Here is a 56,282-nt window from a genome sequence, read left to right as displayed (position 1 = left end):
GCGCTTTTCATCGCCTTCTTCTTCTGGCTGAGCGGTGATTCACTGGGACGTATCGTCCATCAACTGATCGGCCGGGTCGCCGGACGACATGCGGACCGCATCCTGCGCATTGTCGGCGGAACCGTCCGGGGAACAGTCTACGGCCTGCTGGGAACAGCGATTGTGCAGGGTGTGCTGACAGGCGTGGGCTTTTTCATTGTCCGTGTTCCCGAGCCGGTTCTCTTTGGCACCCTCGCTGCGTTTCTTTCCGTGCTCCCGATCGGCGCGCCGCTTGTCTGGGTTCCCGCCGCCGTCTGGCTGGCCGTGTCGGATCATCTCTGGCGGGGCATCTTTCTGGCGCTGTACGGGATCATCCTGATCTCCGGCGCGGATCATATCATTCGCCCAATCTTCATCGCCCGCGGCGCACAACTCCCCTACCTGCTGACACTCATCGGCGTGATTGGCGGCGTTCTGGAGTTCGGCGGGCTGGGGATCTTTCTCGGCCCGGTCCTTCTTGCGGTCGGATACATCCTGATCGTTGAATTCGCCGCTGGTCGTGTTGCTGACCTGCCACAAGACCGCAAAACATCGGAGACATGATGGCCGCGCCCAAGCTGAAACCACTTTTCAAACGGATACGCCGTCGTCCCCGGCTGCGCGGCAGGCTCGCCGTAACAACCACCCGACAGGGCGATGTCGAGATCAAGATCATCAGCTGGAATCTGCTGCACAGTGTCGGCGCCAGCATTCGGGACGTGCTGACGCTTCTGGAACGGGAAAAGCCTGATCTGCTTCTGATGCAGGAAGCAACACGGGAAATCGATCAGCTCCCAGATCTGGTGGGAGGCTACTACGCCCGCTCGCCGCTTCCCGGCCGGATTCACGGCGTCGCCTGCTGGAGTCGTACGCCCTTCTCCCGTGCGCCCCGTACCTGCGTGATCCCGTCCGGCATGATCGTGCGGCGCATCGCGCAGGTCATCCGCCTGCCCTCCATCACGGTCGCCAATGTCCATCTGTCACACGGGCAGATCATGAACCGGCGTCAGCTCCGGCGTCTTTCCGCCATTCTTCCGGCGCCTGCGGCCATTCTGGGAGATTTCAATCTGGTCGGACCGACACTGGTGCCCGGCTTCTCGGATGTCGGACCACGGGCTCCCACTCACAAAATGGTCGATCTTGTTCCCATCCGTATCGACCGGTGCCTGATTCGCGGAGCGGTATGCGAACACGCCGAAGTTTTGCCAGTGTTTGCGTCCGACCACAGACCGATCATGGTCACGCTTCGACCGGGCGTTACAGTGTCGCCCGTGTTTGCTGTGGCCACGACGCCGGTTGAATAAGTCTGGGTGCTGTCTGGTTTCAAAAAGCATGCTCTCTGAAAATCCGGGGAGCAAAGCTTCACCCAAAATCTCTTGACGCTTATCGATCGGTTGTTTGGAGTGACGCGGTTAAAATCAGTCCAGCATGTGACTGTTTTACCGATTGGATCGTGGCTTTGAGCCACAAGGGATATTCCGGGACGGCTGACACGCGAGAACGCCACTCGACATGATCAGCCAAGCATCCCGGTTAAACCGCCCCATTCCACAGCGTGACGACTGTTGGGGCGGGCCTGTCTCATGCAACTCACCCCATCACCCGGCCGTGCCGGGACGATGGAGCAGCGCGCAGGGATCAGAAGCGGTAAGCGATACCAGCCGACACCACGGTCGGGTCGAGGGACTCATGAGCGCGGATACGCACGGTTTCGGCCGGATCCTGTGCCCAGGCGTGCATACGCATGAAAATCTGCTTCACGTCAGCATTGAAGAACCAGTTGCCGACGATCTGGTAGTCGAAGCCCGCATTGACAGACGGACCACCGGTAAAGCCGGAATTCAGCTTCAGACCGTTCGCGCCGTGCATGTTGTGGAACCAGGTCAGGTTGGCGCCAAGACCGACATAAGGGTTGAAGCGCTTGTGCGGACGGAAATGCCAGGCGACCGTCAGGGTCGGCGGCAGCACCCATGCGGAACCGACGTCTGTCTTGGCGCCCAGCGCGCCGCCGTGACCGGCCACTTCATGACGCGTGCTGGTGGCGATCAGATCCAGTGAAAGATTGTCGGTGAAGAAGTATTCGAGGGTCAGCTCGGGCATCGCCTGATTGGTCGTGGAAATATGCGCGCCCGGCAGACGCTGGCCGTTCAGGCTCACCTTGCTGTCACGATCCTGCGGCAGAACGCCGACACCGGACAGACGCACCATGAAGTCGCCCTTGCCAAGACCGATCTTTGTGCTGGAGCAGGTCTCGAAGATACCGCAACGACCGCTATGATCAGCCGGAGCTGCGACCGGAGCAGCTACTGGCGCGTTGACATAGGCAGAAGCCCCTGCCGGAGGCGGCGGGGGGGCAGCAGTCGTCTGGGCGTGGGCCGTGCCGCAGAGAGCGCTGGCTGCCAGAAGCGTGGCGGCCAGAAAGGATCCGGTCTTCATCATGGGGCGTCACTCTTATCAAACTGTAATGTTCGCCGCTGAAACCATACCCCCGGCGTTAGCGGCGTTGATCTGGATCAATTCATCACAACTTCCGGAAGAGTGAGTTTTTTTTGCAACAGTAAGGCGATCAGCCCGGTCCTGAATGGATGTGCCCGCTCTTCCTGCCCGGAATAGATAATGAAAAGCCCGAATGGCTCTCATCGTCGGTATGCGTTGTGGTCGATTTTACACAGACTATAAGGCAGGCAGTGTAGCCGCCTGAAACACGTCTCATGGACCTGACGTGTCCGCATGCAGAGCGGCCGGTCGCCAAGCCTCTCCTTTAACATGCTATAAAAACACCACTTTTCTCCCATCCCTGCCCAGACAGCTAACAGTCTCATCTGCTTCGTGCCGATGAAATCAGGGAGAAACGACTTATCCGGACAGTCTGAAGAACCACTGTCATCCCGGTGAAAGAGGCCATTCAGAACAAGGTGAAAAATCCTGGAGCGCCGCACACACCTGCCTGCGCTGGCAGGGTCAAATTTTTCAGCATCAGATGCCGTGTCATTTTAACAATGACCTAAATCAAGCCTGTCACCCGATCTCGGGGGGTGTGATCCGCACTCATTCGCGCTAGATAAGGCTAAGCTTCAGATAACAGAACGCCGCATCCGGCCGGAGAGAAAGACAAATCATGTCAGTATCTGCCCTGACAGCCGGAAACAGTCCGTCACACCCCAAGCGAATCGTCATTGCGGGAATGGATGGGTGTCAGGCCTGTTCTGTCTGCGAAGTGCGGGCGCATGGAATCTGTAGCGCGCTGAATGATGAGGAACTGTCCCAGCTTGCACAGGCAGCGGTGCGTGTGACCATTCCACCCGGTCGGCAGTTCATAGAGGAAGGCTCCTTTGCCGACGAGTTCTTCAACATCACCTCCGGCACGGTAAAACTCTTCAAGTCACTTCCCGACGGACGCCGCCAGATTACGGGATTTGTGAGCATCGGCCATTTTCTTGGTCTTGCCGTGTCAGACCGCTATGCCTTCGGCGCCGAAGCCATTGATCAGGTCCGCCTCTGCCGCTTCTCGCGCGAGCGGCTTGAAACCGTGATCGACGAATTCCCCCGTCTGGAACGTCGCCTGCGCAACGAGGCAGCCAACGAACTCGTCGCGGCTCAGGACCAGATGCTGCTCCTCGGAGGCAAGACCGCACGCGAGAGAGTCGCCAGCTTCCTTTATGGTCAGATCACTGACCTCTACGGCGATGACATCCCGCAGAACGCCAAGCTCCATTTCCCCATGACGCGTGCGGACATCGCCGACTTTCTGGGGCTGACCGTGGAGACCGTAAGCCGGACGATCAGCGGCCTGAGACGGGAAGGGCTGATCGCGACAGGGGCCGGTCATGAGATCACTGTCCCCTCACCATCCCGCCTGCAGATTATTGCCAGCGGCGAGGAATAACGACCCACACAGGGTGCCGGACGTGAAACGGCGTCTTCAGCCGGTCGCTGACTGCAATTCCTCGACAAGATCATCCATCGTCTCGTCTTTCGGCAACACGCCTTTCAGGTTTGTCCAGTTCTGACGGGAAATCAGACCGTAGGCTTCATCACAGCGTGTGGTGAAAAAATCATAAGACATGCGGCGCGGCCCACCCCACGTATTGAGATAGAGCCAGTCGGAATCATACCCATGCAGCCACACGGCATGACCGCCAGCGATGCTGTTATCGGCGGCAGGGTCGATGACCCAGTCATTATTGCCGACACAGGCATACTGGGGAAGAGTCAGACCGATATACAGGCCACCGAGCATGGCGATGGCGCGATGAACGGACTGCGTGTCTTTCGGGTTGATATAACCAAAAGCCGTCAGATAATCGCGTGTTTGACCCGGTCGTTCATACCCGTCACGGCACCAGCGGGACAGAACCTCAACCTCGACCGCGCCCTGATCCGTTGACGGGTCATTTTCAATATATCCGGATTCTGCGCTGTAGTTGGCGACAACTTCCTCATCACTCAGGAGAATCGGTGTGAGGGCTGAACCGGTCCATGTCCGGATGGCGGACGCTACGGACACCTGCGTGCAGCAGCCGAGACGATCATTACACCACATCGGCCAGTCAGCGTCCGCGGCCCAGTTCACCGCTGGCGGAGGAGCGGGCAGACGAAAGCTGAGAGATGCGGAAAGGCGATAGGTTCGCGGGTCCAGACGAGCGGGCTTCTTGCCCAGTCTGCGCTGAGTCATGCTGTTGGGTTCTCCACTGTTGAGCATGTGGAGAACGATACGTGTCCCAGTCCTGAACCGGGGTGCCGGGGCGTTGTTCTTATGACAGCGAAATCATGAAGAGGTTTTCGGGTGTCGCCTTTTTTCAAAAAGGCGACGTTCCCTGAAGCTTTTTAAATTATCGAACCTGCCAGTCACTGACCGCTGAGCACGCGTCCGGCGATCACTTCCAGCTTGCTCAGCAGAGCTGGCTCCCGCCTCTCCGGTGCGGTGATCAGCGCATGTTCAAGCGCACGATCACACCCGGCCGGGCAGAGGCCACGCGGCTGACCAAGCGCCGGGATCATCGCCTTGACAAGCGAACGGGCATGATCGGCATTCTGCTGCATGACCCGGACAACCGCATCGACCGTGACACTGTCATGATCCTGATGCCAGCAGTCATAGTCAGTCACCATCGCAACCGTCGCGTAGCAGATCTCGGCTTCACGGGCGAGCTTGGCTTCCGGCATGTTGGTCATGCCGATCACCGCACAGCCCCAGCTGCGATACAGCTCACTCTCCGCCCGCGTGGAGAACTGCGGCCCTTCCATCACCAGATAGGTGCCCCCACGGGTGAAGGCGATGTTCAGCTCTTTAAGCTTTTCTTCCGCCACGTCACCGATACGCGGGCAGACCGGATCAGCCACGGAGACATGCGCCACGCACCCTGTATCGAAGAAGCTTTTCTCACGCGCGAAGCTGCGGTCAATGAACTGATCCACAATCACGAAATGCCCCGGCGGCAGATCCTCGCGGAGGGAGCCCACAGCCGAAAGGGAGATGATGTCCGTGACCCCGGCGATCTTCATCGCCGCGATGTTGGCGCGATAGTTCAGACGTGACGGCGGGATCGGGTGGCCACGCCCATGACGGGGCAGAAACACGCAGCGGATGCCGTCCAATGTGCCAAACAGCAGTTCGTCAGACGGTGCGCCCCAGGGGGTATCAACGCGCCGCCATTCCTTGTTCTCAAGACCGGCGATGTCATAAAGCCCTGATCCGCCGATAATGCCGATAACCGGTTTGACCTCAGGCGCGGGACTATTCGACATTGGACCAGATTCTCCGTTTCAAGATAAAAAGCAGGATTGCGAGGCATAGCAGATAGACAAGCACCCGCACACCGGTACGATGGCGGGCGACCAGATGCGGCTGCGCGACCCATGCCAGAAAGGTCGTGACGTCGCGTGCTTCCTGCTCGACTGTCGCGGGCGTCCCGTCCGCGTAATGAACCTCGCCGTCCCGCAGCGGTGGCTTCATGGCGATCTGCCGACCCTGTGCAAAACGGTTGTAAAACTGGCCAGACGACACCGCCACACCAGCCGGAGCAGGCCCATAACCGGTGAGCAGCGCGTAAACCCTGTCCGGGCCGCCCGGATACACCACGGTCAATCGCGACTGGTCCGGCGGCAGCATTCCCTTCGGAACGCCAGCCGGTCTGACAGGCGTCGGGAACTCATCGTCCGGCAGACCATGCCGATATTTCAGCGCACCAGACAGATCCCGTCCGTCCTGAATCTGATAGCCGGACGCAATGGATTTTACGGCTTCAGCATCAAGACCCATGCCTTCCAGATCTCTGAACTGGACATGCTTCATGCCGTGACACGATGAACAGACCTGCTCGTAAACCACATACCCACGCTGTACGGCGGCAAGATCGAAATTGCCCAGCGGCCCTTCAAAGCTCCAGTGCTGAGGGGGCGCATGATCATGATCGGGCAGGGTCTGCGCCTGCATGGACGATACACTGAAAAGCGCGACAGTAAGGGCGGGAAGGACGGACTTCACCTTCACGATGCGTCCTCCAGAGCCGCATTTTCACGGCGGGACACAAGCGGCAGAACCACGAGAAAATGGAAAAAGTAGAACACCGTCGCGCATCGTCCGATAATCAGCCAGCCCCCCTCCATGTGATGCTTTCCGGCCAGACCCAGCGCCACGAACGAGACAACGAGAAGGATCATGGACAGGCGAATGAGTGGTCTTTGCTGAGCGGACCGTACAGGCGACGTATCGAGCCACGGCGCAAAAAACAGCACCGCCACGGCACCCACCGAAGCAACGAGACCGCCAAACTTGAACGGAATAGCCTGAAGCATTCCATAAAAAGGCAGAAAATACCACTCAGGCTCAATATTTGTCGGTGTGCGCAAAGGGTTGGCGGGACGATAATTCGCCGCTTCTGTCACAAGGTCCGGAAACAGGAACATTACCGCGGCCAGAATGATTGCGAAAACCGCTACTCCGAAGGCGTCCTTGATCGCGAAATAGGGTGAGAAGGGCAGCCTCCCTTTCCGGTCCGGCTCAACCCCGCTCGGGTTTCCGGAACCTGCGACATGCACGCTCGCCACATGCAGGCCGACCACGGCGACAATCGCAAACGCCAGTGTGAAATGCAGCACGAAAAGATGGTGCAGCGTGCCGTCGCCCGGCTGATCGCCATACAGAAACACGCGCTCAGCAAACGAACCGATGACGGGAATGGAGGCCAGCGCCTTTCCGGCGATGTCGGCACCCCAGTAGGACATCTGTCCCCACGGCAGAACATATCCGGCGAAAGCGGTGATCATGGTCATCACCAGCAGCAGCAGTCCAAGCAGCCACACCAGTTCGCGCGGCTTCTTGTAGGAGCCGTAATACAGGCCACGGAACAGATGGAGATAAAGCGCGCCAAGAAACAGGCTCGCCCCCGCCATATGCATCGACCGCATCAGCCAGCCGGACGGCACGCGCCGCTCGATCGCCTCGATGGACGCGAACGCTCCTGCGACTGTCGGCGTGTAATTCATAGCCAGCACAAGACCGGACAGCAGCATCAGGACGAGGACCGCCGACAGCATGGCCCCCACGGTCCAGAGCATGTTGGCCGAACGCGGCATCGGGAAATGGCGGAACTGGGCGGACAGAAAGCGTCTGACAGGCAGGCGGTTGTCGAGCCAGTCCTGTTTACTTCCGTCGCTCTCCCTATCGTTGGACGACGACCCTGTCATTCGGCGTTCCCCTGATTCCCCTGAGCACATCTAGTTCAGTTAGTGCGGAAGGTCCACGGAGGCGGGAATGTCGTAAGCTGAAGGGTGCGAAGAACCTCGTGAAGTTGGGCGGCTCTCCGGGATTTCATCCCTCATGTCGAAATCTGGCCGAAAGGTCTTCGATTCACCAGATTACTGTCTCAATCCGCTACCGGAACTGAAATTCGCGGTGGTGAAACTATGTTTCAGCACGACATCATTTCCAAAGACGACAGTAAGCGTCTTGTTTTTATTGTTTGATCTTTCCCCAATCATGCCCAGGCCCACTACATCCTGAGCGATTGAGAGGCCATCTTCCCTGCCGGACGTAAAACTGTAAACCCAGACTTCATAGCCATTTTCGTAAGTTTTCTGTCCCGGTTCACCGTAAATCTGACGCACCTGCGATGAAGTCGTCACGCCATCATGAATATTCTGATTCACTTCCTGAATGGTCGTATTTTTTATGGAAGCATCACCCGTAGACGTGCAGGCGCTCGTACTGGCTATCACAGCCAGTACGACAACAGTTCTGATGATCTTCATCCTGTGACCAGTCCTTTTAACTCCGGACCGCCAGCCTACTCCATTGTGTTCCACCAATACAGATGGAGGTTAATCCCTGACTGTGACAGGCAGAAATCCTGTCAGACAGCAAGAATACGTCAAATGGGCCGGAATAGGGATGTTTGGGGAAATGTCAGATCACAAGATGAGCAGTGCGAGGATTACCAGAATACTCAGATGCTGCGGAGGACATTTCAGCTGGGAGGGATATTTCGTTCTGACTGGTGTGTGTTGTCGGAATGGATTGATCACCGTCAGATTGCTCATGTCGTCCATGCCCATCTTCTAATCCTCGGGACAGAAGCAGGCCAAGCCGGTCATGAAGCATCACTGAAAATAGTGACGCTGGACCAGTGACGCACGGTCACAAACACTGTGACGCTCACCGGGTCTAATTAGCTGATTTCATTAGAAAATTGAGTGCATGGCGGAGAGAGAGGGATTCGAACCCTCGGTACGCTATTAACGCACACACGCTTTCCAAGCGTGCGCCTTAAGCCGCTCGGCCATCTCTCCAGCGCACGGAGCGTTTCATACCAGTATCTGTCCGAGACTCAAGGGGGAAAATGCGTTTCAGGCAATCCGGGCTGATCGCGCCCGCTCAATGAACTGCTTCACGGCTGTCGGATCCTTGATTCCCGGCGCACTCTCCACGCCGGACGCCACATCCACCGCAGGCGCTTCACTCATGCGGACAGCCTGCCCGACATTCTCCGGCGTCAGGCCACCGGCGAGAATCCACGGTGCTGGCGCAGTCCACCCCGCCGTTACGTCCCAGGGCAACGTCAGCCCGTTCCCTCCGGGCCGGCTGGCGTCTTTCGGCGCACGGGATTCGACGACCAGACGCTGAACACCGCACTGGACTGGCAGATCCGCACGGCTCGACACAGGACAGGAGAGCCAGATTTCCTTGCCGGACAGGCGGGCAAGTGCTGCCGCTCTCTCCGGCGAGGTATAGAGCTGGAGCACGTCGAGCGGCACGGTATCGAGCACTGCCGTAACCTCGGCGTCCGTGGGTTCGACAAACAGCCCGACACAGACCGAACGGGTGCCGCGGGTCCGCCGGGCAAGCTCGGCGGCACGCACCGGCATGATGTAACGGGGAGACTTCGCGAAGAAGTTCAGACCGATCCAGTCCGCCCCGTATTCCAGACAGGCATCCAGCCCGCGCTCTTCAGTCAGCCCACAGATCTTGACGCCAACACTCATGCGCGGAGGAGCCTTATTCCGAGAGTTCTGCCGCAATGGCCGCTGCGGCTGCGGTCGGATCCGCCGCACCGGAGATCGGACGCCCGACAACAATCCAGTCAGCGCCGGCCGTGCGGGCTTCGGTGGGAGTCATGACGCGCTTCTGGTCGCCCACGGCCGCGCCATGCGGCCGGATACCGGGCGTCACCAACACCGGTTTGTCGCCGAATTCCGCCCGCAACGCCGCCAGTTCATGCGCGGAACAGACCAGCCCGTCCGCGCCATTGCGGAGCGCCAGTTCAGCCAGACGGAGAACCTGCGCCTTTGCGCCGTCCTTTATGCCCATCTCGGCGAGACCGTGATCGTCGAGACTGGTCAGAACCGTGACCGCCAGCAGGATCGGCTTCTGGTCTTCCGGGAAACTGTCATCGCAGGCCTTGCGGGCGGCTGCGACCATCGCGCTGCCTCCGCCTGCGTGAATGGTCAGCATGGCCGGTCTGATCCGGCTCAGGCTGCCGATGGCGGCTCCCACCGTGTTGGGAATGTCGTGCAGCTTCAGATCGAGAAACAGGTCACGCCCCGACGCGACTCGCTCGACGGCATCGAAACCGGCGGCGTAGGCAAATTCCAGTCCCAGCTTGATGGCGTCCGCATGCGGCGAGACAGAAGCTGCCCATGCCTCGGCCTGTGCAGGATCACGCGTATCAAGAGCGGCGATAAGCCGTGTGCGACGCTGTGCCATGCCTCAGACCGCCGAAGAAGATGGCGGCGCAATCGGCGTGATCGTCGTTGTGGCCGGCGGGGCAGCGCTGGTTGTGGCGGAGAGACGCATCTGTGTCTGCAACCGCTCAAGCTCCACCGTCTGGCTGGCGACGGTTGCCTCCAGTTCCTTGTTTCGGGCCTCGGCCTTTCTGGCCCGGCGACGCTGGCTCAGCTCACTGACCCAGACGCCGAACGCGCCGAGCAGCAGGCCGACAAAAGCGGTCAGAACGGCCAGCACACCCACAGAGGAAGACCAGCTGTAGGTCAGGAACCACATCTGTGAGGGCTCCTGATTGCTCGCGGCAAACAGGATCAGAGCCAGAAGAAAGGGGACAAGCAGGATAAGACGGATCATGAAGCATTCGTAGCCTTAGCCGCTGCCGGTAGCAAGAAATGCCGTGCTTTTTACTTTTATGACAGGAACATCTTCTGTTGCGGCACAAAGGTGGTCACGACTGTTTCTCGGTGCGGAAGGCCCGGAGGATATCCTGCGCCGCGAAAGTCCACGGGGTTTCCCTGAAGTCTCTCCCAACCCGCTGCGTCAGTTCCGCAAGCGTATTGGCCTCAAACAGAAGCTGTCTGATCTTTTTCAGAGCATCGTTGAGATTGTCCGGATCAAAATGCCCGGTCAGCCCCTGCCCCGCTTCCACCAGCGCTCCGCGATCGGAAGCCAGACAGACCTTGCCGCGTATGAGGCTTTCCGACACGGGCAGGCCCCAGCCTTCGTAAAAAGACGGCACGACCGTGAACAGCGCGTTCCGGTAGAGCGTGTCGAGCTGCGCATCGGAAGGACGCAGAATGAGCGTGATATGCCCATCCAGAAAATTGCTGTTTCTGAGCTGTCCCATCAGGTCTTCCGCCAGCCATCCCGGCGAGCCGACAAGAACCAGATGAGGAATATCCTCCGGCCTGTGTTCACTCAGAAGCCGTCGCCAGAGACGGAAGAGAAGCACATGATTCTTGCGGACCTCGAACGTCCCCACGGACAGGATATAGGGGCGGCTGATGGCAGACGGGACGTCGTCGTTTTTCGGTTCGCCGGGTTTCATGCCGCCCATCCGGATCGGATGAGCGGTCACGCCGGGAAACTGCCTTTCAATATCGTTCCGGGTGGCTTGAGAGACTGAAAACACCTGATCGCAGGCTGGCAGGGTGGAGGTCAGCCAGCGTCGGAAAACACGCGGCAGGCCCGCTGGACACCATTCGGGGTAAAGCAGCGGAATGATGTCATGCACCAGCAGACCGAATGTCACACCGTGATGGTGACGATAATGGTTGATGAGCGTTCCGTAATCAGGATGCGCCCATGGTGCGCCCAACGCCAGAATGACATCATGCGGTGCAGGCTGGAAGGGGTGTCGCGCTCGGGTGTCGCTCTGTTGTCTGGCCTGACGGATGATGGAAAGAGCCCCTCGCGCCAACGCAGGCAGATCCCGCAGGGCTGCGCTCTGGTGAGCGGCCAACTGTCCCAGCGGCACACGCACGGGTACAGGAAGTCGCAGAGCAAGACGTCGGAGCAGGGAGGGCGTTGCGCGTTCACTGGAACTGACTGAACCGGCCTGTCCGGAAACCTGCTCCGTATGTGTTGTGAGACGTTCGTAAAGCGCCCCGACCTCCGCATCCGGTACGACGACAAACCGGCGTCCATCCAGACTGTGCCTCAGAAAGCCGATGCGCTGCTGCATATCCGGCAGGCTGCGCATGGCGCGCTGGATTTCGAAAGCGACCCGCTGGATGCCGCTGGGACGTGTATTGGTGCGGCCATACTCGAACAGATCCTCGACATCGAACCAGACATGTCCGGGCAAGGGTTCTGAAGAAAGAGGTGAGGCTGGCATCGTCAGGGGTGTTTCCGGCTTCTGATGGAAACTGAATAATGGACCGGTTACGACGATGCCAGAGCCTCATGACCGGACCCGCCAGTCTGAATGGGTGGAAACCGGCCATGAAGCAGTCGTTGGAATTTTTCGATCGAACCCGGTTTCCAGCCGCCTACTGCGCTACTGCGGGTGACTGTTCACGAGATTCATGCGCCCGTTCAGGCGACTTCATCTGAACGGGCGAAACATTGAACCGGCTCAGTTGGCCTGAAGACCGCGCGCGATGATGGTCTGGGCTTCAGCCGGAGAAAGTGTCGTCTTCACCGTCGTGGACACGCTGCTGATCACGGCTTCAAGCGCCGGCAGGAGCGCCGATACAGCCTGAACCATGGTGTTGACCGAGGCCGGAAGCTGGGACTGGAACGCCTGAAGAACGGTTACAGCGGCCGAGGCGGCGCTTTCGGCTGTTTCGATCCAGTTCTGGGCGACAGTCAGAGTCACGGTGGAGGCTGCGGTCGCCGCGACTTCAGCGGTGACAGTGCTGACCTGCGTGATGGCAGCGGTGATTTTCGCTGTATTCTCCGTGCCGATGATACTGCTGACCGTGGTGGAGTTCACCATCTGCGTCAGACCGGATTCAATGCTGCTGATGATGGAAAGAACCTTGGTGACGTTGACGCTATAGGTCGTATTGCCGCCGGAAGAGGTCACCGTGCAGGCGGTCAGAGAGGCCATGGCGCCTGCACCGCTGGCGAGAAGGCCAGCACGAAGCAGTGATCGGCGGGAAAGACTGGACATGAAATCTCCTGAAATAAAATGAAGCAGATAAAAATATGGGAGGTGCTTAAAATAACCGGACCATAAGGGGCGGTTGCGCGACGCATTGTACTTGTCCACAGGATGCGGCGGAGAAAGGATTTGCCTGATCTTTACACATCGGCGGTAACCGGCCTTTTCTCCGCCGCATCCTGCCGATAAAGTTCGGCACCGTTACCGGTCAGGCTCGATAAAGGGCCCCCGATGAAAGGCTTGTACGTGAAGACTGCCCTGCCTCTTTGGACTCTGACAGCGTTATGCCTTGCTACACCCGCGATGGCGGATGAAACGCTGACGTCTGCGTCGGAAAGCTCCGTTGCGAATGAACAGCTCCGCAAGGAACTGGCCGTCCTGCAGGCAGATCCCGAACAGGCCAGCGAAGCGTGTATCACCGCGATGAAGGAGTTGCGTGATACTCAGGCGAAGATTTCTGCGGCCGAGGAGAGATCCAGTTCAGCCGATCTCACGGTCGCCAAGGACGTGCTCGAATCGGATTATGAAAACGCGATCGAGATGTGTGGTCCTGATGCGCGCCGGACCTGCACGGCGCCGGACCGGCCAGCAAAACTGACGCAGGCCTGCGCTGTCCTGAAAACCGAAATGGACTGAGCAGCAAGCCTGCTCCAGTTGCAGCTTGAGCGTATTCAGGAGGCCGTTTTTTCCGCAGCTTTTTGAAAAAAGCTTCCTTATAGTTTCAGTGCGTATTTAGAGATCGTTTTCAATCCGCGATGCTCATGTCGGCGCGCCGCCACCAGCATTTCCCGGCAGGCCTTGGCGTCGGAAGCATAGGCAGCGGATCACCGGAAAACTCCACCGTGTTGGTCGGTGTTTCCTGCAACGTCACGGTCGTGCAGCGCAGGATAGCGCCGTCGGCAACCAGCATCGCGTCCAGCTTGGCTTTCAGCAGGCAGACCATCATCTCGGTGGTCGGATCGCCCGGCGTCACGATAATCCGCTCGGCCCTCGCCGGTTCATGGGCACGGAACCATCCCAGCAGCGGATCATCCTCCGCCAGTTGCAGGGCATGATCCAGTTTCTCATCGACAAACCTGTGCCAGCCGCTTTTGGCCCGCTGAAACGAGACCGGCATATTGGCCACACCATCGAGCGCGCTCAGGCTGGTCGGCTCAAGGCGTACGGTGACAAATTCATTGTGACCATGCGGAAGAGCGCAGCTTTCGCTCGCTCCGTGAATCAGCCGGTGCCCCATTGAAAAGCGGCGGGTGAAGATCAGATCAACCATGGCTGCCGTTCCCGCTGTGAGTGGTCCCGCGCAGCGCCTCGTAAGCGGTCCAGCCCGACTTGCGCAGTTCGCAGGCCGGGCAGACGCCACATCCATGTCCCCACGCATGAAGGGTGCCGCGTGTCCCGAGGTAGCAGCTGTGGCTCTCATGGTTGATCAGCGTGACCAGCGGTTCGCCTCCAAGCGACTCAGCCAGTTGCCACGTCTGCGCCTTGTCGATCCACATCAGCGGCGTGTGCAGGACGAAGCGCGAATCCATTCCCAGGTTCAGGGCGACCTGAAGCGCCTTGATCGTATCGTCCCGACAATCGGGATAACCGGAATAATCGGTTTCGCAGACGCCTGTGACAATGTGACGCAGACCTCGCCGGTAGGCGAGAGCAGCGGCGAAACTCAGGAAAATCAGATTGCGACCGGGAACAAACGTGCTGGGCAGGCCGCTTTCCGTCATCTGGATTTCGGTATCACGGGTCAAAGCCGTATCGGACACTTTCCCGAGCGCATCGAGTTCCAGCGTGTGGTCCGGGCCAAGCCGCTCTTTCCAGTCGCCTTGTAGAGCCGCCATGCCGTCACGCAGCGTATCCCGACAGGCCAGTTCGACGGCGTGACGCTGACCGTAGTCAAACCCGAGTGTTTCCACGCGGGAAAACCGATCAAGCGCCCAGGCGAGGCAGGTTGCCGAGTCCTGCCCGCCCGAAAACACCACAAGCGCACCGTCTGTTGAGGAAGGCTTAAGAGACATAGTCAGGGTATCCCGATGAGCTTGTGAGTCTGAAGAGACAGACGCCAGCGCGGATGGGCGAGACAGTACCGGACTGCGGCGTCCGTGTTGGCGAGGCGGTCAGGGCCGTCCATCGGCTGTAGCCAGAACTGCCGGAAGTCGAGAGCCACCATGTCCGCCGGATCGAGTTCAGGCTGCGGATAGACCAGTTTCAGTTCGTGACCGCTTTTCTGGACCCATTCTGAACCGGCTTTCGGGCTGATGCAAAGCCAGTCGATGCCATCGGGCGCGGCAATGGTGCCGTTGCTTTCCACAGCGATCATGAATCCTTCCTGATGGACTGCGTCAATGAGCGCCGCATCAAGCTGGAGCAGCGGCTCCCCACCAGTGAACACCACAAACCGCTGGTCATGCTCAGGAAGCGCCCAGGTCTCTGCGATGGCTTTCGCCAGCGCCGCGGCATCCGCAAATCGACCGCCGCCCTCACCATCGGTACCGATAAAATCGGTATCGCAGAAACGGCATACGGCCTTCTCCCTGTCAGTCTCCCGGCCAGTCCAGAGATTGCAGCCGGAAAAACGACAGAAAACAGCGGGACGGCCGGTCTGGCCGCCCTCGCCCTGCAACGTATGGAAAAGTTCCTTAACGGCGTAACTCATGCCGGGTCATGTCGGACAAGATGGCGTGGATGGCAAGAGGAATCAGGTATTGTGCGGTGAAAGCAGGATGACGGCAGTGCCGGCGAGACACAACGCCACGCCAATATAGTCAGCCCGATCCGGCTGAACTCCTTCCACACTCCAGAGCCAGAAGAGCGCGACCGCAATATAGATTCCTCCATAAGCGGCGTAGGAACGGCCGGCCGCATTGGTATTGATGAGCGTAAGAAGCCACGCGAAAGCGACGAGAGAGGCGCATCCGGGAAACAGCCAGAACGGGGAACGTCCTTCTCGAAGCCAGGCCCAGAATGAAAAACATCCTGCAATTTCAACGAATGCTGCGAGTGTGTAGATGATCAGGGACATGACGCTCTCAAAGTTAACAAGTGGCAAAATATACCATTGGGTAAGACATCATAAGGATATTGTTAATGTTTCAAAACTATTCCCGTTTTGGCTGTAACGATTTTATGGCGCTTTCTTGATGAACTAATAACACAAAAACACCGGATTAACGACCTATTATCTGTATCCAAACTGCATGTTCTGATAGAAAAAACTCAACGAAGCGACCTAAAAAATCGCAAATACTTAAAAGGGACAAGTAAATGTCTGGGATGCGCGAACTTTCACTATCTGAACTCAACACTGTTTCTGGTGGTTGCTGCTACCATCCCCAGCACTCCTGCGGCGGAGCAAGCCAGACCTCGCTCGCCGGTATGATCGGCGCCTATGCCGGTTACCTTGCTGGAATGTACAATGTTGGCGCTGACTATTTTAATCACGCATCCTGCTCCACCATTGCCAGCGCCTGGCAGAATGTCGGCGCCGACATGAAGCTCGGCTACAGCATGGGATCCAGCATGTCTGTAAGCGGCGCCCTCAACCTGCTGCAGCAGACAATTTCCTCCATCAGCTCCGCTGTCACGGTCAACAAGTGTGGCTGGGTCACCAGCGAAAACCTGATCGCATTCCCGTCCGCCCCCAGCAATCCGCTCGGCTGATTGGTCCCGCCCTGCAGTTCCCAGCGCTTCCGTTCCGGGCGCCGGGAACTGCTTGTCTCGTCCTGACCAGAAACAGATTGACCGATTTCAACTGAATATAATCCAGCAGTGTGCTGAAGCATGCCGAACTGGATTGAAATTATCCCTCCGCACTATCGCCGCGATACCCTGCAACAGGCCAGACAGCAGCCGGACGCAGAATGGGCATTGAAGCTCCTCCTGATGTCGCGGAAGAAACAATCATTGCATCCGCGGCGCGCAAACCTGCGCCACCGCGTCGAGGCTACACCGGCAAACGATTGAACTGTTCACCTGTGTAACTTGAGCAACGCCCCCTTCGAGTCCGGTGCCTCAATGTGACGTCGAAGTTTTACGTCCTGCCACAATCCCCCGGTCACTACCGATCCACATGCCCCAGATCGCGTTCCGGAGCGATCAAATCCCGCACTTTTTTCTTCAGTTCTTTCGGGCCGGGAAAGCCGCCGTCGCGCACGCGCTCCCACACCAGAACACCGTTCACGGTGATCTCGAACTTCCCGCCCGTATCAGGGCACAGGGCCACTTCCGACAGGTCCGTGCCGAACGTGGAAAGCAGCTCCTGCGCCATCCATGCAGAACGCAGGAGCCAGTTGCACTGTGTGCAGTAGCGGATCGAGACTCGATGAGCCATTTCGGTCATGCAGACTATTCTCCCTGAGCAGGCAGGGCAGGTATTTTGCCCTCCCACCGCAATACATCGTAGAAAGTCCTGACCGGAGATACCACTCCCCTGATGTTTTCGAGGGGCCAGAAGGACCATCTGCATGAAAGTCGCTCTCGGACAGTTCGCCGTCGCTCCGGAATGGAGCGCCAATCTCGCACAGTGCGTGTCGCTGATCGACAAGGCTGCGGCGGAAGGAGCAAAGCTTCTCATCCTCCCCGAGAGCATCATCGCGGCGGACATGAACGATTCCCGCATCACCGTGCGCACGGCGCAGCCGCTTGACGGCCCCTTCGTCAGCGGCCTGATCGACGCGCTGGCGGACAGGGATCTCACGGTCATCTGCTGCATCGCAACGCCGGACGTATCCGGGCTGACCCATAACTGCCAGATCGTGCTCAACGCGTCCGGTCTGGTCGCCAGTTATCGTAAACTGCATCTCTACGACGCCTTCAGCATGAAGGAATCGAACGACTACATTCCCGGCACGGAACTGCCCCCTGTCGTTCAGGTGGGCGACATCAAGGTCGGACTGATGACCTGTTACGACGTCCGCTTTCCGGAGGTGGCCCGCTCGCTCGCAGTGCGCGGCGCGGATCTGCTGACGGTGCCAGCCGCCTGGGTGCGCGGTCCCGGCAAGGAATGGCACTGGGAGGTGATGGTGACAGCGCGGGCGCTGGAAAACACCTGTTACGTGGCCGCCGTCGGTGAATGCGGACCGCGCAATATTGGGTGTAGCATGATGGTCGATCCGCTGGGTGTGGCGGTCGCCCGTGCAGGTATCGCGCCGGATCTGATTTTCGCTGATGTGGACCTTGAGCGCATTCGCACCACCCGCGAGGTGCTGCCAGTGCTTGCCAACCGTCGCTTCAAGAATCCTGAGCTTGGACAGAGTGGCGCGTAGATGTTTCTACCTTGTCCAGAATTCAATTGAGAGGAGTTCATCTTTTTCTGAAGAAAAAGAAGCAAAAAGACTTTGATTTTTAGGGAATCAATTTTCTCGGCAGAATCATTTTCTAACGTGAAAAAGTTTTTTGGTTCTTTTTTCCAAAAAAGAACAGGAAACATCACCCATTTCGATTCTGTCCTTTAGAAACAGACAACTTCCGAAACCGGAGCCATCATGGACACGCTGAACGAGACGAAAGACCTGATCCAGAGCCGGGATGACGGCTTCGTCCATGTCCGGGGCGCACGCGAACACAATCTGAAAAACGTCAGTGTGGATCTGCCTCGTGACAGTCTTGTGGTGTTCACCGGCGTTTCCGGTTCCGGCAAGTCCTCCCTCGCGTTCGGCACGCTCTATGCCGAGGCGCAGCGTCGTTATCTCGAGTCGGTCTCACCCTATGCGCGCCGCCTGTTCCAGCAGATGCCTGTGCCGGACGTGGACAGTGTGGACGGTCTGCCGCCTGCCATCGCGCTTCAGCAACAGCGTGGCGGTAGTTCGGGACGATCGTCTGTTGGCAGCATCACGACGCTCTCCAACCTTCTACGGATGCTTTACTCCCGCGCAGGCACCTATCCGGATGGCATGGAGCGTCTGGAAGCGGAATCTTTCTCGCCCAATACACCGATGGGTGCCTGCAAACGCTGTCACGGGCTTGGCCGCATCCACGATGTGACGGAAGCGAGCATGGTGCCGGATGCTTCCCTCAGCATCCGCGACCGGGCCGTCGCGTCATGGCCGACGGCATGGCAGGGGCAGAACCTGCGAGACATCCTCATCACCAAGGGCGTCGATGTGGATTGTCCGTGGCGGGATCTGCCGAAAAAGACACGCGACTGGATTCTCTTCACCGACGAAACGCCGACCTATCCGGTCTATCCCGGCTTCACGCACGAACAGGTACAACGCGCCATCGCTCGTGGACTGGAGCCCGGCTATCAGGGCACGTTCACCGGCGCACGCCGCTACATTCTTCAGACATTCGCCAACTCGCAGAGCGCCATGATGCGCAAGCGGGTCGAGGCGTTCATGACTTCCACCGACTGTCCGGAATGTCACGGTCAGCGCCTGAACGCCGATGCGCTGCGTGTGACATTCGGTGGCTACAACATCGCGGCCATGACGGCCCTGCCGCTGGAAACCATCGCCGGGACATTGCGGGCATCGGTTGACGCGAACCCGGCCGAAGATGCGACCGCCATCGCCGCCGGTCGGATTGTCGAGGATATGATCGCGCGCATTGGGGTACTGGAAGATCTTGGGCTGGGCTATCTCCAGATGGATCGTGGCGTGCAGACGCTCTCGCCCGGCGAGTATCAGCGCCTGCGTCTCGGCACACAGATCCACTCCAACCTGTTCGGCGTGGTCTATGTGCTGGACGAACCTTCCGCCGGGCTGCATCCCGCCGATACACAGGCGCTGCTTGCCGCGCTCGACCGTCTGCGCAATGCCGGAAATTCTCTTTTCCTTGTCGAGCATAATCTCGATATCGTCCGCAACGCCGAGTGGGTTGTGGATGTCGGTCCGCAGGCAGGCACGCGCGGAGGCGAGGTATTGTATTCCGGGCCGCTTGCGGGACTGAAGGATGTCGATGGTTCCCGAACACGGGATTACGTCTTTGCCGCCACCTCGAAAGTCCGTCACACGCCACGCAAGCCATCGGGATGGCTGAAACTGGATGATATCAACTGGAACAATCTGAACAGTCTTTCTGCTGCGTTTCCTCTCGGCGCGTTCACATCCGTCACCGGTGTGTCGGGTTCCGGAAAGTCTTCGCTTGTCAGTCAGGTTCTCACAACCGTCGTCGCCAGGGCGTTGGGTCAGGCGTTACCGGAAACGGATGAGGAAGAGAACGCACTTGTCTCGTCGGCGTATGCCGGTGAGCCAGAAGGGCGCATTGTGGAAGGGCTGGAAGTCATCAAACGTCTTGTGGTGATCGACCAGAAACCCATCGGCCGCACGCCCCGCTCAAATCTTGCGACCTACACAGGGCTTTTCGATACGATCCGCAAGCTTTACGCCGGAACAGAACTCGCGCGGAAACGCAAATACGATGCGGGTCATTTCTCGTTCAACCTTCCGAAAGGCCGTTGCCCAACCTGCGAAGGGGCCGGATCGACCATGGTGGAACTGCTGTTTCTGCCGAGCGTCTATGCGCCCTGTCCCGCCTGCCACGGTGCGCGCTACAAGCCGGAGATTCTGGAAGTAACCTATCGCGGCAAATCCATTGCCGAGGTGCTCGACATGAATGTCGATGCTGCTTGCACATTCTTTGCCGACGATGCCGGTCCGGCGCAGGCGCTGACCACGCTTCAGCGCGGCGGTCTCGGCCACCTCAAGCTCGGGCAGCCAGCAACAGAACTCTCAGGGGGCGAAGCGCAGCGGATCAAGCTGGCGACGGAACTGCAAAAGCAGCGTCGTGGTCATACGCTTTACGTTCTCGATGAACCGACGGTCGGCCTGCATCCATCGGACGCGGATCGCCTGATGGATCATCTCCACGAACTGGTGGATGGCGGCAACACCGTGATCGTCGCGGAACACGACATGCGTCTGGTGGCGCGGGGTGACTGGGTGATCGATCTTGGACCGGGTGCAGGCAACAAAGGCGGTCACATCGTGGCGGAAGGAGCGCCGCACACGGTCGCGCATGTCTCCGGCAGTGTCACCGCACCGTTTCTGGCGCGGTATACAGGATAGAAATCGGCTTCATGGAAGCACAGACTGACTTGTCAAAAAGCCCCATGACAAGCCAAAGTCTTTTTGCTTCTTTTTCTTCCAGAAAAAGATGAATTCAGAACTTTGCAATACAGAGCGGCACCATGCCTTCCGGCATGCTCCACCCATGGAGTTCAACTCTCCTGAGCCGAGCTCTATGGATAAAGAGACTTCCTTCCCTTACCGCGAAGAACGACGATCCAGTTGCGCCAGATCACGCACCGCGCCGCGCGCCGCGCTGGTCGTCAGGGCGGCGTAAGCCTTCAGCGCCGTGGAGACCACGCGATTGCGCACCGGTTTCCATGCCTCGACACCCCGATCGTCCATCTTCTGGCGACGGGTTGAAAGCTCGGGGTCGGTCACACTCGTTTTCAGCACACGGTTCGGGATATCGATCTCGATGATGTCGCCATCTTCGATCAGACCGATCGCGCCACCTTCCGCCGCTTCCGGCGAGATGTGGCCGATGGACAGACCCGAGCTACCTCCGGAGAAGCGCCCGTCGGTGATAAGCGCACAGGACTCAGCCAGCCCCTTCGATTTCAGGTAGGAGGTCGGGTAGAGCATTTCCTGCATGCCCGGACCGCCCTTCGGCCCTTCGTAGCGGATCACCACCACGTCACCGGCCTTGATGCGGTCGCCAAGAATGGCGGACACGGCGGCATCCTGACTCTCGAACACACGGGCCGGACCGGAGAAAGTCAGCAGACCTTCGGCCACACCGGCGGTCTTCACGATGGCCCCATCTTCAGCGATGTTGCCGTACAGCACGGCGAGACCGCCTTCCTTGCTGAACGCATGGTCGCCGGAGCGGATCGCACCCTTTTCGCGGTCGAGATCCAGTTCCTTGTAACGGCTGGCCTGCGAGAAGGCCTGCGTGGTGCGGACACCACCCGGAGCCGCCTTGTAGAAGGTGCGGGCTTCGTCGGTCGCCGTCTCGCTGCCGATATCCCACTGCGCCAGCGCCTCGGCGACGCTCCTGGAATGGACCATCGGAATGTCACGGTGCAGCAGCTTCATGCGGTCGAGTTCGCCCATGATGGCCTGCACGCCACCGGCGCGATGGACGTTTTCCATGTGCACGTCGGCCTTGGAGGGCGCAACCTTGCAGAGGTTCGACACGCGACGCGAAAGCCGGTCGATGTCGGCCATGGTGAACGGCACTTCGCCTTCGTGGGCCGCGGCAAGGAGATGCAGCACGGTGTTGGTCGAACCGCCCATGGCGATATCGACGGTCATGGCGTTCTCGAACGCTTCGAACGTGGCGATGGAGCGCGGCAGAACGCTGCTGTCACCCTGCTCGTAATAGCGCTTGGCCAGTTCGACAGCGAGCTTACCCGCTTTCAGAAACAGTTCGCGGCGGTCGGCGTGTGTGGCGACGAGGCTGCCATTGCCCGGCAGGGACAGGCCCAGCGCCTCGGTCAGGCAGTTCATCGAATTGGCGGTGAACATGCCGGAGCAGGAGCCGCAGGTCGGGCAGGCCGAGCGCTCGATGATGTCGGATTCTTCCTGTGTGACGCCGGGAGCGGCGGCGGCGACCATGGAGGAGACCAGATCGACGGCCTTGTCGATTTCGCCCTCCTTCACATGACCAGCTTCCATCGGACCGCCGGAGACGAACACCACGGGGATGTTCAGGCGCATGGCGGCCATCAGCATACCCGGCGTGATCTTGTCGCAGTTGCTGATGCAGACCAGCGCGTCGGCGCAGTGGGCGTTGACCATGTATTCCACAGCGTCGGCGATCAGTTCTCGGGAGGGCAGGCTGTAGAGCATGCCGCCGTGACCCATGGCGATGCCGTCATCGACCGCGATGGTGTTGAACTCGCGCCCGATGCCGCCTGCTTCCGCGATGGCTTCGCAGACAAGCTGGCCGAGGTCTTTCAGGTGGACGTGACCGGGGACGAACTGGGTAAAGGAATTGGCGACGGCAATAATCGGCTTACCGAAATCCGCGTCCGTCATGCCCGTGGCGCGCCAGAGACTGCGGGCGCCGGCCATGTTGCGGCCGTGGGTGGTGGTGCGGGAGCGGTAACCGGCCATAAGACTGTTCTTTCCGATCTGAAACAGGGCGGAACACGACGAGAATGGCGTTCCACCTTCAACATGGGGCCGTATAGCGGGAAAAACAGGGTGAGTCAGCCAATGGGAAGGAGATTCATGGGCTTTGCCACGCTTCCCGCACCGGCTTCACTCAGTAGCGGTTTCCGAAAACGAGCCTCTGACCAGCGGCCAAGGGGAAACCGCTCAGGCGGCGTGCCAGTTGCCGCCCTTCTTGTAGGCCATGTCCATGTCCTGAATGATGCTGTTGAATTCCGGCGCACGCAGGACCATCACACTGGGATCAAACGGTTTTCCGCTCCTGATGGCTGTATGCAGACGACGGTTGAGCGCACGGTTGAACACGCCCGGTCCGGTCTTGTAGGCGATATACAGATCCCGGAAGAGGTAACTGTTGCGATAAAGTGACAGCAGACAGTCCGCAAGGATCGGGCTGTTCCGGCGGCTGCCGAAGAAGTCGTTATGGACGTAATAATTGTCTGTCACGAAGAAAACGTGAGACGGCTTCTGTGCGGCGTAATCTTCCAGCGTTTCCGGGGCGACAATGCGGACATCGGCGTCCAGCCACCAGCCACCCAGTTCCTGAATGACATGCACCCGGAGAAAATCAGCCGCCTCGGCGGGATGACGCGCCTGCAGGAAGAGGGACTGCGCTTCCCGTCCATAATGATCATAGAGCCATTCAGCCCCTGACTCGCGATTGAACATCTGGACGTCGAACGCTTCCAGTTCCTGATGATAGGCGAGGTTCTCCGTGATTTCAGCAGGCGGATTCTGATCCCAATACTGATAGATATTTGTCGGGATGATCTGTTCCGCACCCGGCCGCGCCGGGATTTTTGCTTTTGGCAAAACGGACAGCGCCGTCTCCAGATAGAGCACGTCCACCTCTTCGCCAGTATGAAAGGCTTCGAAGCAGTTACCCATCCGCTCAAGCGCCGCCCTGGGGTCATGCTGCCGCCAGGCGATCTCGATCCCAAGGATATAATCATAGATCGGCTGGGACAGTGCTTTCAGCTGCGCCAACTCATCCTCGGGAGGGCTCATTCCGGCCTTGAGCAGGCACAGTAACCGGGCCTGCAACAGGGAAGAGGCCAGCGGGAATTCGTTCGGATGTTTGGAGTGCAGATTGAAGGCGAGGCCATAGAAATAGGCCGCTTCCTTCACCTGCTTGTGCATGTGCAGAATATTCGCCAGCGCAAAAGCATGTTCGACAGTCGCGGCGCCATGCTTATGGAAGTAATTCATCGCCTGATGGTTGTCGGCGAGATCTTCAAGAGTGAAATCCGAAGTTTTCTCTATGGGCAGGGTCAGGAATGTTTCGTTTTTTTCCGCATCAGTCGACATAATCAGGTCTTTTCCACCCCAGGCCCAAAACAGGCTCTATTCCCAAGCAGGATATTAGATACTCCGGGATATTCAACATTCTGGTAACGGCGTCCAGACCATTACACCAGCCGGCGCGCATCCTGCGGCAGGGACCAGCCCGAAACGGCGATCTCCCGCCTGAGCGTTTCAACAAGCTGAGCTGCTGGCATCGGACGCACGCTGGCCACCCCTGTCCCGGCCCAGAACGCGCCATATCCTGAGTCACCACAGGCTCTGGCCGCTGCATCCAGCTGCTTTGCCGCATCGTAGGTATAGGGATAGGGCGGCGCTTCTGGACAGTCCGGGCGATCGGCCAGCGCCTGGAATTTCTGACGCAGACCACGGGCCGGACGTCCCGAAATCGCCGTGATCATTGCGGTTCCTTCCCTGCCTCCATCCATCAGGGCGGCACGGTAAGCAGGAGACGCCGCACTTTCATCACAGGCGACAAACGCTGTGCCAAGCTGTCCGGCAATCGCGCCCGCATCCAACATGTCCGCCACATCACGACCGGTCATAAGGCCACCGGCCGCGACAAGAGGCAGCACAGTCACCTGCCTCAGTGCGGTGAGAAGCGTCTTCGTATCAGCCTGTTCATCGGGAGCCGAAGGATCGAAGAGGCCGCGATGCCCTCCGGCCTCATATCCCTGCGCGATCAGGACATCGATTCCGGCCTGCTCCGCCAGTTCGGCTTCCCCTACACTGGTCACACTGGCGAGCAGGATAACACCGGCTTCCTTGAGGGACCGGACAGCAGCCGCTCCGGGCAGACCGAAATGGAAGCTGACACAGGCAGGCCGTTCTTCAAGCAGCATGTCCAGCATAGCTGGCTCATCCAGAAAGGATGAATAGATCTGCCGCAATGTTTCAGGGGGACGAGCGCCAAAACGCTCGAATTCAGGCTCCAGCCAGTGAAGCCAGTCCGCCGCTTCCCTGGCAGGCAACGGGACAGAGGCGTGACAGAAGACATTCACGCCGAACGGGCGAGACGTCATCTGCCGCGTCTGTCGGATGGCGTCGCGGGCGGCAGACACCGTCATCGCACCGATTCCAAGGCTGCCAAGCGCTCCGGCGTCCGAAACCGCGGCTGCGAGACGAGGCGTAGAAACACCGGCCATCGGAGCCTGCAGAACCGGAACCTCCAGACCCAGACGTTGTATCAGCATGAGAAACCTACGCCTGAGAGCGCTGCCGGTTGCATCGGTCTGGAGTACTACGCCGGCATTTCCGCGCCAGCCAGTTCGAGCTCAGGCTGTACCGGGGCCGAACTCCTGATCGTGATCCACAAGCGGAATGGGATAATCGCCTGTGAAGCAGGCGTCACAGTAGCGGCGACGCTCGGCGTCACGGCCTTCATGACCCAGAGCCCGGTAAAGACCGTCAAGGGAGATGAAGGCGAGGCTGTCAACGCCGATCAGTTCCGCCATCGTCGCAATATCATGCTGCGCCGCCAGCAGCTTGCTGCGCTCCGGCGTGTCAATGCCATAGAAGCAGGAGTGTTTGGTCGGCGGGGATGAAATCCGCATATGGACTTCAGTCGCACCGGCAGCCCTCACCATATCGACAATCTTGCGGGACGTAGTGCCACGCACGATGGAGTCGTCGACGAGAATGACGCGCTTTCCATCCAGCATCGGCTTGTTGGTCGAATGTTTCATCCGGACGCCGAGGTTACGGATCTGGTCCGTCGGCTCAATGAAGGTGCGTCCGACATAATGATTGCGGATGATGCCGAGTTCGAAGGGAATGCCGCTTTCCTGCGCAAAACCCATCGCGGACGGCACGCCCGAATCCGGCACCGGCACGACCACATCGGCCTCGACCCCGCTCTCACGGGCCAGTTCAACGCCAATCTGCTTGCGGACATTGTAGACCGGCATGCCGTCCAGAACCGAATCCGGACGGGCAAAGTAGATGTATTCGAACACGCAGAAGCCGGAGCGCTGGGCTGCGAACGGCTTCACCGAGCGCACGCCGGTCTTGTCGATGATGACCATCTCGCCCGGCTCGACATCGCGCACGAACTCGGCGCCGACGATATCGAGACCACAGCTTTCCGAGGCGAACACCCAGCCGGACGCATCGTTGGCCGCACCCGGCAGCTTGCCGAGCACCAGCGGACGCACGCCGAGCGGATCACGCACGCCCATGAGCGCGTCCTGCGACAGCACGACAAGCGAGTAAGCGCCCTGCACCTGTTTCAGGGCGTCGATCAGACGATCCTCGACCGTGGCATACAGCGAGATGGCGATGAGATGGATGAAGACTTCCGTGTCCGTGGTGGACTGGAACAGGCATCCGCGACGGATCAGCGCCCGACGGAGCGCGTGAGCGTTGGTCAGGTTGCCGTTATGCGCGACGGCGAGGCCGCCGAACTCGAACTCGGCGAAAAGCGGCTGCACATTGCGCAGCAGGGTGTCACCGGTCGTGGAATAGCGGTTGTGTCCTACGGAGCAGGCGCCCGGAAGACCGGCCATGATCCGGGTGTCATGGAAGACGTCGCCCACCAGACCGAGGCCACGATGGGAGGAAAATTTCTTTCCATCATAGCTGACAATGCCGGAGGCTTCCTGCCCGCGATGCTGAAGCGCATGCAGACCGAGAGCGGTTATGGCAGCCGCATCCGCGACATTCCATGTCCCGAAAACGGCGCATTCTTCGTGGAACTTGTCATCCCCCTCCTGCCGGTCGTCGGCCCATGGATGGGTTGTCACCATCGTCTGCCGGAGAGAAAGCTGTTCGGACATCAGTTTTCATCCTTCCCCGATCACACTCCACGCAGGCCCGGTTACGCGGCCCTGTGACGCGGCATGTCAGGGGTTCTCTGGGTAAGCCTCGCCAGGAATATCATCCGGCCCGCCGAGGTCATGGCCTGAGCCGGCCTCCTGCGCAAGGTCTGAAGGCACAAATCTCGACATCAAGGGCGCCATATACGACAGCGCGGTCGTTATCGCATTCTCTGTTGTTCCATCGCCACGCTGCCCGACCACGACCATATTCGTCGCCGTAGCCCAGTGAGTGGCCATATAAAGGGTCACGATGACCGTCCCGCCCCGCAGGATACCAAACATGCCGCCCAGCAGCCTGTCCAGTCCGGCCAGCGGAGAGATCCTGATAAGGTGAGCGAACAGGCTGGATGCAAGGGCGCCCACGGCGAGTCCGCCAAAAAATATCACACCGAACCCAACGCCATCCGCCAGTTCCGCCGGTTCCATGGTCGAAAGCGCCCATGTCGCGAAGGCATGCCGGTATTTCATCGCCGCCACACCGGCCACGCCCCAAGCGATGATCCCCATCACTTCGCGCGTGAAACCTTTCCGGAGTCCGCTGAAAACAGACAGGGCCAGAATAAACTCCACCAGCAGCGCTGGTGCCGATGTCGGCGCATTGACCACCGTCTGCATGGCCTCCCGCACCGCCAGCACGACGGTATCCCAGGCAGGAATATGCTCCGACACGAATGAAAAAGGGGTTGCCATCAGGATGCGCCCTGATCAGGCAGGGTCGCGCCACATGTCAGTCCGTTCCGGAACAATGGGGTGCTCATCCTCACAACACGACCGCCTCTTTGCATCCTCACCCAAGGTCTCGGAGATGCCTAGCCGGAGAGTTCTGAATGCTCTCTTAAAATCGATACAAATCATTACTCTGCGTTACAGTCATCACCCGCGCCAGCGACATGGTGCACAACATTATGGCAGCTTGCTGGTCGCAACCCGCCATGGTCCCTTGCGACGCCCCTTGTGTGGCCCCGAAGCGCGGCTCAGACGCAGGCACAGCTCCCCCATTTCGATACGACAGTGCAATTCCGTCCACACGGCATCGGGATCAAGGCCCTGATCGCCCCATATCGCAACAAGCCCCCGGATGAATCCGGCGCTGCTCCGGATGACCTCTTCCCTGTCGCCCTCAATAACCGCCGCAGTGCATTCGGCCATGACGAGACCCAGTATGCCGGCAAGGTGTCGTGTCTCCTTATCGTCCGACACCACACCCTCCCGCTTCACCTCTGCATGCAGCAAAGGAGCAAGAGTTTCGACGGCACCAGAAGAAGGAGTTGTCATAGCGCCATCATGAAAAAAAATTGCGGCACCCGTCAATCAGGCCACAGGCACAATACGGGCCACAATACAGGCGCGACACCGTGACCAAAGCTGAAAGGAAGACATTCTGCGCAGGAAACGCTCAGAACATGGCGGGGCCAGCCTCTCTTCCTCTGGCGGCGACAACAAGCGCGAGGGCGGTTTCAGTGCGGCGCTTCGTGCGGGCCAGCCAGCCACGTCCCCAACGCCGGAAACCGGCCCGTACCCTGTATTCCCGCTCCTGCATGCCCGACAGGACCAGCACGAGAAGCAGTCCCATCGTCTGCTGGCTTTCAAGGGCTCGCCTGACTTCCGGCCCAATACCACTGCTGGGCGGCAGTCCAAGACGTGCATGCAGGGCGGCCAGGTTATCCGGATCAATCTGTGGCAGAAGATCAGAGGCGTTCATATGATTCAGCGCGGAAAGAGTCTGTGGACCAATGCAACCGTCCATCGTGACTCCCACCATCCGCTGCAACAGTCGCGCAGATGCGGAAACCCCACAGTTCCACCCGAAGTCGAACACCATGAGATCGAGGCCAGCGGGCAGAGCGGAACAAACCAGCGGATTCCAGAATCTGGAACGGGCGATGGCATCAAAGGTATCCAGATCCAGATTGCGCATATCGTCCTGAGAAACGGGCTGCGGCTTCTTCCATGATGCCAGCATTGCTGCGGAGACGCCGTAATGACTGCCGATCAGGACGCCTTTGCGACCATTTTCAGCAGGAAGCCAGTTTCCCAAATCCTTTGGATCTTCACTGTACCCACCTTCAGCCGTACGAACGAAATCCAGGCAGGCATCAAAATTCTGGCCAGTCAAAGTGACTCTCTCCGGTTTTCCTTAATAAAATACCGGCTCAGACCTGACGACAGACCCTATGCACGGCCTGTAGAAAGTATCCGTCTCCACACAAGAATGACGCATCGGATAAACTTCTTTTATTGGTTATATTTGAGATAAAACATTGACGCGGGCGTCTGGACAGAAACAGACGTATATTTTCTAAAAAATATTATTATCATAAGAGTCTTTTTGAAAAATATTCGTGAAACTGAATATACAGATCAAAAGCTCTCTGCTTCAGCAGGAGAGCCGCGGCTCTGTGCATCTGGATCAGAGTCTGTCGATGTTCCTGAAAGCAACGACCTGAATGTCACGCCTCACACTTACGGGGCGCAACCAGACATATTACGCACTTTTTCAAAATAGCAATGAACATAACGGAGAGATTTAGGAAGGTTTGAAAAAATTCTGCCAACCAGATAGCATTCCTTGCTACCAACATCAAAAATAAATAATGACTTTATTCAGAAACCACTGATCTTTATCACGCCAACTTCAAAATACATCCCACAAATAAAATAAATAGTTTCTTTTTCCCAATAAAGAGGCACAATAATTTCCTTGCGATTCCATCAGAAAACTCCGCATCTCCCACAAAATCTCCTCACAACGGATACTGACGCACAAGACCGCTTAGCTTTTCCCGCAAAGCAATATCCAGAGGGAACTGATACTTGCGATAATCCTGTTCACCCTTTGCATGTTTCAGAACAAGATCATCATGCATCCGTCCCATCCGACCGTTCAGATCACTGAGATAACGCGCCACCGCGTCAGAGCGATCATCAGGAAAAATTGTTCTGTAATCGTCGAAAAATGAGACCTGCCGACTTATGATCTTGCGGAGCGCATGAAACGGATGGGCCGTCATCCTGTCTGCACGCAGACTGTCAGAAAGCGCGTTAATCTGCTCCCGCAGATACCGTTCAAACGCCGGTCCCGTTTCCAGCTTCATCCGGGACAACTCCCGTTCCATCGTGAGCCAGTAAGGCGAGATAATCATGATGCGCAGAGCCAACGCATAGAGACGGGTCTTCAGGGAATGACCATTACGGAAAGCATCCTGCACATGTCCCATCAACGTGGTCATGCTCTTGAACAGGATAGGGCTTTGATGTCGCGTTGTGTAAAGCACACACGCAAAACGCATATGTTTGAATTTTGCACGGATATGCTTGAAGCTTACACGCTCTCTGGAATCAAGATCAGCAGAAAGGACAAGGCGGTCGACAAGCGCAGCCAACGCCCGGCGATCCACCTGACGCGCCCAGAGTTCATGACTGAGATCAAAACAGTCCCTGACAACGTCATCCGTAAAGGAGGCGGGAATGGTCTCCGGCAGAGTGACGTGATCTTCCGCCACATCATTGACCAGAATGGCCTCAAACAGCCTGTTCAACTGCTGGTCTGAAAACCGCGCCATCGCTTCTGCAACCATACCCTCACTCACAAACCAAAAGAACCTTCAGGAAACACACTGATCCCACAAGGCTACATCACATCACACCATTGCCGCATGAGGTTATGATACACATTGACCAGACCAAGAATGGCCGGATCATCATCCGCCAGTCGGGCGCGTAGATCCATGATCTGCTGGTCAAGCATAAACAGAACCCGTCTCTGGCTTTCATCCCGCACCATGGACTGTGTCCAGAAAAACGAGGCCAGCCGACTGCCTTTTGTCACCGGCTCGACGGAGTGCAGAACCGTCGTATCGTAAACGATCATGTCACCCGCGGGGAGTTTGACTTCCCGAGTGCCGGATTCATCATAGATGACCAGTTCACCCCCCTCGTAATCCTCCGGATCATTGAGAAACAGGGTCGAAGACACATCCGTGCGGATGCGCATTCCACCCGAACCGGGAATGGGTCTCACGGCATTATCGACATGCGCCCGGAACTCCATGCCCGGATCATAGCGGTTGAACAGAGGCGGCACGACACGCAGGGGGATGACCGCGCTGTTGAACAGCGGATTGCGCCCCAGCGCCCGCAACACCAGATCAGCCAGTGTGCGATGTTCGGGGTGATTGAGCGGCAGTTGCAGGTTGTTTTTCGCCTTGGCCGACTGCTGCCCCGCAGTCACTTTTCCGTCTTTCCAGTCAGCCGTATCCATGACGGTCCGACATTGCGCCAGTTCCTCAGCAGTCAGGACCTGGGGAATATGCAGAAGCATCAATCATATCCGTTTGGTGAGACACCGGGTGAAATGGACGGCTCTGTTCTGTCCGGAACAATGTCAGATCAGGAACCCGGCAACCGCACCCAGGGCATCCAGCCGACATTCGGTCCGGAAAGACACATCCGAACAGCCAGAGATCAGCTCAGTCGCCTTCGCCCGGAGCCAGCCGCTGCACACGCACGGCCTGCCCTCCGGGATTATAGTAGATCACGCTGTCACCACGCCTCTGGGCGTAACCGTCCGGCTGGCCGTCCTTGGTCCAGAACATCAGCCGATCAATATCGGGCTGCTCCACAACCTTGTCGCCGGGTGGACGGTGAATATAGCTGTAATCCTTCTTCACGCGTGTCGCGTTAAAGCGCGAAGCCAGAGCATGCATGTCAGGCGCGGAAGGCTTCTCATCATCAGGAGCGCCCTGCGCCAGAGCAACAGCAGGCAACCCGGACAGCATCCCACCAACAAGCGCCGCCGCGCTCCACATACGCCACAGGGTCCCGCGCATTCGCCGTTCCTTCTGAACAACCCGTTCCATCATGTCGCTTGTCCCAATTTTCCACTGCCTGCGCAAGGCACGCTGGTCGAAGGGCTCCATGCGTCGCCATGACGAAAGATTTCAGGGCGTCCGCCGCAGGGCCGTCACCCGCCCCGCAAGAAGAAAAGCCAGCGTGCTCAGCACCGCGATCCAGAAAGAGACCGGCGCGTCCGTCCACCATGACAGCGCCAGCCCGCCCCATGCTTCGGCAACGGCCAGCAAGGTCGCGCTGGCGAGACCAAACAGTGGAGACAGCCCGAGCCGGTGCGCCGTGGCACCCGGTCCCACCATCAGGGTAAAAACGAGCAGAACGCCGGTTATCTGCGCCGCTTCGGCGGTCGCCGCGCCCACCAGCATCAGGAAGAGCGTGGACACCATCCGCACCCGCACCCCCCGCGCTTCGGCCAGTTCCGGCTGAAGACTAGCGAACAGGAGCGGGCGTGACAGGATGGCCAGCCCGACAAGACCCGCCAGCGTAAAGGCCGCCAGAGACTCCAGCGTCTGCGGACTCACTCCAAGCACATTGCCGAACAGCAGGGCGTTCGCCACGGCTGCGGAACGTGTCATCAGATGCAGGAACAGCACGCCGCAACCCATGGCGAGCGACAGCACGAGACCGATGGCGACGTCCCGCTCGGCGGCTTTCTGATCCGGCATCCCCATGGCGCCGCCCGCCAGAATGGAAGCACCAAAAAGCCCGAACAGCGGGGGCCAGCCCGCCAGCGCCGCACCCGCCGCGCCTGCAAAAGCGATATGCGCCAGCGCATGTCCGGCGAAACTCTGGCGACGCAGGACGAGAAACCACCCCACCGGCCCCGCCAGCAGCGCCACGAGAACAGAAGCGGCGAACGCCATCCGCATGAAGTCATATTCAAGCATCGGAACGGTCGCCTGCGGATCGGGGAGAGGTCATCACAGTGCGTCCGCACTGACCAGCAGGCGACCAGACGGCGTGCGGCAGACTTCAACCGGCGCGCCATAGAGCGCGGAAAGCGCCTCCGTGGTCATCACTTCATCCACACTTCCCAGCCGCGCATGACCACGGGCGACATACATCACCGAGTCCATGACCCCCATGAGAGCGTTGATGTCGTGCGCGGAACAGAGCACCGTCATGCCACGCTGTTTCACAAGCGCACCAAGACGTTCCGCAATGTCACGCATACGGACCGGATCGAGGCTGGCCAGCGGTTCATCAAGCAACAGCAGGCGCGGAGAGCCAATCAGCGCCTGCGCAATCAGGAGGCGCTGTCTCTCGCCACCGGAAAGTTCACCCAGCCGTCGCGCCGCGAGATCGCTGGCGTCCACGCTATCCAGCGCTTCCTGAATGGCCAGCCTGTCTGCACGCGAGAGCCACGGCAGACCCCACCGATTACCGGACATACCGGAGGCCAGCAGATCCCATCCGGTGAGGGACGCGCCATTGGCGCTCCGGTTCTGCGGCATGTAGCCGATATCGCTCATGTCTGCGCCGGGCGACTGTCCCAGCACACGGATCTGTCCCTGCTGAAGCGGCAGCAGTCCCATCAACGCCCGCAGAAAGGTGGTCTTGCCTGCGCCATTCGGTCCGAACAGACCGACAAACTGTCCGGTGGCAATAGACAGGGAGAGGTCCGACAGCACGGGTTTTCCGTTGCGTGCAACGGTTACATTCTCGCAGCAGATCGCCTCCGCCTGCATCAGTGCTGGTCGGATTTCAGAAGATGGCTTTCAATCCCGTCGAGAATCTGCGTCATCCAGTCCTGCCAGTGCAGCCCCGGCGGCAGAGTCTCGGTCAGCGCCATACAGGGAACACCCGCCTCTTTCGCGACCTCCAGCAGACGCGAAGCAGAGGGAGTTGCTGTCTGACGATTATAGATCAGCAGCCTGATCCGACCGCTTTTCAGATCATTCTCGAACTGAGCGACGACAGCCGGTCCCGGCTCGACATCATTCATCACGGCGAGCTGGAAAGCGCTGTTTTCCGTGACCAGCCCGAGCTCGTCCGTCAGACGGCCCGACAGAGGCTCGGTCGCGGCAATGGGAGTCTCGCGTATGCGTTGCCGCAGACGGACGATGCGCGTCTGCAAGCGGGCAAGGTCGCTTTCAAAAGACGCCAGACCACTCGATGAACCCGTATCCAGCCGGAGCTGATGGGCGATGTCCCGGGCAACGCGATCGACCACCACCGGATCAAACCAGAAATGCGGATTTTCGCCGTCCCGCCAGCCTGCAATCGACGCAACCCGGATCGTGGGTCTGGAGTGCGCCATCCGGTCCATCCATGAATCGAATCCGGCCCCGTTCAGAATGACCAGATCGGCCTTTTCCACCTCCCGCGCCGTCGCCGGAGAAGGCTCAAACAGATGCGGGTCAATGTCTGGCGAACTGAGAATGCTGTCCACAACGACCTTCGGGCCGCCGATCTGGGCGGCGATATCGCCCCAGACATTTTCCGCAGCCACAATGCGCGTCACATCCGGACTCTCTGCATTCGCCCGAGAGACGGACAGGGCGCCAGAGGACAACACGCCGAAACACAGCGCGAGAACGGCAGCGGAAGGCAGGGGAAAGCGCATGGCACAATCCCCTAAAGGCAATGTTATACTATATCAATAGCGATTATCTCGAAGCAGAAGCGTCCATTCATCAGAGCATGAGGCACCGACTACACATCATGGACCACCATCTGCCGGCAGCGTGAGTTTCCGTCTCTCTCCCTGCCCGATCATGTCTGCAAGAGTCCGGTTGTCCAGCACCGCAAAAAACGCCCCAAGCGCTTCGTCGAGCGTATGACGCAAGGTGCAGTCCGGCATGAGCCGACAGGACGCGCCATTCCGCTCCCCCGGCGGCTGCATGCAGGAAACCAGCGCGCAGTCATCTTCCGTAAAACGAACGACATCGCCGATCCGGATGGCGTCCGCCGGCCGCCCCAGCCGCAGGCCGCCATTACGCCCTCTGATCGTCTCGATAAATCCGCCCAGTCCAAGACGGTGGATGATCTTGATCATATAGTTTTCCGAAAGGCTGTAGCATTCGGCGATTTCCCGAATGGAAGACAGCCTGTCGGGATTGCTGGCCAGAAAGACCAGCGCACGCAGAGCGTAGTCAGAATGTTGGGTGAGACGCATCGCGGGACGATAAACCAGCCGGAAGGTCTTTGTCAGCTTTATTAAGGTGACCGACTTTGACATCTTAAAACTGATCCGGATATAAAGGTTACCGATTCAGTCACCTTAATGGATATGTCTCATGGCCGCCCCTCTCGACGACAAGACCCGCTCCATTGTCAAAGCCTGCGTTCCGGCGCTCGAAGCGCATGGACTGGATATCACGCAGGAAATGTACAAACGGCTGCTGGCTGATCCCGAGATCCGGGACCTGTTCAACATGTCGCACCAGAAGGACGGCGAGCAGCCCAAGGCTCTGGCGCTCGCCGTGCTGGCGTATGCCCGCAATATTGACACGCTCGGCAATCTCGGCGGCATGGTCGAACGCATCACGCAGAAGCATGTCGGACTTAACATCCTGCCCGAGCATTATCCGTTTGTCGGCAAAGCGCTATTAGGGGCCATCGAACATGTACTGGGCGACGCCGCCACTCCGGAGATCATGGAGGCATGGGCCAAAGCCTACTGGTTCCTCGCCGACGTGCTGATCGGTCGTGAAAAACAGATCTATGAAGAGCATGAAGCGGCTCCCGGCGGCTGGGTCGGCTGGCGTTCTTTCCGTGTCCGCTCCGTGAAGCAGGAAAGCAGCATCATCCGTTCGTTCGAACTGACGCCAACCGATGGCAAGCCGGTGATGAAGCATCTTCCGGGCCAGTATCTGAGCTTCAAACTGGAAATTCCGGAGCACGGTTCGCAGCGCCGCAACTACAGCATTTCGTCCGCACCTTCCTCCGACCACTATCGGATCAGCGTCCGGAAAGAAGATGGCGGCGTCGTGTCTTCATGGTTCCATGATGCGGTGCGTGAAGAGACCGAGTTGCAGGTCTCCGCTCCGGCCGGAGATTTCGTCTATGATTCCGCCAACGAACAGAAAACGGTGTTTCTCAGCGCTGGCATCGGCCTGACGCCCTTTATCTCTGCGGTCGATGCGTTGTCCGCTGACGAGAAAAAGAACATCCGCTTCATTCACGGCGCCCATGCTGCTGACACAAACGCCTTCGGTGCGGACATTCAGAAACTAGCAGGCTCCGGCGTGTTGCTGGCAGATATTTTCTTCAGTGCAGGAGTGCCCTCTGACGCCACGAACGCGTCAAATGTACGGTATCATGCAGGTCGCATCACAAACGACTGGCTGACAACGCAGATTGACCCCGGCGCGGTGTATCGTCTCTGTGGTCCGGATGCCTTCATGCGCGATATGGTGGACACACTGAAAACGGCAGGCGTTCCGGTCGCCAACATCCGCTATGAGTTCTTTGGTTCAGCCGCCGATGCAGAGCTTCTTGCGGCTGTCTGAATAAAAAAAACATGATGCAGGCAGCATGCGTTTAACCCGGTCATTTGACACATCGAATGACCGGGTGTGCTGTTACTCTGTGGAGCAATAGGGTCATTTTTGTAAGAACGCTTTGAAAACAGGCAGTTTTCCGGACACCACCTTCTCCGAAAAGGCCGTGATTTCTAAAGATTTTTGAAAAACCTTCTTATAATTTACTGGAAATCAGCTTTTAATGCCCCGTTCCTGCGGCGATGGTCGGGTTGCTGGTGTTGAGAAGACGAGACTGAGCTGCCTCAGGCTGTGTATTTTGTCTGGAAATCGTTGTCGTGGCAGCACTCTTCTGATCAGGCTGAGGTTCGACAAACGCTGAAATCCAGCCTTTCGGACGTCTGCCTGATGCAACGGCACGTCTGACGCACCCACGCACGACGGTAGCGCACACGCCATCCGTGCCGATCAGCATATCGTTGTCACCGCTGTAGTAAACGTCCTGCACTTTTCCATCGACGACACGAAAATCAGCGACACAACTCTTTCCGTCACCGCCACCTATCGCATTGACGATATTCTGTACCGACTGTACCGGAATCAGTGTTGAATTTGCCGACGTCCCGATATTTCGTCCACGCTGATATTCATAAATCGTTATATGATCATCAATTTTTTTGATTTTATCCGGTATGCCGACACAGGCCTGCACATCATTTTCATCCATGCCGATCATGCTTGATTGCGCTTTATGCGCCACGCGGGAAGCGTAATAACCACACCCGGACAGCGGGATGACAGAAAGCAGACACGCCAGGGAAGATGCGCGATAAAAGGCGACAGACCGAAATAGCAAAAAACGTCTCTCAGACTATGATGGGAAGGATTTCTGTTAGCAATAGAGGCTACACGGAAGTGTTTCAATAGATTTCCACAGAACAACAAAACTCATCAAATTACCGAGACAAACATTTAACCGTGAGGAGCGACAAGATCAGCAAGCTGCCCCTGCATCGCGACAAGCGCATCCTCGACACTCAACCTGACCTGCAGACCGCGCCCCCCACCATTCATCAGAATATAGGGCAGCTCTGACGCTTCATGCGCGAGAAAAGTCGGCACATGCCGACGTCCTCCAAAGGGACTGATTCCGCCAACCTTATAACCGGTGATACGTTCCGCATCCGCAGGCTTCATGATCTTTGCGCTTTTACCACCACAGGCAGCCGCGAGTTTTTTCAGACTCAATTCCTGCGCGACAGGGATAACCGCACACACCGGCTTTCCATCCACTTCCGCCATCAATGTCTTGAAAACCCGTTCAGCAGGTTCATTGACCGCCGCCGCCGCATGCACACCCAGCTTGCTCACTGAAGGGTCATATTCATACTGGAGTATCTCAAACGGAATGCCGCTACGCTTCAAAAAAGCGCTCGCCGGGGTTGTCTTGCTCATGACCTCGTTACACTACCTTACAAAATCATAGTCGCTGTCCTGCGTTCTTTACCCCGGAGACTACGCTGGGACAAAATGGATTGATTTTGACAAGCCGGGATTAGAGCGCCCGCGGTTCTTTGTCGGGTTCGGCGCAACGCCCTGAAAAGCCATGGCGCTAGCGGTTGCAAACCAGGCAGGTCATAAAAAACCCCTGAGCCTTTTCAGACTCAGGGGCAGAAACAGCTTACGATCATCGCCCGTCAGACCCCGGAATCCTATGGCATCGCGCCATGGTCCCCGAAGTCCGACAGTTTTATCATGCGACCCGGCGCGTTCCCCGTGGGCGACGATTACCGCCACCGCCTCCACCACCGCCGTTGCCGCCACTACGGCCACCACCGCGGTTTGGACCGCCGCGATTCTGGCCACCACCACGACCGCGGCCACCACCCAGAACGGGCGGACGCTGCGTCGAATGCTCGGCGGCATCGGAGTGATAGGGATGATCCCGGACAACAGGCACAGTCTTTCCGATCGTGCGCTCGATATCCTTCAACCAGGCCCGCTGCTCAGGATCGCAGAACGATATGGCCCAGCCTTCGCGACCGGCGCGCGCCGTACGCCCGATGCGATGCACATAGCTTTCCGGGATATTCGGCAGGTCATAATTGAAGACGTGAGAGACTTCATCCACGTCAATGCCACGTGCCGCAATATCCGTCGCCACCAGCACTTTCACCGAACCTGAACGGAAGCCGCTCATCGCCCGTTCGCGCGCGCCCTGCGACTTGTTGCCGTGAATGGCTTCAGCCGTGATGCCGTTTTTATTCAGGAATTCCGCAACCTTGTTGGCCTCATGCTTCATGAGCGTGAACACAACGGCCCGGACAACCTTGGGAGATTCCAGCAGCAGAAGGAGAGCGTCCTTTTTCTGCTCCGGATCAACAAACATCACAACCTGGCGGATACGATCCACAGTGCTCGACGGAGGCGTCACCTCTACCTTGGCAGGATCACGCAGAAGGCTACCAGCCAGTTCCGTGATGCTGTTCGGCATGGTGGCTGAGAACAGGAGGGTCTGACGATCACGTGGCAGAACGGCGACAATCCGTTTGATATCGCGGACAAAACCCATATCCAGCATCCGGTCCGCCTCATCGAGAACCAGAATTTCAAGATCGCGCAGATCGATGAAACCCTGTCCCATGAGATCGAGCAGACGCCCCGGCGCCGCCACCAGAACGTCAACACCACGACGCATCGCTTCAACCTGACGTCCCTGACCTACGCCACCGAAGATCACGGTGTGGGTCAACTTCATGTGGCGGGCGTAGGATTTGAAACTTTCGTCAATCTGGGAGGCCAGTTCACGTGTGGGCGCCAGCACCAGAACGCGGGCGCCTTTCGGCGGCGCGGCATGACGATGCGTCAGAAGATGCTGGAGGATCGGCAGTGCGAAAGCGGCCGTCTTGCCCGTTCCTGTCTGCGCGAGACCAAGCAGATCACGCCCGGCCAGAAGATAGGGAATGGACTGCGCCTGAATGGGCGTCGGCTCCGAATAGCCTTCTTCGGTAAGAGCCCGCAACAAGGGTTCGGCAAGCTGCAGGTCGGCAAACGTGGTCATTGAGCGAAGACACCTCTCGGAATACCACAGGGACAAAAGTTTCAGCAGTCTCTGTCTGACGACATACCCTGCGTGACGAATTCCTGCTCCATCAACAACTGATCCTGTAGCAGCCGTCCCGGGAAGGCTACAGCCATTATTCCGCTGTTTCTGGAGGTATATTAAACAATTTACATGAGACTGATCGCATAGCTTTTTTAACAAGCTGTTCACAGAAACTGTACGAGTTCTACATCATTTTTTGCCATCACTCAAGCCACACATGCCGGATTCACACTTCGAAACACAGCATATTTGAAGGTTTTACTCCTCCATGAAGGGAAATCCCGATGACAGCAGAAAACAGGAAGAGAATCGCTTACATCATACGGGCCCTTTCCATGGCAAGCTTCATCGCGCCATCAAGAGATGTTCCCTGACATAATACACCTTTGTCCCTGACAGCCTGAGGGCACCAGGGCAAAAGCTCCGACGCGAGACCACCCGAAAAAGCGACATGCAGTTCTGAAAATCCGTCTCTTTTCAACAGGGCATCCACAAGCGCTGCAATATCCTGTCCGGCATCCTCAAGAAGTTTCGCAGCCGCTCCACATCCATTTTTTGCAGTCCGCAAAACGACTGGCGCCAGAACGGCAAAATCCGTCGCCGATGCGCCAACACTCCACGTCATGGGATCCGCACCAAGCTCTTGCAGATAATGTCTCACAGAAACAGAAAGGCCGGTTTCACCTATCCGACCGTCAGAGGCCGCAAGCATGTGACGAACAGCAGCGAGACCGATCCGGGCGCCACCGCCTTCGTCACTCTGCGGAAAACCCCATCCGCCGACACGATGATTACGATCACCACAGATGGCATAGCCAACACTCCCCGTGCCTATGGCGACAATCGCACCATCCGCGCCGCCATGCGCTCCGAGACAGGAGGTATAGGCGTCTGTTCTAACATCAAAAATCGTTAAATATGGGAGCAGCTCTTTCAGTTTTTCCGGCCGCCCCGCAACTTCAGCGCCGGCTGCACCCGCTGCCGCAATCCATTTCACTGCGCCATCATGCAAGGCATCGTCGGCCAGATCAGCTGCCCGCATCGCACTGCGCAATGCGGCTTCCATGGACTTTGCTGCCTGCTCAACGGATGTTGCGATATTGGCAGGCCCACCACGCCCTTCACCCAGCACTTCCCCGGAAGGCGTCGCAATACGCAGGACAGTTTTGGTCGCCCCTGCATCGATGGCGACCAGAAGCGTTGACCGATCGGTCAACGTCCTTTGCCGAGACGAAAAAGCGCCTGCTCACCAAAAAGATTTGCAAGACGGATCGATCGCCGCCAGGGCGCGCGGTCCCCTTCCTCGTCAATCGCCATCCACTCATGCACGCGATAACCATCCTCGTCACAGAGCGCGAGAAAGTCCCTGATCGTGCAAGGATGAATGTTTGGCGTAGCGTACCAGGGCGTGTGCCAGACAGCCGTGTTCGGCATCCGTCCGCTGAACAGCAGCTTCAGCCGCATCTCCCAGTGACCGAAATTCGGAAAAGAGACGATAGCGTATCGCCCGATCCGAAGCATCTGACGCAGAACCTCGCGGGGCCGCTCAACAGCCTGCAGCGTGCGTTGCAGCACGACATAGTCAAAGCTGTTATCGGGGTAATGCGCGAGGTCATGGTCCGCATCCCCATGCACCACCGGCAGGCCATGCGCCACGGAGCGCGTAACCTCTCCCATATCAATCTCGATCCCGCGCGCATCACATTCCCGCGTGCGAAAAAGATGGTCGATCAAAGTGCCGTCGCCACTGCCAATGTCCAGAACCCGCGTGCCGGGCGTGATCATCTTTGCAATCAGACGCTGGTCAAGACGCATTTCAGTGCCCTTTCAACGTCCGGGGGGAGAGGCCCGCATGTTCCGCCGCCCCGCTCAGGAACCCCACAACCGTACGGTCGAAATCAGGCTCATCCAGAAGAAACGCATCATGCCCCTTGTCACTTTCGATCTCGACGAATGAAACATTCGCCGCCGCCCGGGTCAGAGCCCGGACGATGATCCGCGACTGGGAGGTGGGAAACAGCCAGTCCGAAGAGAAGCAGACGACGCAGAAACGGGTCCTGGTTTCCCGGAACGGTCCGGCGCAATCGCCATCATGCTCCATACCCAGATCCATCCAGTCCATCGCCCGGGTGATGGTGAGATAGGAATTGGCGTCAAAGCGCCGTACGAATGTCGAGCCCTGATGACGCAGATAGGACTCGACCTCGAAGATCTCGCCGAATGTGGATAACGCGCCGGGGGAAGCGCTTCCGGCAACCGGTTCATCACACCGCCGCACCCGCCGACCGAACTTGCGGGTCAGGGCCTCTTCGGAAAGATAGGTGATGTGCGCCATCATTCGTGCGACAGCCAGTCCGCGGGCGGGAATGGCGCCCGTTTCCCAGTAGCGTCCCCCATGCCAGTCCGGATCGGCAAAGATCGCCTGCCGACTGACTTCATTGAACGCAATATTCTGGGCGGAATGGAAAGGCGCCGTTGCGATCGGCATCGCCGCAAAGACCATGTCCGGGTAGGTCGCCGCCCATTCAAGAACCTGCATGCCCCCCATGGAGCCGCCGATCACCGCAAAGAGCCTGTCGATCCCAAGCTGTTTTACGAGCAGTCGCTGCGCCCGCACCATGTCGCGGATGGTGATGGGCGGAAAGTCGGTCCCCCACGGCTCTTCCCGGCTCACGCCATTTTCGCCGGTCACCGTGCGAAGCGAGCGCGGTCCCGTTGACCCCATACAGCCGCCAAGCACATTCGAACAGATGACGAAAAACCTGTCCGTATCAATCGGCTTGCCCGGCCCGACCATGCGCCCCCACCAGCCGGGCTTTCCCGTCACCGGCTGGGTCTCGGCTACATACTGGTCCCCGGTCAGGGCATGACAGATGAGGATCGCATTGTTTCGTTCAGGCGACAGGGTGCCATACGTCCGATAGGCAATCTCCACCGGCGCAAGCACGGACCCGCAGTCGAGCGCCACCCCTTCCGGGAATACGGCGCGTGTATGGTCTACCGTAGAGGGAATGACAGTCTGGTCCATAAACCGGGGCTTCCAAAGATTACCGCCACATAAAGGCCAAAATCATCTGGATCAAGAACGAGACAGGACGTCTCTTTCCAGAAAGGGTGTGCAGACTGCACGCAAAACGACATCGGCGACAAGCGTGCGGGAGCTTACACTCTTGTAACCAAAGCGTTTTTGCCTCTCAAAGCTGCCCCTCAAAAAGTATCGGCACTCTTTTGTGACATCATAAGGAAATGGAGCGAGAGAGCCTCAGGGCTGCTCCTGCTCATGTTCACCCTGCGCAATCCGCTGCTCGACAGCCTGCCGCCAGGGCGCATCCTTCGGAGCCGCATCCAGAGCCTGCCGGTAAAGCGCGAGACTGTCCGCGCTGATATGCTTTTCAGCCCGGACCTGCTCTTCAGCCAGCTCGATCGCCAGATCCGGCTCGAACCGGAGCTCGAGAGCCTTGCGCCACGCGTCCATGGCGGCCTGCTCATGCCCTCGCGACGCCTCCGCCTGCCCCAGCAGAATGTACCCCTGCCTCAGTTGCGGGTCGCTCATCGACATTTTCGACAGGGCGTCCTTGAGCTGATCGATGACCTTGTTCGCCCGCATGTCACGCTGAGCGAGCGCTTCCAGACGAGGCTGCAGGGGCTGGGCCGGGAAACCCGGATGACCACCCGTCCAATAAAGCCCGATCGCTACCAGCGGGATCAGCGCCAGAGCCAGAATGATTTTCACACGTCCGGCCCGGTCCACCATGCTCGCCGGAGCCCGGTCGGCGACCAGAATCCGCCGCTGAATCTCAAGCTGGGCGATGCCATGCTCGGACGGCGCAATCATGCCGATATCAAGGTCACGATCAAGCTCGACCAGTTGCGCTTCATGCAGCGCCAACGCCGTGCTCCGTTCATCCCGGGCGACAGCGCGACGCCACAGGGTAAAGCCCGCGGGCAGCAGGGTTATCGCGCTCAGAAGAGCAATGCTGAGCCAGATCATGAATCACACCTGCGGCAAGAGACAACAGAAGAGAGATTTCCAGAGACGCTACCGGCCATCGCCAAGCTCCCTGAGCCGCGCCCGCTCGGCCTCGCTCAGCGGTTCGGGCGTCGCCGTGCGGCGGCGAAAAATCATCACCGCGGACACAATGCCGATCAGCAGGGCCAGAACTGGCATGCCCCAGAGCAGTAGCGTGGCGATCGTCACAGGTGGACTGAGACGGATGAAGTTGCCGTATCGCGCCACCATCCAGTCGATGACCTGCTGGCTGCTCTCCCCCCTGGCGACATGCTCGCGCACCACCTTGCGAAGATCCCGCGCCAGCCCGGCGCTGCTGTCCTCGATCGACTCGTTCTGACACACCAGACAGCGGAGCTGGGCACCGATCGCTTCGGCCTGCCGTTCCTGCTTGGGATCAGGCAGCATTTCGGACGGATCATCGACCGCCCACGCCATGACGGGCGCAGACAGGCAGACCAGCAGCAAACCCGTCTTCAGCCTGAACATCTGCTTTCCATGGAACAGCGCCTTCATCCGCCCACAGCCTTCAGCGCATTCTTCAGGCTGTCACGCACCTCGGGGCTGTCGAGACCGGCGGCGCTGTGCCAGACAATCATGCCGCCGGGCGCAATCAGAAAGCTTTCAGGCACGCCGGACACACCCCAGTCGATAGCCACCCGTCCCTCCCGATCGCTGCCGATACGGGCATAGGGATTACCGGCATGCTTCAGCAGCCCCGCCGCATTCTCCGGCTTGTCCTTGTACGCCACGCCCCAGATCGGCAGCTGCTTCTGAAGCGTAAGAAGAGCCTCCATCTCCGCGATGCAGGGAATACACCATGACGCGAAGAAATTGATCAGGACAGGCCTGGTCAGCGCTTTCAGATCAGCGGTCGCAAACCCTGTGCCGGGCGTCTGGTCCGGCAACGTGAAATCAGGAACCGGACGCCCGGTTACAGGCGCATTGATGTCGTGCGGATTGAACGACCCGGTCTGCATCCCGGCCAGCATTTTCCAGAACGCCACACCGCAGATTCCCGCCCCACCCAGCAGCGGAACGCCGAGCAGCAAACGCCGGCGCGTGACAACATTCTGATCGTCTGGGGGAGTCTGTTCACTGCTCATTCTGCTGCCACCACATCTGGGGCCGGAGCCCGTCTCGGAGCGCCCACGCGCATACGACGATCGGACAGGGACAGCGCCCCGCCCATCGCCATGATCAGCGCCCCGAACCACATCCACGGCGCCAGCGGATTGTAATGCAGACGCAGGACATAGGTCGGATTGCTGTCCGGTCCATGCTTGTCGCCAATCACACCATACAGATCGGACAGGCCATTGGTGTGGATCGACACTTCGGTCGTCGTCTGGTTCTGCGAATTGAAGCTGCGCTTGGACGGATGCATGACCGTCATCAGATGCCCGTTGTGACGAATCTCGATGGTCGCCACCATGGCCATATAGTTCGGCCCCGGCACCGTCCGGACATCGGTCAGGGTCCATTCATATCCGGCAAGGTCTTCCTTCTGGCCGACATGCACCTCGACAATTTTGTGCTGGGCCTGCGACATGACCGCCAGCCCCAGCACACTCACGCCCACACCAATATGCGCCAGCGCCGCGCCGAACGCCGAACGCGGCAGGGACTTCGCCCGCTGGATGCTCTGCGACAGTGACACCCGGAACAGCGCCAGACGGTTGGAGATATCCGTCAGGCTTGAACCGATGATCCACACCGCCATCGTCGCGCAGAGGATCGGCAGCACGCCGGACAGACCAATCACCGTCACGGCGAACGCCGCCAGCGTGGCCAGCGCAGCCACCCAGAGCCGCCTGAGAACCGGCCAGAGCTGCGCCCGCTTCCATGGCAGCATCGGGCCGAATCCCATGAAGATGAATAGCGGAATGGCCAGCGGAATAGTCGCTGCGTCAAAGAACGGCTTGCCGACCGAGATCGTCTTGCCGAACAGCAGCGACATGAAGGGCGGATACATCGTGCCGGTCAGCACCACCGCACAGATCGAGCAGAGCAGGATGTTGTTCAGCACCAGCGAGCCCTCACGCGAGACCGGAGCGAACAGGCCGCCAGTGGTCAGCGAGGGCGCGCGCCATGCGAACAGTGTCAGCGAGCCGCCGATGACCAGCCCCAGCAGGGCAAGAATGAAGATGCCGCGCGCCGGGTCCTGCGCGAAGGCATGGACCGAATTGAGGATGCCTGAACGCACGAGGAAGGTGCCGGACAGCGAGAAGGAGAACGTGCCGATGGCCAGCAGGACAGTCCAGATCTTCAGCGCCTCGCGCTTCTCGACCACGATGGCCGAATGCATCAGCGCCGTTCCGGACAACCACGGAATCAGCGAGGCGTTCTCCACCGGGTCCCAGAACCAGTAACCGCCCCAGCCGAGTACATAATAAGACCACCATGACCCGAGCGCGATGCCACAGGTCAGGAAGCACCATGCCGCCACGGCCCATGGACGCACCCAGCGACCCCACGCCGCATCGACCCGACCTTCCATAAGCGCCGCAATCGCGAAGGCGAACGGCACGGCGAAACCGACATAGCCCGTGTAGAGAATCGGCGGATGGAACGCGAGACCGGGGTCCTGCAACAGCGGGTTCATACCCTGTCCGTCGAGCGGCGCCGGCCAGACCCGGTCGAATGGATCAGAGGTCGTCAGGCAGAACAGCTCGAACCCGGCGGCCACGCCACCCAGCACACCAATCACCCGCGCCCGCAGGGCCGACGGCAGGTTCCGACCGAACGCCGCCACCGCAGCACCACAGATACCAAGGATCAGCGCCCAGAGCAGGATGGACCCTTCGTGGTTTCCCCAGACACCGGTGATCTTGTAGAGCAGCGGCTTGGTCACCGAGCTGTTCTCAAGAATGTTCGCCACCGAGAAATCGTTGGTCACCGCCGCATTCACGAGACAGAGAAAGGAGGCGACCAGCGCTATGAGCTGTCCCAGCGCCAGACCGGGTGCGAGCGCCATCAGACGACGGTCACGCCTGCGTGCGCCCTGCATCGGCAGGATAGCCTGCGCCAGCGCGAACACGCAGGCCAGCGCCAGCGCGAAACGACCAAGTTCGGGGCTCATAAGGCCTCACTTCTCTTTTTGGACAAACAGGAAATGGGGGCTCTGCCCCTCAGTCCCCGCCAGAGGCGCGCCTCCGGAAACCGTGCATGAAAATGAATCAGAAGGGGATCGGAACCACTCCGTCTCCTACGGCGCGGAACGCCAGCCTCCGCCGGGAAGGGGGTGCTTCTGGAAACCAGACAATGGGAAGGCATCAGTTCTTCCCGGCCGCTGTATCCTTGCCGGTCATGGCGTTCCAGCTTGCAGCATCGGGCGGCGGGCCGAATTTCGGGTTCCATTTCCCCGATTTCTGCAATGCTTCCGCCACTTCCTTCGGCATGTAGGTCTCGTCATGCTTGGCCAGCACTTCGGACGCCACGAAGGTCGTGTCAGGCTCCAGAGACCCCACGGCCACCACACTCTGTCCCTCACGGAACAGGTCCGGCAGAATCCCCTCAAAGCGTACGGTCACCGCCGCCTGCCCGTCCGTCACCTGAAACAGGTTGATCGGGGTCTCGCCCTGACGCTCGCGCTTCACCGATCCCGCCACGACCATGCCGCCAAGCCGGATCGTGCGATCCGCCGCCGGAGGATGGTCCACCACCTGAGACGGGGCCATGAAAAGCTGGATGTTGGAGGAAAAGGCCGAAAGCGTCAGACCGGCGGCGGTGCCAAGTCCGGCCACGCAGGCAATGACAAGCCAGAGACGACGGGTTTTACGCTTCATGCGCGTTTTCCTCCCTGCGACCGACCCCGGGCTGCTTCCAGCGACGCCAGCTTGACCCGATCACGCTTCAGGCGCAGCGCCGCCCCGACGGACAGGATGACAGCCAGACTCCCCGCCAACCCGTAGGACGCCAGAATATAAGGCAGGTGGGTCATGCGGATGCTTCCCCGGATGAAGCCCGACGCGGGCTTGAGAGCAGACTGCGGATACGGCTTTCCATCACACCGGCCCGCAGACGTGCAACAACAATCGCGGCAAAGCCCAGCGTGAAACCGAGAGTGGAAATCAGCAGGGGCCAGAGCATGGTCTGGGACATGGTCGGCGCGCCGGTCAGGGTGATGCTGGCGGGCTGATGCAGCGTATTCCACCACTGCACACTGAACTTGATGATCGGCAGATCCACCGCTCCGGCCAGCGCCAGAATAGCCGCCGCACGATAGCCGCGCTGCTGATCGTCGAAGGCGTGGATCAGGGCGATGTGACCGAGATAGAGAAAGAAGAGCACCAGCACGGAAGTCAGCCGGGCGTCCCAGACCCACCATGTGCCCCACATCGGCTTGCCCCACAGCGACCCGGTCGCCAGACACGTCGCTGTTACACATGCGCCGACCGGACCGATCTCGACAGCGGCAAGGTCCGCCAGCGGATGCTTCCACACCAGAGAGAGCACTGAACAGACTGCCAGCGCGAAATAGCCTGAGGACGACAGCCAGGCGCAGGGAACATGTACGTACATGATCCGCACCGAGTCACCCTGCTGCCAGTCGGCCGGGGAGAAGAACAGCCCCCAACTCAACCCGATCAGCGTGATGATCACGGCGGACCATGTCAGCCAGGGCTGTATCCTGTCGCCCAGACGCAGAAAGCGGCCGGGGTTGGCATAGCGGTGAAACAGGGCTCCGGCCCGCTCTGTCAGTGTCGGCGTCGCGCTCAAGGTCCGTCCGTTCATTGGCAGGGCGCATCAATACGCCCATGTGGGTAAACCATTCCTTATGGCGCACCGCCCGCGAGCACGGAAGACGGCACGCAATCAGGCCCTGATGATCATGCAGGGGGTCGTGCGGGCTGTCTTCCTACACTATCATGCGGATATTGGCACGGGGTGCCCGCTGCATGGGCGGCACTCCCTCATTTCAACCCGGAGCCCCCTATGCTGTTCGCCATCATCTGCACCGACAAACCCGGCCAGTTCGAAACCCGCTCGGCCACACGGCCGGATCATCTCGCCTTCCTCAAGACCTATGTCGACCGCATCCAGTTCGCCGGACCGATGATGGGGCCGGACGGCAAGCCCTCCGGCAGCATCGTCATGCTGGAAGCCGCGGACAAGGCGGAAGCCGAAGGCTTCGCCGCCGCCGACCCGTATGCAAAGGTAGGCCTGTTTGAAAGCGTGATCATCCGCCCCCTGCGCACGGTTTTCCGTGACGGAAAACTGGCCGAATGAGCCGGAACTACTGGCTGGTCAAATCGGAGCCCGACGCCTTCTCGTGGGATGAGCAGGTCGTCAACGACGTCGAGCCATGGACCGGTGTCCGCAATCATCAGGCGAAGAAGAATCTCGCGGCCATGAAGAAAGGTGACCGCGCGTTCTTCTACCACTCCAATGTCGGGCGTGAGATTGTCGGTGTGGTCGAGGTTGTGAAGGAGGCCTATCCGGACCCGTCCGCCGAAAGCGAGTCATGGGTTTGTGTGGATGTGAAGGCCGTCGGTCCCATGCCCCGCCCGGTAACGCTTGCAGAGATCAAGGCTTCCCCCGATCTGGCCGAACTCGCTCTGGTCAGGCAGTCCCGCCTTTCCGTCGTGCCTGTGTCGGAAGAACACTGGGGAATCCTGTGCGGGATGGGCGGCTGGGTGGAGAAATAAGTGTCTGTCCTGCTGGGGCGATATTTCGGGGCTTTGCCCCGCCCCCCCACAAAGGACTCAGGCCCTTTGATCCCGCTTTGGCAAACAACACGAGATGAAGGGGGATGTGCCCCCTTCCGGGTGCAGGAGAGAAGCCCGCTTTCTCTCCGCGTCTGATCTTGTTTCTTGCGCCAAACGATTGACCATCTGTATCAGAAACACACCGCTTAAACCGCTTTATGCGTTTGGCATTCAGGTGAAGCCTACATAACACCAGCAAAACAGCCACAACGCAGAGAAAGCGCGCAGCAACACTCTCTTTGTCATAAAGTGTAAAAATCGCCCCGCAATGGGAGCCATGCGCTTCGTTAAAAGCAGAGGCTAGTCTACTGTCTGCCCGTTTGTTCGCTGGCCCGGAACAAACGGTCACACAGGAAGCAGAATGACTATCGCTCGTAAATCCCGACTTTGCGCAGTGAGCCTGATACTTGCAGGTCTCTCCTCTCAGGCACAGGCCAACCAGACAGCGGCCCCTCCCTCGGTCGTCAGAATGACCACGGGCGATCGCGCCATGGTCGATGACCTGGAGCACCGCACCTTTCTCTGGTTCTGGGAGGCCGCCGACCCGCAGACCGGGCTGATCCCCGATCGCTACCCCTCCCCGCAGACCTTCGACAGCGTCGCATCCATCGGCTTCGGTCTGACAGCATACGGCATCGGGGCCGAGCGCCATTACATCACACGGGAACAGGCCGCCGAGCGCACGCTGACCACCCTGCGTTATCTGTCCCACCTACCCGAAAATGCCTCCAGGGATCAGGCCTCCGGGTTTCACGGATTTTTCTATCACTTCCTTGACCCGAAAACAGGACTGCGCCTGAACCCGGACATTGAGCTTTCCAGCATCGACACGGCGCTTCTGATGCAGGGCATTCTGTTTTCGCAGAGTTTCTATGACCGGAATACACCACAGGAAACGGAAATCCGCAGTCTGGCTGAAAGCCTTTACAAACGGGTTGACTGGCAGTGGATGAAACGCCCCGACAATCGCCTGAGCATGGGCTGGGGGCCAGAGCACCAGTTCATCCCGAATTACTGGGAAGGCTACAGCGAAGGCATGATGGCCTACATCCTCGGGTTGGGTTCGCCCGAGCATGATCATGCCCTGACCCCGGCATCGTGGCAGGCATGGCTCAGCACCAATGACAAGCGCTGGGGCGAGTATTACGGCCAGACCTTCCTGAATTTCGCTCCCCTTTTCGGGCATCAGTACAGCCATGCCTGGATTGACTTCCGGGGCATTCAGGATGAATGGGTCCGTGGAAAAAGTGTTGATTATTTCGAGAACAGTCGTCGCGCGGCCTATGCCCAACGTGCCTACGCCATGGCCAATCCCGGCGGGTGGCACGATTACAGCGCGACTGTCTGGGGACTGACCGCCTCCGATGGTCCCGGTGAAATCACACAGAAGGTGGACGGCAAGGACAAGCGCTTCATGTCGTATGTCGCCCGTGGGACAGGCCGGGACTATGTACAGGATGATGGAACGATCGCTCCCACCGCCGCCATCGGTTCCATCGCCTTCGCACCGGAAATTGTGCTCCCCGCCATACGCGAGATGAAAAGCCGGTATGGAAAACAGGTTTACGGCAAATACGGTTTTGTCGACGCCTTCAATCCCAGCTTTCAGGATGGCAAAACATTCTGGTCTGATCGGGAGTATGTCGGAATCGATCAGGGGCCTATTCTGCTCATGATCGAAAACTGGCGGGACGGGTTTGTGTGGAATGTCATGAAGCGCAACCCGTATATCCGCACAGGCCTGCAACGCGCCGGATTTTCCGGCGGATGGCTGGAGACGAAAAACTCTCACTCAGAATAAGAGGCTTACAGAGCATCGTCTTTTTCGGAAAGGCGATGCTCACTGAAGATTTTTGTAAAAACATTCATCAAAAACCTCTGCCTTATTTAAAAGCAGTTTCATAATCAGGCTTCAGGGCCAGAGATAGACAAGCTTGATGTAATAAGCGTTGCTTTCCGGTACATTCCGCCCGTCCACGGAATGACTGTATCGCGCTGTCAGACTGAAATCCCGAGAAATATTAAACATGATACCGGCACCAAGCGCGACTTCCCGGCTATTGGAATCATCCACATAACGATCCGCCGTCCTGTCATAGGTGCCGGTCACATTCTGCCAGTCAAACGCAAAAAATGGCTCGACAAGCCTGGTGGCTTTCCAGCTGAAACGCAGATTGCTGTAGAACACCACGCCCGGAGAATAGCTGTGTTCTCCAGTCTTGTGCTTCCCACCGCCCACAACCGTTCCGACGTCACCATCGAAGCTGAAATGTTTCCATTCATAATCAAAGATAATACTGGAAATGTTCGACCAGTAACCCGGCGTCAGCGAATCACGCGTACCTGAATTGGTCTGCAAGAAGGTCTGTATGCCGACCGTACTGTGTGCGTTCGGTTTGAACCACGCGGCGGGCCCCACAATCGTCGGGCCAAGTCCACCATAGTTGGTGCCATTGGCAAGAGTGTAGTTTTCCGTCTGAATAATTTCGAAAGCAAAGCCGACATGGGGAATGGCGTCGAAAGTGCGGAAATGCACATATTTCGTCATACCGGACCAGGTATGACTGCCTTCTCCGGGTTTACGCTGACCGACGGAATTGTAGTAATTACCGGCAGCATTGCCATCACCGTACTGCACCAGCACGTTGAAAGGCTTGAAATCGACCGGCAGGTCATACTCGTGCGGACCAATGATCCCGAGCGTGACATCCGCAGCCTTCGCACGCATGACAGGAACAAAGCTGAGAGCAGCCGAAGCCAGAACACATGGCACCAGCCGACGGCGCCAGAATGCGCTTTCTGTAGAGTGCATTGATTTCATTCCGGAATAGTCAGGAGGGCATGAGTCACCAGTGTGACTTACGCACTCCTTGTTGAAACCAGTTCAGATAAACAGAAGAGATGACGGACAGAAGCGGACGACTACCGCCGCTTCTGTCCGTCCCTGCGCCTTGTTACTTCGCAGCGCCGTCCAGTGTGTAGGCGAGGATGTAATCGCCTGAACGGGTACCCAGACCACCATGACCACCGGCAGCAATCAGCACGTACTGCCTGCCGTCGACTTCATAGCTCATGGGAGTCGCCTGACCACCAGCCGGCAGGCGGTCTCTCCAGATCACCTTGCCCGTGGCGACATCGAACGCACGCAGATAGTCATCCGCAGTCGCGCCCATGAACAGTAGTCCACCCTTGGTCACAATGTTTCCGCCGATGTTATACATGCCCGTGGGCAGCGGCAGATTGTTGTGCGTCCGGAAAGGACCCGTGTCACGTGTCGTGCCGACAGGATGCTGCCATACGATCTTCTTCGTCACGAGGTCGATCGCGGTCAGCGTGCCCCAGATCGGTCCCTTGCAGGGAATCTGCAGCGGGTTCAGCCAGGGGTTGGTGTAGGCGACATACGGCGTGCCGTAATCTGGCGAGATGGCCAGAGCGTTGCCCTTCGCCGCGGGTTCGTTGCCTTCGCCCTGCCATTTCGGCAGCACGCCTGCCTTCTCAAGACCGGTACGATGATCCAGCTTGATACGGAACGGCAGATAGCTGGCGTTGGCGAACATCAGCTTGCGGGCCGGGTCGATGGTGATGCCCTGCCAGTCAACAACACCATAGAACGCCGGGTAGACGATCGTGGTTTTGCCAACGTGCGGCGGTGTGAACTGCCCCTCATAGGCCGACTCACGATACTCGAGACGGCACAGCAGCTGGTCCAGCAGGGTTGCGCCCCACATGTCGGACTCTTTGAGGTCCGCTGGCGTCAGGCTCGGCATGGCGGCCGGATAAGGCTGCGTCGGACTGACGCGATCATCCGGCGCATGACCGGCTGTCGGAACAGGACGTTCCTCGACCGGATAACCCGGAACCGGCTGACCGGTACGGCGGTCGAGAACGAAGAACTCACCGCGCTTCGTGCTCTGCACCAGAGCCGGAACGGTCTGACCGCTTGCATCCGGCAGATCAACCATTGTCGGCCCGCTCGGAATATCCATGTCCCACAGGTCATGGTGGACCGTCTGATAGAGCCAGCGACGTTCACCCGTCACAATATCAAGGGCCACAGTCGCGCTGGAAGTTGCGTCATCGAACGGACGACGTGAACCGCCCCAGTTGTCCGGCGGCGCGTTACCCGTGCCGAAATAGACCAGACCAAGTTCGGGGTCAGCCGTGTAGACACCCCATGCGTTCGGCGTGTCACGCGTGAGCATGTCACCCGGCCCCGGAGTCCAGGTCTCGGGATTGTGGCCTGCATCCCATACCCAGGCGATCTTGCCTGTGGTGGCGTCGAAGGCGCGCACGGCGCCTGACGGTTCGAAGTTGGCCTGATTGTCAAAGATCCAGCCGCCTGTGATCAGACGGTTTTTCATGACCATCGGGGGCGACGTGATGAAGTGGAAGCCCAGCGGCACATTGCCCATGTATTCACGCATGGAAATGAAGCCGTGGTCGCCGAAGTCATCGCAGGGTTGACCGGTCTCGGCGTTGACCGCAACGATGCGGGCATCGGCAACAGGTGAATAGATGCGCTCACGGCACGACGTCTGGATTTCGTCCGGAATGCGGTAGTAGGACACGCCACGACAGGCGAGATACACGTTCGCATCCAGATCGGCCTTCGCCGGCTTCGGATCGTACTTCCATTTGACCTTGCCGGTCCTGGCGTCCAGCGCCATCACCCAGCTATGCGGCGTGCAGATATAAAGAGTGTCCTTGACCTTGATGGGGGTCAGTTCAAGATTGAACTCGTGACCCGCATCCGGTCCGGCCACCACATCTTCACCGGTCTGCTGTGTATCGCCGGTATGTGTGACCCATGCCCGCTTCAGATTGCTGATATTGGCAGGAGTGATCTGGTCGAGCGGCGTATAACGCTGCCCCTGGGCGTTACGCCCATAATACTGCCAGTCACCCGCGGCCACATCGTCATGCAGGTCGGGCAGGCTGGCGGCCATACGATCGGCCTGCACCGTGCCGTTGATGGAATAGGACGAGAAGCAGCTCGCAACCAGCGCAAGGCAGGACACCGCCAGCGCCCCGAGCACTTCCCGCTTGTCGGCCAGCCAGGCCGGGCCTGAGCGCCAGACACCCGGAATCAGCAGCCACGCGCCGAGACCCACAAGTGTCAGAAGGCGGACTTCCAGCCCCCAGATGTCAAAACCGACTTCAAACAGCGCCCAGACAGTCGCCAGCAGCAGAAACGCCGCATACAGGCGCATTGCCGTCTGTGGCTTCCGCAATCCCAGAACAGCTGCGGCCAGCATGGCGAGTCCTGCCAGAGCGTAAAACCACGAACCCCCAAGAAAAAGAAGTTTAATTCCTCCCAACAAAAGGAATAAACCTACAATTCCAAAAATAACAGAGGTTATGACTGACCATAACTTCATGCCACTTGTCTGCATTTCTTTTTTCTTTCTTCTGCAGTCCAATGTATATGCCCAGAAAAATATTTTCGAACACGAAACAAAAGGCTGCGCGGACAGATGAAGCATTCACCGCAACGGCCATTTCCAAAACAAGCATTCTGGCTCAACGATCACAGAAGTGTGTTTTTTCATGTCTAAAACTGTATCGGATATGATACAGTTTTGAGCAGTCCACTGGCGCCAAAAGCACCAGTGTCTTTCTGTTTTTTATTGTTTATAAAAAGAAAAATCGCAGCGACGCCCGATTTTAGCGCTGTATGACATCGAGATGAATTCGATCTCATACCTCTCATGCAGCACCCTGCCGCATGAACAGAAACCACCCCTCAGTCCTGAGACGGGGCGTGCGCCTCGATATCGTGGAACCTTGAATAATCCACAGCCAGACCGCCGCTCGGCCGCGTGTGAATGATGTCCACAAACCGGTGATTGTGCAGGACCTTGTCAAACGCATAGGCTGTCCGGGCGAACACCGTCTGTCCCATGGCCTCATCCGTGCCCGTGACCGTCACGATGATCTCGGCTTCTTCCGCCTGCAGTTCCTGCAGGGAACAGCTATGCAGCGGACTCGTCTTTGTCACGACATGCGCCAGCACGAAAGCGAAGCGCAGCACCGGCACATGAGCCTGCACAAGAGTGAGAGGTTCGAAGCGCCGCTCCAGATGACCGTCATGCGTGACGATCAGCCGTGACAACGCAACCTCGACATCCACGGACAGGATAAGGCTGCGGCGGCAGTTGGCGATGCGGATGCACAGGGCGGAAACACCGTTTTCATCCGACACGACCGCCCGGTTGCTGAAAATGATCCGCGCGCGGGGACGGGCAATTCGGGCGAAGACGGCACCAGCGGCAAGCGCATTGACCATCATGCCCAACAGCACCTCGAACGACACGATCACGTTGGCGGCGACACCGCTCGGCACCATGCCGCCATACCCGACGGTCGAGAGCGTCTGCACGCTGAAAAAGAACAGGTCTAGAAATGACAGGGGATGCGGGCCCGTCACCTCGCCGGGGACCAGCGCATACAGCACGGCGAACAGCAGGTTCACCAGCACATAGGATACGAACGCCCAGAAAGTGAAGGCCGCCCAGCTGGCCGTCAGGGCGTGATGATAAAGGTCCGACCAGAGCGCGTCCTGCACACCGACACGCACCACATCGGCATGCTTCTTTTCGTCGAGCGCATGGGTCCGGAAACGGCGTATCGCCTCCTTCGTGGAAATATGCTTTTTCGTCTTTCCTGAGTTTTCTCCGGCGGTCGATGAATGCGCTGAAGCCTCCTGCCGCTCTCCCTCTTCCTGCATTGAGGAGGAACGCTGTTCATTCAGTCGCCGCCAGATCCGCTTCATCATGCCCTCTTCAAGGATGAAAAGACACGGAAAACAGGCCGCGCCGCCCCTCTCCTCCCATACCGGCATGCCCGACTTCCGACTACCGAAGCCTGCGCATGGAACCCCCGCATTCCCTATTTGGCGGAAAACTTCCTATCCTCTGAAAAGCCGGTCCCACACGACTGTTCGGGTCCGTTCTCACGTCAGACAGGAGAATGCGTGAATGACATCCAGCCGCACTCAATCCGCAGTCCGGGGCCGTATCGTCACCTTTCGGGACAATCCATTCAACGTCCCGCCGTCCGGGGCCCTGCTGGTGGAAGAGGACGGGCTGGTCATC

The 56,282-nt window shown here is 58.8% G+C and carries 59 protein-coding genes and 1 tRNA gene (2 of these 60 running past the window's edge); 13 read left to right on the top strand and 47 right to left on the bottom strand.

Annotation, left to right across the window (positions count from 1 at the left end; genetic code table 11):
- A protein-coding gene (locus tag GVI59_RS05500) for an AI-2E family transporter (RefSeq protein ID WP_173573287.1) crosses the window boundary here: on the top strand, positions 1-582 show its 3' portion. Its footprint begins 486 nt before the window's first position; the window shows 582 of its 1,068 coding nt (coding positions 487-1,068); its start codon lies off the left edge, out of view; the stop codon is at positions 580-582.
- A complete protein-coding gene (locus GVI59_RS05495; protein ID WP_173573286.1) occupies positions 579-1,322 on the top strand; it encodes an endonuclease/exonuclease/phosphatase family protein in 744 nt (247 codons plus the stop codon). The genes GVI59_RS05500 and GVI59_RS05495 overlap by 4 nt, the downstream gene beginning before the upstream one ends.
- A 334-nt stretch (positions 1,323-1,656) precedes the next feature.
- On the opposite strand, the gene GVI59_RS05490 is transcribed toward GVI59_RS05495, so the two are convergent.
- Positions 1,657-2,457, bottom strand: a complete 801-nt coding sequence (locus tag GVI59_RS05490; RefSeq protein WP_173573285.1) for an OmpW/AlkL family protein — start codon at positions 2,455-2,457, stop codon at positions 1,657-1,659.
- Between the two features lie 679 nt (positions 2,458-3,136).
- On the opposite strand from GVI59_RS05490, the gene GVI59_RS05485 reads away from it, so the two are divergent.
- Positions 3,137-3,904 carry a Crp/Fnr family transcriptional regulator gene (locus GVI59_RS05485; protein ID WP_173573284.1) on the top strand — a complete coding sequence of 256 codons (768 nt, stop codon included), beginning with the start codon at positions 3,137-3,139 and terminating at the stop codon, positions 3,902-3,904.
- Between the two features lie 36 nt (positions 3,905-3,940).
- Here the strand turns inward: GVI59_RS05485 and GVI59_RS05480 are convergent, their stop codons facing one another.
- The 11 genes from GVI59_RS05480 to GVI59_RS05430 form a co-directional block, all read right to left on the bottom strand.
- On the bottom strand, positions 3,941-4,693 hold the full coding sequence (locus GVI59_RS05480; protein WP_173573283.1) for a C1 family peptidase: 753 nt from the start codon (positions 4,691-4,693) through the stop codon (positions 3,941-3,943).
- 173 nt (positions 4,694-4,866) lie between these two features.
- Positions 4,867-5,766 (bottom strand): S-methyl-5'-thioadenosine phosphorylase, encoded by a 900-nt coding sequence (locus tag GVI59_RS05475; RefSeq protein WP_173573282.1) that lies wholly within the window; start codon positions 5,764-5,766, stop codon positions 4,867-4,869.
- The gene (locus GVI59_RS05470; RefSeq protein ID WP_173573327.1) at positions 5,756-6,454 is read right to left on the bottom strand and encodes a cytochrome c1; all 699 of its coding nucleotides are present in this window, start codon (positions 6,452-6,454) and stop codon (positions 5,756-5,758) included. Before GVI59_RS05470 ends, GVI59_RS05475 begins: the two co-directional genes overlap by 11 nt.
- A 53-nt stretch (positions 6,455-6,507) precedes the next feature.
- On the bottom strand, positions 6,508-7,707 hold the full coding sequence (locus tag GVI59_RS05465) for a cytochrome b (protein ID WP_173573281.1): 1,200 nt from the start codon (positions 7,705-7,707) through the stop codon (positions 6,508-6,510).
- Between the two features lie 171 nt (positions 7,708-7,878).
- Entirely contained in the window at positions 7,879-8,271 is a 393-nt protein-coding gene (locus GVI59_RS05460) for a hypothetical protein (protein ID WP_173573280.1), read from the bottom strand.
- A gap of 446 nt (positions 8,272-8,717) precedes the next feature.
- Positions 8,718-8,808: transfer RNA gene (locus tag GVI59_RS05455), tRNA-Ser, on the bottom strand.
- A 57-nt stretch (positions 8,809-8,865) separates the two neighbouring features.
- Positions 8,866-9,501 (bottom strand): phosphoribosylanthranilate isomerase, encoded by a 636-nt coding sequence (locus tag GVI59_RS05450; protein ID WP_173573279.1) that lies wholly within the window; start codon positions 9,499-9,501, stop codon positions 8,866-8,868.
- A 13-nt stretch (positions 9,502-9,514) separates the two neighbouring features.
- Positions 9,515-10,222, bottom strand: a complete 708-nt coding sequence (gene pyrF / locus GVI59_RS05445) for an orotidine-5'-phosphate decarboxylase (RefSeq protein WP_173573278.1) — start codon at positions 10,220-10,222, stop codon at positions 9,515-9,517.
- Positions 10,223-10,225: 3 nt separating this feature from the next.
- Positions 10,226-10,597, bottom strand: a complete 372-nt coding sequence (locus GVI59_RS05440) for a lipopolysaccharide assembly protein LapA domain-containing protein (RefSeq protein ID WP_173573277.1) — start codon at positions 10,595-10,597, stop codon at positions 10,226-10,228.
- 94 nt (positions 10,598-10,691) lie between these two features.
- Positions 10,692-12,080, bottom strand: coding sequence for a glycosyltransferase family 4 protein (locus GVI59_RS05435; RefSeq protein ID WP_173573276.1), 1,389 nt, complete (start codon positions 12,078-12,080; stop codon positions 10,692-10,694).
- Positions 12,081-12,320: 240 nt separating this feature from the next.
- Complete coding sequence (locus GVI59_RS05430; protein WP_173573275.1) at positions 12,321-12,860, bottom strand: hypothetical protein; 540 nt, start codon at positions 12,858-12,860, stop codon at positions 12,321-12,323.
- A 222-nt stretch (positions 12,861-13,082) separates the two neighbouring features.
- Here GVI59_RS05430 and GVI59_RS05425 point away from each other — a divergent pair, with 222 nt between their 5' ends.
- A complete protein-coding gene (locus GVI59_RS05425) occupies positions 13,083-13,487 on the top strand; it encodes a hypothetical protein (RefSeq protein ID WP_173573274.1) in 405 nt (134 codons plus the stop codon).
- Positions 13,488-13,596: 109 nt separating this feature from the next.
- Here the strand turns inward: GVI59_RS05425 and GVI59_RS05420 are convergent, their stop codons facing one another.
- From GVI59_RS05420 to GVI59_RS05405, 4 genes are read right to left on the bottom strand one after another with little or no spacing between them, the layout of a single operon-like run.
- Positions 13,597-14,121, bottom strand: a complete 525-nt coding sequence (locus GVI59_RS05420; RefSeq protein ID WP_173573273.1) for a 6-pyruvoyl trahydropterin synthase family protein — start codon at positions 14,119-14,121, stop codon at positions 13,597-13,599.
- Positions 14,114-14,863: a 7-cyano-7-deazaguanine synthase QueC gene (queC, locus tag GVI59_RS05415; protein WP_173573272.1), complete on the bottom strand. Its 750-nt coding sequence runs from the start codon at positions 14,861-14,863 to the stop codon at positions 14,114-14,116. The genes GVI59_RS05420 and queC overlap by 8 nt, the downstream gene beginning before the upstream one ends.
- Positions 14,864-14,865: 2 nt before the next feature.
- Positions 14,866-15,501: a 7-carboxy-7-deazaguanine synthase gene (queE, locus tag GVI59_RS05410; protein ID WP_173573271.1), complete on the bottom strand. Its 636-nt coding sequence runs from the start codon at positions 15,499-15,501 to the stop codon at positions 14,866-14,868.
- Positions 15,502-15,543: 42 nt separating this feature from the next.
- A complete protein-coding gene (locus GVI59_RS05405) occupies positions 15,544-15,867 on the bottom strand; it encodes a YnfA family protein (protein WP_173573270.1) in 324 nt (107 codons plus the stop codon).
- 242 nt (positions 15,868-16,109) lie between these two features.
- On the opposite strand from GVI59_RS05405, the gene GVI59_RS05400 reads away from it, so the two are divergent.
- Together GVI59_RS05400 and GVI59_RS05395 are read left to right on the top strand one after the other, a co-directional pair.
- The gene (locus GVI59_RS05400) at positions 16,110-16,505 is read left to right on the top strand and encodes a hypothetical protein (RefSeq protein ID WP_173573269.1); all 396 of its coding nucleotides are present in this window, start codon (positions 16,110-16,112) and stop codon (positions 16,503-16,505) included.
- A 120-nt stretch (positions 16,506-16,625) separates the two neighbouring features.
- Positions 16,626-16,808, top strand: a complete 183-nt coding sequence (locus tag GVI59_RS05395) for a hypothetical protein (RefSeq protein WP_173573268.1) — start codon at positions 16,626-16,628, stop codon at positions 16,806-16,808.
- A gap of 94 nt (positions 16,809-16,902) precedes the next feature.
- Here the strand turns inward: GVI59_RS05395 and GVI59_RS05390 are convergent, their stop codons facing one another.
- Entirely contained in the window at positions 16,903-17,184 is a 282-nt protein-coding gene (locus tag GVI59_RS05390; protein ID WP_173573267.1) for a SelT/SelW/SelH family protein, read from the bottom strand.
- 124 nt (positions 17,185-17,308) lie between these two features.
- Here GVI59_RS05390 and GVI59_RS05385 point away from each other — a divergent pair, with 124 nt between their 5' ends.
- Both GVI59_RS05385 and GVI59_RS05380 read left to right on the top strand, forming a co-directional pair.
- Positions 17,309-18,109 (top strand): deaminated glutathione amidase, encoded by an 801-nt coding sequence (locus GVI59_RS05385; RefSeq protein ID WP_173573266.1) that lies wholly within the window; start codon positions 17,309-17,311, stop codon positions 18,107-18,109.
- 219 nt (positions 18,110-18,328) lie between these two features.
- Positions 18,329-20,851 (top strand): excinuclease ABC subunit UvrA, encoded by a 2,523-nt coding sequence (locus tag GVI59_RS05380; RefSeq protein WP_173573265.1) that lies wholly within the window; start codon positions 18,329-18,331, stop codon positions 20,849-20,851.
- A 198-nt stretch (positions 20,852-21,049) separates the two neighbouring features.
- Here GVI59_RS05380 and ilvD read toward each other — a convergent pair whose 3' ends face one another.
- The 14 genes from ilvD to GVI59_RS05310 all read right to left on the bottom strand — a co-directional run bounded on the left by ilvD (position 21,050) and on the right by GVI59_RS05310 (position 35,056).
- Positions 21,050-22,912 carry a dihydroxy-acid dehydratase gene (gene ilvD, locus GVI59_RS05375; RefSeq protein ID WP_173573264.1) on the bottom strand — a complete coding sequence of 621 codons (1,863 nt, stop codon included), beginning with the start codon at positions 22,910-22,912 and terminating at the stop codon, positions 21,050-21,052.
- A gap of 204 nt (positions 22,913-23,116) precedes the next feature.
- Positions 23,117-24,277 carry a glycosyltransferase family 32 protein gene (locus GVI59_RS05370; protein ID WP_173573263.1) on the bottom strand — a complete coding sequence of 387 codons (1,161 nt, stop codon included), beginning with the start codon at positions 24,275-24,277 and terminating at the stop codon, positions 23,117-23,119.
- Positions 24,278-24,378: 101 nt separating this feature from the next.
- Positions 24,379-25,464, bottom strand: coding sequence for an NAD(P)H-dependent flavin oxidoreductase (locus GVI59_RS05365; RefSeq protein ID WP_173573262.1), 1,086 nt, complete (start codon positions 25,462-25,464; stop codon positions 24,379-24,381).
- Positions 25,465-25,545: 81 nt separating this feature from the next.
- Positions 25,546-27,015: an amidophosphoribosyltransferase gene (gene purF / locus GVI59_RS05360; RefSeq protein ID WP_173573326.1), complete on the bottom strand. Its 1,470-nt coding sequence runs from the start codon at positions 27,013-27,015 to the stop codon at positions 25,546-25,548.
- 96 nt (positions 27,016-27,111) lie between these two features.
- Positions 27,112-27,777, bottom strand: coding sequence for a CvpA family protein (locus tag GVI59_RS05355; protein WP_173573261.1), 666 nt, complete (start codon positions 27,775-27,777; stop codon positions 27,112-27,114).
- Positions 27,778-27,990: 213 nt separating this feature from the next.
- Positions 27,991-28,362, bottom strand: a complete 372-nt coding sequence (locus tag GVI59_RS05350) for a nucleoside triphosphate pyrophosphohydrolase family protein (protein ID WP_173573260.1) — start codon at positions 28,360-28,362, stop codon at positions 27,991-27,993.
- 121 nt (positions 28,363-28,483) lie between these two features.
- A complete protein-coding gene (locus GVI59_RS05345) occupies positions 28,484-29,203 on the bottom strand; it encodes a glycoside hydrolase family 108 protein (protein WP_173573259.1) in 720 nt (239 codons plus the stop codon).
- A gap of 628 nt (positions 29,204-29,831) precedes the next feature.
- On the bottom strand, positions 29,832-30,677 hold the full coding sequence (locus GVI59_RS05340) for a hypothetical protein (RefSeq protein WP_338422069.1): 846 nt from the start codon (positions 30,675-30,677) through the stop codon (positions 29,832-29,834).
- A gap of 41 nt (positions 30,678-30,718) precedes the next feature.
- On the bottom strand, positions 30,719-31,408 hold the full coding sequence (locus GVI59_RS05335; protein ID WP_173573258.1) for a Fe2+-dependent dioxygenase: 690 nt from the start codon (positions 31,406-31,408) through the stop codon (positions 30,719-30,721).
- Positions 31,409-31,556: 148 nt separating this feature from the next.
- Entirely contained in the window at positions 31,557-31,916 is a 360-nt protein-coding gene (locus tag GVI59_RS05330) for a hypothetical protein (protein WP_173573257.1), read from the bottom strand.
- A gap of 111 nt (positions 31,917-32,027) precedes the next feature.
- The gene (locus tag GVI59_RS05325; RefSeq protein ID WP_173573256.1) at positions 32,028-32,825 is read right to left on the bottom strand and encodes a metal ABC transporter permease; all 798 of its coding nucleotides are present in this window, start codon (positions 32,823-32,825) and stop codon (positions 32,028-32,030) included.
- 33 nt (positions 32,826-32,858) lie between these two features.
- Positions 32,859-33,569, bottom strand: coding sequence for a metal ABC transporter ATP-binding protein (locus GVI59_RS05320; protein WP_338422068.1), 711 nt, complete (start codon positions 33,567-33,569; stop codon positions 32,859-32,861).
- Positions 33,570-33,625: 56 nt separating this feature from the next.
- Entirely contained in the window at positions 33,626-34,504 is an 879-nt protein-coding gene (locus GVI59_RS05315; protein WP_173573254.1) for a metal ABC transporter solute-binding protein, Zn/Mn family, read from the bottom strand.
- 96 nt (positions 34,505-34,600) lie between these two features.
- On the bottom strand, positions 34,601-35,056 hold the full coding sequence (locus GVI59_RS05310) for an Rrf2 family transcriptional regulator (protein ID WP_173573324.1): 456 nt from the start codon (positions 35,054-35,056) through the stop codon (positions 34,601-34,603).
- 121 nt (positions 35,057-35,177) lie between these two features.
- Between GVI59_RS05310 and hmpA the strand changes: the two genes are divergently transcribed.
- The gene (gene hmpA, locus GVI59_RS05305; protein WP_173573253.1) at positions 35,178-36,392 is read left to right on the top strand and encodes an NO-inducible flavohemoprotein; all 1,215 of its coding nucleotides are present in this window, start codon (positions 35,178-35,180) and stop codon (positions 36,390-36,392) included.
- A 211-nt stretch (positions 36,393-36,603) separates the two neighbouring features.
- On the opposite strand, the gene GVI59_RS05300 is transcribed toward hmpA, so the two are convergent.
- From GVI59_RS05300 to GVI59_RS05240, 13 genes are all read right to left on the bottom strand, one after another.
- A complete protein-coding gene (locus tag GVI59_RS05300) occupies positions 36,604-37,218 on the bottom strand; it encodes a hypothetical protein (protein WP_173573252.1) in 615 nt (204 codons plus the stop codon).
- A gap of 116 nt (positions 37,219-37,334) precedes the next feature.
- Positions 37,335-37,817, bottom strand: a complete 483-nt coding sequence (ybaK, locus tag GVI59_RS05295) for a Cys-tRNA(Pro) deacylase (RefSeq protein ID WP_173573251.1) — start codon at positions 37,815-37,817, stop codon at positions 37,335-37,337.
- Between the two features lie 298 nt (positions 37,818-38,115).
- Positions 38,116-39,423, bottom strand: a complete 1,308-nt coding sequence (locus GVI59_RS05290; protein WP_173573250.1) for a DEAD/DEAH box helicase — start codon at positions 39,421-39,423, stop codon at positions 38,116-38,118.
- A 358-nt stretch (positions 39,424-39,781) separates the two neighbouring features.
- The gene (locus GVI59_RS05285) at positions 39,782-40,684 is read right to left on the bottom strand and encodes a BadF/BadG/BcrA/BcrD ATPase family protein (RefSeq protein WP_173573249.1); all 903 of its coding nucleotides are present in this window, start codon (positions 40,682-40,684) and stop codon (positions 39,782-39,784) included.
- A complete protein-coding gene (metW, locus tag GVI59_RS05280; RefSeq protein ID WP_173573248.1) occupies positions 40,681-41,283 on the bottom strand; it encodes a methionine biosynthesis protein MetW in 603 nt (200 codons plus the stop codon). The genes GVI59_RS05285 and metW overlap by 4 nt, the downstream gene beginning before the upstream one ends.
- Before the next feature lies 1 nt (position 41,284).
- Complete coding sequence (gene metX, locus GVI59_RS05275) at positions 41,285-42,496, bottom strand: homoserine O-acetyltransferase MetX (protein WP_173573247.1); 1,212 nt, start codon at positions 42,494-42,496, stop codon at positions 41,285-41,287.
- A 234-nt stretch (positions 42,497-42,730) separates the two neighbouring features.
- Entirely contained in the window at positions 42,731-43,459 is a 729-nt protein-coding gene (ccmI, locus tag GVI59_RS05270) for a c-type cytochrome biogenesis protein CcmI (protein ID WP_173573246.1), read from the bottom strand.
- Between the two features lie 48 nt (positions 43,460-43,507).
- Positions 43,508-43,966, bottom strand: a complete 459-nt coding sequence (locus tag GVI59_RS05265) for a cytochrome c-type biogenesis protein (RefSeq protein ID WP_173573323.1) — start codon at positions 43,964-43,966, stop codon at positions 43,508-43,510.
- Between the two features lie 23 nt (positions 43,967-43,989).
- Complete coding sequence (locus GVI59_RS05260; RefSeq protein WP_173573245.1) at positions 43,990-44,583, bottom strand: redoxin domain-containing protein; 594 nt, start codon at positions 44,581-44,583, stop codon at positions 43,990-43,992.
- A complete protein-coding gene (locus tag GVI59_RS05255; RefSeq protein ID WP_173573244.1) occupies positions 44,580-46,559 on the bottom strand; it encodes a heme lyase CcmF/NrfE family subunit in 1,980 nt (659 codons plus the stop codon). The genes GVI59_RS05260 and GVI59_RS05255 overlap by 4 nt, the downstream gene beginning before the upstream one ends.
- Before the next feature lie 193 nt (positions 46,560-46,752).
- Entirely contained in the window at positions 46,753-47,265 is a 513-nt protein-coding gene (ccmE, locus tag GVI59_RS05250; RefSeq protein WP_173573243.1) for a cytochrome c maturation protein CcmE, read from the bottom strand.
- Positions 47,262-47,420 carry a hypothetical protein gene (locus tag GVI59_RS05245; protein WP_173573242.1) on the bottom strand — a complete coding sequence of 53 codons (159 nt, stop codon included), beginning with the start codon at positions 47,418-47,420 and terminating at the stop codon, positions 47,262-47,264. The genes ccmE and GVI59_RS05245 overlap by 4 nt, the downstream gene beginning before the upstream one ends.
- A complete protein-coding gene (locus tag GVI59_RS05240) occupies positions 47,417-48,199 on the bottom strand; it encodes a heme ABC transporter permease (protein WP_173573241.1) in 783 nt (260 codons plus the stop codon). Before GVI59_RS05240 ends, GVI59_RS05245 begins: the two co-directional genes overlap by 4 nt.
- A gap of 216 nt (positions 48,200-48,415) precedes the next feature.
- Here GVI59_RS05240 and GVI59_RS05235 point away from each other — a divergent pair, with 216 nt between their 5' ends.
- From GVI59_RS05235 to GVI59_RS05225, 3 genes are all read left to right on the top strand, one after another.
- Positions 48,416-48,709, top strand: a complete 294-nt coding sequence (locus GVI59_RS05235; RefSeq protein ID WP_173573240.1) for a YciI family protein — start codon at positions 48,416-48,418, stop codon at positions 48,707-48,709.
- Complete coding sequence (locus GVI59_RS05230; protein ID WP_173573239.1) at positions 48,706-49,128, top strand: EVE domain-containing protein; 423 nt, start codon at positions 48,706-48,708, stop codon at positions 49,126-49,128. Before GVI59_RS05235 ends, GVI59_RS05230 begins: the two co-directional genes overlap by 4 nt.
- 421 nt (positions 49,129-49,549) lie before the next feature.
- Positions 49,550-50,989 (top strand): glucoamylase family protein, encoded by a 1,440-nt coding sequence (locus GVI59_RS05225; RefSeq protein WP_173573238.1) that lies wholly within the window; start codon positions 49,550-49,552, stop codon positions 50,987-50,989.
- Positions 50,990-51,100: 111 nt separating this feature from the next.
- On the opposite strand, the gene GVI59_RS05220 is transcribed toward GVI59_RS05225, so the two are convergent.
- From GVI59_RS05220 to GVI59_RS05210, 3 genes are all read right to left on the bottom strand, one after another.
- Positions 51,101-51,916, bottom strand: coding sequence for a transporter (locus tag GVI59_RS05220; RefSeq protein ID WP_242012963.1), 816 nt, complete (start codon positions 51,914-51,916; stop codon positions 51,101-51,103).
- A gap of 226 nt (positions 51,917-52,142) precedes the next feature.
- On the bottom strand, positions 52,143-54,581 hold the full coding sequence (locus tag GVI59_RS05215; RefSeq protein ID WP_173573236.1) for a membrane-bound PQQ-dependent dehydrogenase, glucose/quinate/shikimate family: 2,439 nt from the start codon (positions 54,579-54,581) through the stop codon (positions 52,143-52,145).
- A 350-nt stretch (positions 54,582-54,931) separates the two neighbouring features.
- Positions 54,932-55,963: an ion channel gene (locus tag GVI59_RS05210; protein WP_173573322.1), complete on the bottom strand. Its 1,032-nt coding sequence runs from the start codon at positions 55,961-55,963 to the stop codon at positions 54,932-54,934.
- Positions 55,964-56,165: 202 nt separating this feature from the next.
- On the opposite strand from GVI59_RS05210, the gene guaD reads away from it, so the two are divergent.
- A protein-coding gene (guaD, locus tag GVI59_RS05205; RefSeq protein ID WP_173573235.1) for a guanine deaminase crosses the window boundary here: on the top strand, positions 56,166-56,282 show its 5' portion. Its footprint extends 1,221 nt past the window's final position; 117 of the gene's 1,338 nt are visible here — the first part of the coding sequence; it begins with the start codon at positions 56,166-56,168; its stop codon lies beyond the right edge, outside the window.

The sequence above is a fragment of the Acetobacter sicerae genome (assembly GCF_011516765.1).
Lineage (GTDB): Bacteria > Pseudomonadota > Alphaproteobacteria > Acetobacterales > Acetobacteraceae > Acetobacter > Acetobacter sicerae.
This window is presented reverse-complemented; position numbering and strand designations above follow the sequence as displayed.

What these genes read in the sequence shown, in the direction of transcription:
- GVI59_RS05495 (WP_173573286.1), top strand. Translation starts at nt 579, where the DNA reads ATGATGGCCGCGCCCAAGCTGAAACCACTTTTCAAACGGATACGCCGT.
- GVI59_RS05490 (WP_173573285.1), bottom strand. Translation starts at nt 2,457, where the DNA reads ATGATGAAGACCGGATCCTTTCTGGCCGCCACGCTTCTGGCAGCCAGC.
- GVI59_RS05485 (WP_173573284.1), top strand. Translation starts at nt 3,137, where the DNA reads ATGTCAGTATCTGCCCTGACAGCCGGAAACAGTCCGTCACACCCCAAG.
- GVI59_RS05480 (WP_173573283.1), bottom strand. Translation starts at nt 4,693, where the DNA reads ATGACTCAGCGCAGACTGGGCAAGAAGCCCGCTCGTCTGGACCCGCGA.
- GVI59_RS05475 (WP_173573282.1), bottom strand. Translation starts at nt 5,766, where the DNA reads ATGTCGAATAGTCCCGCGCCTGAGGTCAAACCGGTTATCGGCATTATC.
- GVI59_RS05470 (WP_173573327.1), bottom strand. Translation starts at nt 6,454, where the DNA reads ATGCAGGCGCAGACCCTGCCCGATCATGATCATGCGCCCCCTCAGCAC.
- GVI59_RS05465 (WP_173573281.1), bottom strand. Translation starts at nt 7,707, where the DNA reads ATGACAGGGTCGTCGTCCAACGATAGGGAGAGCGACGGAAGTAAACAG.
- GVI59_RS05460 (WP_173573280.1), bottom strand. Translation starts at nt 8,271, where the DNA reads ATGAAGATCATCAGAACTGTTGTCGTACTGGCTGTGATAGCCAGTACG.
- GVI59_RS05450 (WP_173573279.1), bottom strand. Translation starts at nt 9,501, where the DNA reads ATGAGTGTTGGCGTCAAGATCTGTGGGCTGACTGAAGAGCGCGGGCTG.
- pyrF (WP_173573278.1), bottom strand. Translation starts at nt 10,222, where the DNA reads ATGGCACAGCGTCGCACACGGCTTATCGCCGCTCTTGATACGCGTGAT.
- GVI59_RS05440 (WP_173573277.1), bottom strand. Translation starts at nt 10,597, where the DNA reads ATGATCCGTCTTATCCTGCTTGTCCCCTTTCTTCTGGCTCTGATCCTG.
- GVI59_RS05435 (WP_173573276.1), bottom strand. Translation starts at nt 12,080, where the DNA reads ATGCCAGCCTCACCTCTTTCTTCAGAACCCTTGCCCGGACATGTCTGG.
- GVI59_RS05430 (WP_173573275.1), bottom strand. Translation starts at nt 12,860, where the DNA reads ATGTCCAGTCTTTCCCGCCGATCACTGCTTCGTGCTGGCCTTCTCGCC.
- GVI59_RS05425 (WP_173573274.1), top strand. Translation starts at nt 13,083, where the DNA reads ATGAAAGGCTTGTACGTGAAGACTGCCCTGCCTCTTTGGACTCTGACA.
- GVI59_RS05420 (WP_173573273.1), bottom strand. Translation starts at nt 14,121, where the DNA reads ATGGTTGATCTGATCTTCACCCGCCGCTTTTCAATGGGGCACCGGCTG.
- queC (WP_173573272.1), bottom strand. Translation starts at nt 14,863, where the DNA reads ATGTCTCTTAAGCCTTCCTCAACAGACGGTGCGCTTGTGGTGTTTTCG.
- queE (WP_173573271.1), bottom strand. Translation starts at nt 15,501, where the DNA reads ATGAGTTACGCCGTTAAGGAACTTTTCCATACGTTGCAGGGCGAGGGC.
- GVI59_RS05405 (WP_173573270.1), bottom strand. Translation starts at nt 15,867, where the DNA reads ATGTCCCTGATCATCTACACACTCGCAGCATTCGTTGAAATTGCAGGA.
- GVI59_RS05400 (WP_173573269.1), top strand. Translation starts at nt 16,110, where the DNA reads ATGTCTGGGATGCGCGAACTTTCACTATCTGAACTCAACACTGTTTCT.
- GVI59_RS05395 (WP_173573268.1), top strand. Translation starts at nt 16,626, where the DNA reads ATGCCGAACTGGATTGAAATTATCCCTCCGCACTATCGCCGCGATACC.
- GVI59_RS05390 (WP_173573267.1), bottom strand. Translation starts at nt 17,184, where the DNA reads ATGACCGAAATGGCTCATCGAGTCTCGATCCGCTACTGCACACAGTGC.
- GVI59_RS05385 (WP_173573266.1), top strand. Translation starts at nt 17,309, where the DNA reads ATGAAAGTCGCTCTCGGACAGTTCGCCGTCGCTCCGGAATGGAGCGCC.
- GVI59_RS05380 (WP_173573265.1), top strand. Translation starts at nt 18,329, where the DNA reads ATGGACACGCTGAACGAGACGAAAGACCTGATCCAGAGCCGGGATGAC.
- ilvD (WP_173573264.1), bottom strand. Translation starts at nt 22,912, where the DNA reads ATGGCCGGTTACCGCTCCCGCACCACCACCCACGGCCGCAACATGGCC.
- GVI59_RS05370 (WP_173573263.1), bottom strand. Translation starts at nt 24,277, where the DNA reads ATGTCGACTGATGCGGAAAAAAACGAAACATTCCTGACCCTGCCCATA.
- GVI59_RS05365 (WP_173573262.1), bottom strand. Translation starts at nt 25,464, where the DNA reads ATGCTGATACAACGTCTGGGTCTGGAGGTTCCGGTTCTGCAGGCTCCG.
- purF (WP_173573326.1), bottom strand. Translation starts at nt 27,015, where the DNA reads ATGGTGACAACCCATCCATGGGCCGACGACCGGCAGGAGGGGGATGAC.
- GVI59_RS05355 (WP_173573261.1), bottom strand. Translation starts at nt 27,777, where the DNA reads ATGGCAACCCCTTTTTCATTCGTGTCGGAGCATATTCCTGCCTGGGAT.
- GVI59_RS05350 (WP_173573260.1), bottom strand. Translation starts at nt 28,362, where the DNA reads ATGACAACTCCTTCTTCTGGTGCCGTCGAAACTCTTGCTCCTTTGCTG.
- GVI59_RS05335 (WP_173573258.1), bottom strand. Translation starts at nt 31,408, where the DNA reads ATGCTTCTGCATATTCCCCAGGTCCTGACTGCTGAGGAACTGGCGCAA.
- GVI59_RS05330 (WP_173573257.1), bottom strand. Translation starts at nt 31,916, where the DNA reads ATGCGCGGGACCCTGTGGCGTATGTGGAGCGCGGCGGCGCTTGTTGGT.
- GVI59_RS05325 (WP_173573256.1), bottom strand. Translation starts at nt 32,825, where the DNA reads ATGCTTGAATATGACTTCATGCGGATGGCGTTCGCCGCTTCTGTTCTC.
- GVI59_RS05315 (WP_173573254.1), bottom strand. Translation starts at nt 34,504, where the DNA reads ATGCGCTTTCCCCTGCCTTCCGCTGCCGTTCTCGCGCTGTGTTTCGGC.
- GVI59_RS05310 (WP_173573324.1), bottom strand. Translation starts at nt 35,056, where the DNA reads ATGCGTCTCACCCAACATTCTGACTACGCTCTGCGTGCGCTGGTCTTT.
- hmpA (WP_173573253.1), top strand. Translation starts at nt 35,178, where the DNA reads ATGGCCGCCCCTCTCGACGACAAGACCCGCTCCATTGTCAAAGCCTGC.
- ybaK (WP_173573251.1), bottom strand. Translation starts at nt 37,817, where the DNA reads ATGAGCAAGACAACCCCGGCGAGCGCTTTTTTGAAGCGTAGCGGCATT.
- GVI59_RS05290 (WP_173573250.1), bottom strand. Translation starts at nt 39,423, where the DNA reads ATGACCACGTTTGCCGACCTGCAGCTTGCCGAACCCTTGTTGCGGGCT.
- metW (WP_173573248.1), bottom strand. Translation starts at nt 41,283, where the DNA reads ATGCGTCTTGACCAGCGTCTGATTGCAAAGATGATCACGCCCGGCACG.
- metX (WP_173573247.1), bottom strand. Translation starts at nt 42,496, where the DNA reads ATGGACCAGACTGTCATTCCCTCTACGGTAGACCATACACGCGCCGTA.
- ccmI (WP_173573246.1), bottom strand. Translation starts at nt 43,459, where the DNA reads ATGATCTGGCTCAGCATTGCTCTTCTGAGCGCGATAACCCTGCTGCCC.
- GVI59_RS05265 (WP_173573323.1), bottom strand. Translation starts at nt 43,966, where the DNA reads ATGTTCAGGCTGAAGACGGGTTTGCTGCTGGTCTGCCTGTCTGCGCCC.
- GVI59_RS05260 (WP_173573245.1), bottom strand. Translation starts at nt 44,583, where the DNA reads ATGAGCAGTGAACAGACTCCCCCAGACGATCAGAATGTTGTCACGCGC.
- GVI59_RS05255 (WP_173573244.1), bottom strand. Translation starts at nt 46,559, where the DNA reads ATGAGCCCCGAACTTGGTCGTTTCGCGCTGGCGCTGGCCTGCGTGTTC.
- ccmE (WP_173573243.1), bottom strand. Translation starts at nt 47,265, where the DNA reads ATGAAGCGTAAAACCCGTCGTCTCTGGCTTGTCATTGCCTGCGTGGCC.
- GVI59_RS05245 (WP_173573242.1), bottom strand. Translation starts at nt 47,420, where the DNA reads ATGACCCACCTGCCTTATATTCTGGCGTCCTACGGGTTGGCGGGGAGT.
- GVI59_RS05235 (WP_173573240.1), top strand. Translation starts at nt 48,416, where the DNA reads ATGCTGTTCGCCATCATCTGCACCGACAAACCCGGCCAGTTCGAAACC.
- GVI59_RS05230 (WP_173573239.1), top strand. Translation starts at nt 48,706, where the DNA reads ATGAGCCGGAACTACTGGCTGGTCAAATCGGAGCCCGACGCCTTCTCG.
- GVI59_RS05225 (WP_173573238.1), top strand. Translation starts at nt 49,550, where the DNA reads ATGACTATCGCTCGTAAATCCCGACTTTGCGCAGTGAGCCTGATACTT.
- GVI59_RS05220 (WP_242012963.1), bottom strand. Translation starts at nt 51,916, where the DNA reads ATGCGTGCGAAGGCTGCGGATGTCACGCTCGGGATCATTGGTCCGCAC.
- GVI59_RS05215 (WP_173573236.1), bottom strand. Translation starts at nt 54,581, where the DNA reads ATGCAGACAAGTGGCATGAAGTTATGGTCAGTCATAACCTCTGTTATT.
- GVI59_RS05210 (WP_173573322.1), bottom strand. Translation starts at nt 55,963, where the DNA reads ATGATGAAGCGGATCTGGCGGCGACTGAATGAACAGCGTTCCTCCTCA.